Here is a 57,671-nt window from a genome sequence, read left to right as displayed (position 1 = left end):
AGAGGTGCACTGGTTTGCCATGTCCACAAACTACAAAGGTAAATTGGTGGGCGACAAGTCGGAAGGTATTATTAAGGTAAAATGGAAAGGTCCCAAGAAAACAGCAAAGGCCTTGGAAAATTCCTATCACAATATCAAGATTTTGTTTGAGGACAATCCCAAGACTATGGCCTAGACAATATCCCTGCTGATTCGGAATTTTTGCCGATGCGGTACACAGGATAATTGAGATAGGCCTCTTCCAAATATTTGGATTGATGAAATATCCAATCCAATTGGGCATACCAATTTTCTGAAAACTGCGCGTCCAATTCCTTTTTGAGCATAAAATTTTGCTGTAGCACAGAATCTTTCTGAAGCATTTCCAAAGCAATGTCTTCAAAGACGTACGGTGAAAATCCTTCTTTTTGCTGAAGTATGGTATCAAAAAAGTTCCAGTTGAAAAAGGAATCCACGCCTTGTGGTTCCAGCGTTTCCAAAATATACCTAATACCATTCTGCTGAGTTGGAACTACAACGTCACCAGCCCTAAAATGAACTTTTTTGGAATGCTTTTCCACCTGGGTGTTGTAATGCAGATAATGGCCCTCATACGGCATATTTCTGGTCTGGTAATCAGAAATATGGTAGGCTTCAATGGTCAGTGTGGTGTCTTTTTCCAATTTAAAATAATTGACCTTGTTGGCATCCAGTCTATCTGTCACCTTCTGCCATCCTTGCTTTAGAATGTAGGCAGCAGGAACCGTAACCGTATCCGTTGGATAAAAATAATCCCTGTACACCGTCTCTTTGGTGAAAGGTCTATCCCGATCATACTTTAAACGGGGCAATTCGGTAACTTCACTTTGTAGGCGATCTGCTTCAAACCCCTTAAAATTGAGGGTTGAAGTTTGTGTGGTGTCTACCTGCCAATTAAAATAATATTCGGAGCGGGCAAGATTATTGTCCATAGTTTCCTTGCGAAGGGATTTTATAGTGTCATGCTCTTTTTCCACCACATTGATCAAACTTTCCATAAGTTGGTAGGTACCCTCAACCCGCTGTTTGTATGGTTTTAGCATGTGGGTCTCCACCATGAGCCCCAAAGTGTTCCATAAGGAGGTGTACCCGGTTGAATATCTGGGGTGGTCCATAAATTGGCTGAACCCTAGCTCGGGTGGTACGTTGAACACATTTACATAAGGGGTAATGTCCCAATCCTTTTCCGCCAAGGAATTTTCCAGACCAGGCATAAACTTTTCATGAAGATAATTTCCCAATTCCCCACCCAATTTGTTGTGCTGTGTGAACAGGTGGGTCAAGATATATTGATAATCAGCTCCGTTGCTCACATGATTGTCAATAAAAACATCAGGTTTTACCAAATGGAAAATATCGGCAAAACTCTTCGCATTCTTGGTGTCCATTTTAATAAAATCTCGGTTGAGGTCATAGTTCTGGGCATTCCCCCTGAACCCATACTCCAATGGGCCGTTCTGGTTGGCTCTGGTGGTGGAGTTTCTATTGAGTGCTCCACCAATGTTGTAGATGGGAATGGTGACCAAGATGGTTTTTTTAGGTGGTTGCAGTTTTTCAATTGCAAGGTCCCGATACAACAGCATGGTTGCATCAATACCATCACTTTCCCCTGGGTGGATGCCATTGTTGATCAGGATAATGGACTTTTCCTTTCTGACATTTTCAAAATTAAAATCCCCATCCGGATTAAAGGTGACCATGTGAAGCGGATACCCACTATCGGTCTTGCCAATGGTGTGAATGTTGATCTCTGGAAAATCACGTGCCAAATTAATATAAAAGGCAATGGTTTCCTGATACGTTGGGGTTTCCAGACCATCCGAAGTTTCGAAAAAGGTTTGGTACGAAGCTACTTTATCCTCTGTTTTTGTTTCACAGGATATGAGCAATACCAAAACAGCAAGAAAGATGATGCGTTTCAAGATAAATGAAGCTCTTTTTGAATTATAAAAACTCGTTTAAAGCTTAAAAATACGGAATATTATGATCAAGAAGCAAGATGGATGCATTCCAAATCTGACGGCTCAATTTTAAAGATGGGTTTGTTTTTAAAATTGAGAATGTGCGGGCACTTGACCTTTGCTTCGTTCCATTTTTGATAGTCCAACGGATCTATGGATGAGGTGATCATGTTGATGATGATTTTCTCATTGAGATTCAAGGTCATGATCTCTTCCAAAAAATCCCATCCATCCATAATGGGCATATTAATGTCCAAAAATATGACTTCGGGGATATCTCCTCCTTCATCCTTTCTCTGAATTAGGGCATCCAAGGCCTCTTTTCCATTTTGAAAGATTTGGACATCGTCACAAAGGGCAACGGGCTTCAACATTTTCCGTATTCCAAATACGGTTATGGGATCATCGTCCACAATAAATATGCTACTGATCTTCTTCATTAAAATACACATTGAATGTAGTACCTTTATCTACTTCACTACTAACTGTTATACTTCCGCCCATGGCTTCTATTTGGTTTTTAATGACATAAAGACCAAGCCCTCGAGCCTCTTTATTATTATGGAACGTTTTGTACATACCAAATATTTTACCGCCATATTTTTCCAGATCTATTCCCAATCCATTATCCGAAAAACTAAAAATTGTGGTCTTTTCGTGTTTGCTGGCGTTGATTCTGATGATGGGTTTTCTATCAGGACTTTTATATTTGGCAGCATTGGTCATCAGGTTAAGGATAATGCTATCCAAATAGGCAGGAACGCTTTGTACTTCTAAATTTTTTGGAACGTTATTTTGTATTTCAGCCTGATGCTTACCCAAAAAGGCGGAAAGGTTATTTTGGACCCTATTTATATTTTGATGCAGGTTTAGTGCCTCTTTTTCCAGATTAACGTTGGTGTTGATATCGATGATTTGGTTGAGGTCTTCCAAAGTTTCCATTAAGTTGTCCGATGCATTGGACAACATGCTTACAATTCGTTCTTTTTCGGCCTCGTCCTCTTCTTTGGCCAAGAATTCCAAAAGCATGGAGAAGTTGGCAGAGTGAGATCTAAGGTTGTGGGAAACAATGTGTGCAAAGTTGATCAACTTCTTGTTTTGAAGTGAAGTAACATTAATAAGGTCTCTCAACTGGTCTTCCTTCTTTTTTAGGCCAGAAATGTCCATACTGATCCCAATAAGTCCATTTACTTTACCATCCAGATCAAGCAAAGGAATTTTTGATGTTAAAAAATAGGTGGTTTCCCCATCTTTTCGGATACTCATGGTTTCCTTGCCGATCATGGGTTTTAAGGAGCGCATCACTTCTAGATCTTCTTCCCGCGAGATTTTGGCAATTTCCTCATCATATAGGTCAAAATCAGTTTTCCCTATTAATTCCTCTGGGCTTTTTTCCAAATACTCACATTCCGCCTTATTGACCAAAATCTTTTTGGAATCTATATCCTTGATGAATATGTTCAAGGGAATATTATCTATAAGAGTGGTTAAAAGTTGTTGGTTTTCCTTGGTTTGCATTTCGACCAAAACCTGATCATGGATATCTTGTAATGTGCCAAACATTTTAACCACTACTCCATTTTCCACTATAGGTTTACCCATAGCTTTAACCCATTTTTCTTTTCCATTGGGGGTGATTATAACTACTTTTTCACTGTAAGGGGCTTTTTGACTTAAGGCTTGGTGAAACAGCATGGATATTCTGTTTCTGTCATATCCTTGTTTAAAAAACTCAATGGCTTCATTTGTATTAGGGATATAAGAAGGAGGGACTTCGTGAATCTTTTTAGTTTCTTCGCACCAAAAAAGCTCTTCTGTGATAAGATCAAACTCCCAGTAACCTACTTTGGCAACTTCAGATTTAGTCTTAAGTAGCTTGATCATCCTATCCAGCTCCTTTTCCTTAAGTATCTCTTCGGTAATGTTATGGGTTTGAATTATAGAGCCGATCAAGTTCTCCTTTTCATCGTACCAAGGGGTAAACGTATTTTCATACCATGATACGGAAGAACCTTCCCTTTTGCTGAATTTACAGGTATGTGTAGTGCTTTTCCCCAAACATTGCTTAAGGCTTTTACCACAATCCGCATTGTAGTTTTTGAAGAGACGATAGACAGAAACACCTAAGGCATCTTTTGGACAAAGACCAAAAGTATGCAGCCAAGAATCCGAAGCATCAATAAGAATGCCATCGACGCCCACAAGCGCTGTTGCTGTGGGAAGTTGTTTCAGTAAGTAATGTTGGGCAATCCTCTCAACTGCTTTCAAAATACGGGGTTATTAGGGAAACTTTCTACAATTAAGAAATTTCCGACCAATGTATAGGTATTGAATTTTCTTACTTAGTATTTGTTGTGAAACGGGGCAAAAATGTTGTTTTATTGACAAATGTCAAGGTTTGATATACCTAAAGATAACAGATTTAACCTACAAAAAGACAGGAAGGCTACAAAAATACTGCGAAAATTAGCGCTTTACAATAACGGTGTCGGGAACTAAACCGGTGTAGTCACCTCCATTTCGGATAACATCCCTTACAATGGATGAACTTATGTAGGATTTGCCCGAGGAGGTCAATAAAAAGACAGTTTCTATCTCCGAAAGTTTTCGGTTGGTATGGGCAATGGCCTTTTCAAATTCAAAATCCGCAGGGTTGCGAAGACCCCGTAAAATAAAATCAGCCCCTATTTTTTTACAAAAATCTACCGTAAGCCCTTCATAGGTAACCACTTTGATCTTGGGTTCATCTTTAAAAGCCTCTTTTATGAATTTGGTGCGCTCTTCCAAGGTGAACATGTATTTTTTGTCGGCATTGATCCCAATGGCGATGACGAGCTCATCAAAAAGTGTGATACCTCTTTTAATGATGTCATAATGCCCCAAGGTCAGGGGATCAAAGGAACCTGGAAAAATGGCACGTCTCATGTATGGCAAAGTTTGACTAAAAATACGGATTTTCTATCGTAAAGCTTCCTCAATGGCACTGGCAAATAATTCTTCAAGCGATAAACCAGCTTCTTTGGCTTGTTTGGGAAGAATGCTTTCTTCGGTAAGTCCCGGGGTGGTATTCACTTCCAATAAATAGGGCGTATCGCCAATGAAGATAAATTCACTGCGTGAGTATCCTTTTAATCCCACCGTTTTATAAATAAATTCTGCCCAATATCTTACATTGGTTTCTTGTATTTTGGAGATTCGAGCAGGGGTTATTTCTTGCGACTTTCCTTCGTACTTAGCCTCAAAATCAAAAAAATCATTGTCGGAAACAATTTCTGTAATGGGAAGAACCGTGACCTGATTTTTATAGGTAATGACCCCCACGGAAACTTCGGTGCCATCCAAAAAAGACTCTATAATAACTTGGTCATCTTCAGAAAAGGCATTGTCAAGAGCGGTATTGAGCTCTTCCTTTTTGTAAACTTTGGAGACTCCATAGCTGCTCCCGGCCCTATTGGCCTTCACAAAACAGGGAAGCCCTACCTTGTCAACAATGACGTCCTCATTTATGCTGTCGCCCTTATCCAAATAATAAGAAGTGGCGCAGTAGACCCCATACGGTTTAAGCGTACTCAACAAGTCCCTTTTGTTGAACGTAAGGGCAGCTTCGTAATGGTTGCATGAAGTCTGGGGAAGGCCCAACAGTTCAAAATAAGCTTGAAGCAGACCATCTTCACCCGGTGTTCCATGTATGGCGTTGAAAACACAGTCAAAATTGATTTTATTGCCATCAAGCACGATACTGAAATCGGATTTTTCCAGAGGAAATTCCTCATCAGCATCATTTAAAAATACCCACTTCTCTTTGGTGATGATGATGCGGTACGGATTGTATTTTTCCCTATCCAAATAGCGATACACTACGTTACCGCTTTTTATCGAAATTCCATACTCACTGGAATAGCCGCCCATTACAATGGCAATATTTTTTTTCATTGGCTTGTCGAATCGCTCTGCCAAAATAAAGAAAAAAGGACTGGCTTTCCTATATTTGTCCACATAAGGCATTTTGCATGAAACAATTTTTGAACTTTCTAAAAAGCAAGACATTTTTCATCCAACTCGGATTGGCAGTAGTGGCCGTTGTGGTTTTGGTGCTTTTAACCTTACAATGGCTAAAGGGCACTACCAACCATGGTGAGTTTGTTGAGGTTCCTGACTTTTCCAAAATGTCAGTTTCCGAAATGCGGGAAGCGGTGGAAGATGCCGGATTGCGTTATCAGGTACTGGATTCATCCAACTATAACCCAGATTATCCACGGTTTTCCATTTTGGAGCAAAACCCCCATGCCGGAAGTAAGGTAAAAAGCAACCGTAAAATTTATTTTACGGTAAATCCATCCGGATACAAAAAGGTGAGTGTGCCAGACATCATCCAAGTCACCCAACGGAATGCAGCATCCATGTTGCGTGCGGTTGGACTGGAAGTGGAACGGGTAACCTACATTGATGAGTTGGGCAAGGACATGGTCTACAATATGAAGCACAAAGGGAAATATGTAAAACCCGGCGACAAATTGCCCAAAACCTCCAAGGTTGAACTTATTTGTGGCAATGGAACCATACCCGGTAGTGCACGCGTTCAGGCTGATTCCCAAGAGTAATGGACGATTCTGAAAATCTAGAACTATCCCAGGACGAACTTTTTGAGCATTATCGATTTGTAGCCTCGAAAGGTCAGGACCCATTGCGCGTGGATAAGTTTTTGATGAACTTCATTGAAAATGCCACCAGAAACAAGATTCAGCAGGCGGCCAAAGAAGGCCATATTTGGGTGAACGGAGCAATCGTAAAACAAAATTACAAAGTAAAGGCAGGGGATGAGGTAAAGGTGCTGTTTGAGCATCCCCCTTATGAGTTTTTGTTGACTCCGGAGAACATTCCACTGGATATTGTGTATGAAGATGATGCCCTGCTGGTGGTAAACAAGCCCGCCGGCATGGTGGTGCATCCCGGTCATGGAAATTATTCGGGAACCCTTATTAACGCCTTGGTATACCATTTTGACAATTTGCCCAATAATAGTTCCGAACGGCCTGGTTTGGTGCATCGAATTGACAAAGATACCTCTGGACTTTTGGTGATTGCCAAAACCGAAATCGCCATGACCCATTTGGCCCAACAATTTTTTGAAAAGAGCAGTGAGCGCGAATATGTGGCCTTGGTCTGGGGCAATGTGGAGGAGGATGAAGGTACTGTGGAGGGCCATATTGGTCGTAATCCCAAAAACCGATTGCAGATGATGGTTTTTCCCGAAGGGAATGAGGGCAAGGAAGCCGTGACCCATTACAAGGTTTTGGAACGATTAGGTTACGTAACCTTGGTTTCGTGTCGCTTAGAAACTGGACGGACCCACCAGATTCGGGTGCATATGAAGTATATTGGCCATACGCTGTTCAACGATGAGCGCTATGGTGGCGATAAAATTTTGAAGGGTACCACATTCACCAAGTACAAACAATTTGTGGAAAATGCCTTTAAGATTTTGCCCAGACAGGCACTGCACGCCAAGACCTTGGGTTTTGAACATCCGGTAACGGGAAAATTTATGCGTTTTGATTCCGAATTGCCCGAAGATATGGTGAACTGTATTGAAAAGTGGCGTGGATATGCCAAGCACAATGAATCATAGTTTCCCTCAATCTTAAGATTGAAAACACCTTTGGTGCATCCTATTAAAAAACCAAAAACCTCCCTATTTTTACGGAAAATTAATTCCCGATGAAAATTGTAGTATCACCGGCCAAGTCACTCGATTTTGAAACCGCGTTGCCCACATCACAATATAGCCAACCCCAATTTTTGGAGCAATCCGAAAAGTTGAACGGTATCCTAAAAAAGAAAAAGCCGAAAGCTTTATCCAAGTTGATGTCTATTTCAGATAATCTTGCTGAACTCAATTGGGAACGCAACCAACAATTTTCATTGCCTTTTACTACGGACAACGCCAGGCCAGCGGTATACGCCTTTAATGGGGATGTGTACCAGGGGTTGGACGCCTATACCATTCCAGAACAAAAGTTGGAAAGTTTGCAAGATACCCTTCGCATTTTATCTGGACTATATGGAATTTTAAAGCCCTTGGATTTGATGCAACCTTACCGATTGGAGATGGGGACCCAATTAAAAGTGGCACGCAAAAAGAACTTGTATGAGTTTTGGAAAAAGCAGCTCACGGATCATTTAAACGAAGAATTGGAAGAGGAGGAATTATTCATCAACCTGGCGAGCAACGAGTATTTTGGAGCCATTGATGAGAAAAAATTGAGAGTACCCGTCATCACGCCAATTTTTAAGGATTGGAAGAACGATAAACTCAAAGTCATCAGTTTTTTTGCCAAAAAGGCAAGAGGTTCCATGGTTCGTTACATTTTGGATACGGATGCAAAAACCTTGAATGACATTAAAGGGTTTGATTATGATGGGTATGTTTTCAGTAATGAGCACACCCTCAAGGAAAATCAACCCGTTTTCATACGGTAATCTTAAAATTTATCTCCGAGATTTAAGGGCAACTCCTTTTAAAAAACTAGACAAGGTGTTAGGTTTGTGGAACACATGTCTTAAATTGTGATAGGAGTAAATTTAATCTTAAGGTTTGGCTTTTATGCCGATCTTTAGATGCTCATTTATGAATAAGAACACTAACACCGAAAATCCATGCAGCAGTCCAGACGATTAGAAGAGTTTAAAAAATCGGTAACCAATAAATTCAATATATACAATAGCCTATTTTTAAGTTTGCCCTATAAAAATGTGGAGAATGTGGGGATGCTCATCCCACTTTTGCTTGATCAATGTGAAAAAGGGCTTAAGGAAGGAAAAGATCCACAAGAAATCTTGGAGGTGTTCTTTGCCAATTTTGCCAATATAGCGGATGAAAGGGAGCGATTGGATTTTATGTTTCGAATCATTCAGTATGTAGAACGTCAGGTGGTGTTGTATGACAGTGTGGAAGATTCCGCTTTTTCAAAATTGCAGCAATATAGCAATTCATTGACCATCAAAGATTATTTTGAGTTGGTGAACCGAACCAAAAACTGGGACAAGGTCTCTAAAAAGCTTTCCACATTTAGCGCACGAATTGTTTTAACCGCCCACCCGACCCAATTTTATACTCCCGCGGTATTGGATATTATTGCGGAACTACAGTCGCTGATCAACGAGGACCGGATTTATGATATTGATGTTATTCTGCAACAGTTGGGTTTGACCTCCTTGGTCAATGCTAAAAAGCCCACCCCGTTAGACGAAGCCAAAAACATCATCTATATTTTACGGAACACCTATTACCATGCTGTTGGGGAACTCTACCAGTATGTAAAAAGCAATATTAGGGATGATGATTTTGAGAATTTCAACATCATTAAACTTGGATTTTGGCCTGGTGGGGACAGGGATGGCAATCCGTTTGTAACGGCGGGCATAACTAAGCAAGTGGCGGATGAGCTTCGGTTAACCTTGATGAAATGTTACTACAATGAGTTGAAGGAGATTCGTAAAAAGCTGACGTTTAAAGGTGTTCGGGAACATATTAACGAGTTAAGTGGCAAACTCTACAAGGCCATGTTTGATCCCAACGCCCCCATTTCGTATGAAGAGATTATTGAACACTTGACTACCATTCGTGAAGGATTGATTGCAGATTATCATGGGCTGTATTTGGATGAATTGGATCAGTTTATTGATAAAGTCCATATTTTCAGGACGCATTTTGCCACTCTGGATATCCGCCAAGATCATAGCAAGCACACATTGGTAGTGGAATCCATTTTAAAACAAAAAGGAGCCATCAAGGAAAGTATCTCTGAACTAAAAGAAAAGGAACTCATTAAATGGTTGTTGAAAGAGAACATTACCTTGAACCCAGAGGATTTTGACGATGACATTGTAAAAGATACCATTGCCAACATCCAACAGTTGGCCGAGATTCAGGCAAAAAATGGGGAAGATGGGTGTAACCGATACATCATCAGTAATTCAGAGGATATTTTTGCAGTCCTATTCGTATTTGGATTGTTCAGATGGTGCGGTTGGGATGAAAAGGACATCACTTTTGACATCGTTCCGTTGTTCGAGACCATGAAAGGTATGGAAGCCGCAGAGGAAGTCATGCAGACCTTGTTTGATATCCCTGCTTATCGAAAGCATTTGGAACGAAGGAAAGAGACCCATACCATTATGTTGGGCTTTTCGGACGGTACCAAGGATGGAGGTTACTTAAAGGCCAATTGGTCCATCCTTAAAACCAAGGAAACCCTAAGTAAAGTCTGCAAGAAAAATGGAATTAAAGCTATTTTCTTTGATGGAAGGGGAGGACCACCAGCTAGGGGTGGTGGAAAAACCCACAGGTTCTATGCCGCCCAGACCAAGGATGTGGCCAACCATGAGATTCAGCTTACCATCCAAGGGCAGACCATTACCAGTACCTACGGTACTAAGGAGCAGTTTATCCACAACTCTGAGCAATTGCTTACCGCTGGGTTGAGTAATAATCTTTTTGGAAAAGAATTGGTGATTTCCGGAGCACAGCGCAAATTGATTGAGGAACTATCCGACCTCAGTTTTGGAAAATACGATGCGCTGAAGCAACACGACAAATTCATCCCCTATTTGGAGCACAGAAGCACCTTGAAGTATTATACAAAAGCCAATATCGGAAGTAGACCTGGTAAACGGGGCAACAAAGCAAAACTGACCCTTTCCGATTTGAGGGCCATTTCATTTGTGGGGTCTTGGAGCCAGTTGAAGCAGAACGTTCCCGGGTATTTTGGATTGGGAACCGCAATTGCCAAACTCAAGGAAGAAGGACGACTCAGTGAGGTGAAAAAGCTATATAAGGATGTGCCCTTTTTTAGAGCTTTGATGCACAACAGTATGATGTCTTTGGCGAAGACCAATTTTGGTTTGACCAGTTACATGAAAGAAGATCCAGAGTATGGGGAGTTTTGGAGTATTCTACATGAAGAATTTGAGTTGTCCAAAAAGATGCTTCTACAGATTTCAGGATTGAAAATTTTGATGGAGGATGAAGAAGTTTCCCGGGAATCGGTAAAAATCCGAGAGAAAATTGTGTTGCCGTTGCTGGTGATTCAACAGAATGCACTGTACCATATCACTCAAAATTCAGAATACAAGGAACTGTATGAGAAAATTGTGACCCGGTCACTGTATGGGAACATCAACGCCAGTAGAAACTCGGCTTAAAGTTGGGTCTTAAGTACAAATAGTGGGCAAGAAACCATTTCTGCATACACATCCCTACGAGCCTTTTCTATTTCCAGAGGCCAAAAAGTTGATTGTGGGTACGCTGCCTCCTCCGCGATTTACCACCGGTGAGTTGCGAAGGGAGGATGTGGATTTCTGCTATGGAAGCTGCAATGGAATGCTGTGGCCCATTCTAGACCGAATTTTCGAATTGGAACTTAAATTTGAAAACACCGCCGAAGCTATTGGCCAACGGGAACATTTCCTGAAAAAGCACAAAATAGGAGTCTGTGATATTGTCCACAGTGCGGAGCGGGAAAAAATTGATGCATCAGACTTGGGGATGCAGAATGTGGTACTTAGGGATTTGGTTGGTTATCTTCAGGAATACCCGAACGTTCACACGTTGCTATTTACAGGAGGAAATAGTAAAAATAGCCCTGAATATTTTTTCAGGAGACAACTCAAGGAACACGACTTAAGGTTAGAAGTACTTTCTGATGAGGTACCACGCATCCATCAAGTTGAAATTGGCGATAGAATCGTAAGAACAGTTTCCTTGACAGCCCCTTCCGGGGCGGCAAACCGTGCCGTGGGAAGTCTACAATTGTACAAGGAACTTAAAAGCAAAAACCCTGAATTCAATACGTTTGATTTCCGGGTGATGCAGTATCGGGAGTTTTTTTAGTTCATTTCAGAAGTCAACATCCCATAAAATGCTTTAATACCATACGCCAATTGTCCAATTTTTAGATTCTCATTGGGGCTGTGTTGATTGTTATCTGGATTCACCATTGGGACAATAAAAGCTGGAATCTTTAACTCATTGATAAAAGGTGCAATGGGAACGGTTCCTCCAGTAGTACGAATTTGAATCACATCTTTTCCAAACTGTTCTCCCAAGGTTTTCACTAAAAATTGACCATAGGCATTGTCCAAATCGGTGCGGAAAGCATCAGTAACACTTCCTTCCGTAATGGTGACCACCTTATCATGAGCCATACGCTCCTCTTTGGTGGGAACATGGTCAAACACTTTGTATCCCTGTTTGGTAATATGGTCCTTCACCAACTTTTTCAGGCGATTGCCATCGGTTTCCACCACCAAACGAAGGTCCAACTCTGCAGTGGCACTTTCAGGGACAATGGTTCGGGCTTTGTCTCCAATCCAGCCAGAACCCATACCGCGAATGTTTAGGGATGGATATTGCAGGGCCTCTTGGTAAAATCCACCTACTTTTTCCGCAGCTTTAAACTGAAGTTTATCTGCAATCTCAGCGTCGCTATCGGGCACACTTTTCAAAACTTCCATGGCAGCTTCATCAATGACGATCCCATCATAATAACCGGGAATGGTCACCTTGCCATTGGAATCTTTCATACCGGCCAGCAATTGCGCCAATTGAAACCCTGGGTTTGGGGCATAATTTCCATAATGCCCACTGTGTTGCGGTTTTACGGGGCCATAGGTGGTCAAGGTCAATGTGGTGATTCCCCTGCAACCATAGACTACGGTTGGGTCGCCAGAAGGATGTACGGGGCCGTCAGCAATGACCAAAAAGTCGGCTTCCAGTAATTCTCTGTATTGTTTTACGGCCTTGGGCAGTGGTTTGCTGCTTTTCTCTTCCTCACCATCCAAAATGACCTTCACATTGAACGGAATTTCCTTCCCATCCTTTTTTAAAAGGTCAATGGTGTTCAACAACATAATGATAGGTGATTTGTCGTCAGAAGTTGAACGTCCAAACAAACGCCAATCGTAATTGATGTCATCATCCAATTCATCAAAAGAAACAGTTTTAAAGCCATCGCCATCTGGTGCTTTCAATACGACTTGGTACGGGTTGGGTTGGTCCCATTTGGATGGGTCTACCGACTGTCCATCAAAATGCATGTAAATAAGCATGGTGGGCTTACCATCATCCACAGGCAAAGCTGCAAAAAAGAGTGGCATGTTTTCTGTATCCAGGACCGCGGTGTTAAAACCTCGTTCCCCAAACTTTCGTTTTAGCCAGAACACATTGTCGTCAATATCATCGGCACTTAAAGCATCGTTGGGGATGGCAATAAATTCTCGTAGTTCGGTAATGGCAGAAGCCACTTGTGATTTGATGGCCATATCATCTTGGGCAGAAACAGAAATGACAATAAGTAGGGATGCTAAAAGGGCAATTTTTTTCATAGTTCGAGTTCAGTTTTTGAAACCGAAAATTAACGAATTTGATTTATAAAATTGTTAATACCTGCCACCCCATTTTCAGTTAAGTGCTTAATAAAGGCAGAACCAATGATGGCACCTTTGGTTTTTTCGGTAGCCTGTTGAAACGTTTGGGCACTGCTAATGCCAAAACCCACAATCTGTGGATTGTTGAGGTTCATGCTGGCAATGCGATTAAAATAGGCCGCCTGCTCTTCGCCAAACCCTTCTTTGGCGCCTGTGGTACTGGCTGAACTTACCATATAGATAAAACCTTCAGAAGCTTCATCAATAGCCTTGATCCGTTCTTCACTGGTCTGGGGGGTAATCAAAAAGATATTGATAAGCCCGTGTTTCTTGAAAGTGGATTCATATTCCTCTTGATAGACATCCAAAGGTAAATCTGGGAGAATGAGACCATCGATACCAATTTCTTGACATTTTTGGCAAAATTTCTCTACACCGTATTGAAGCACGGGATTAAAATAGCCCATCAAAATCAGGGGAATGGAAACGGTTTTTCGAATGTCCTTTAATTGTTCAAAGAGCAATTCGGTATGCATGCCATTTTTTAAGGCAGCCGTAGAACTTTCTTGAATGGTAGGGCCGTCCGCAAGTGGATCGCTAAAGGGTAGCCCGACTTCAATGAAGTCAACCCCACTTTTTTCCAAATCTTGGATGATTTGTACCGTATCGTTCAATTGGGGATACCCTGCCGTGAAATATATGGAGAGGAGTTTTCCTGCTCGTCCGGCAGGCGGGTTGTCCTCTTGTAGTTTTTGTTTGATTCTGTTCATCATGATATTCTGTGTCTATTGAAGGGGGTGAGGGGGATGTAAAAACACCCCTAAAGTCCCCTCAAGGGGACAGTTATAATTTAAAATAATCTATATAGTTCTGTAAATCTTTATCGCCCCTACCTGATAGGTTCACTACAACCACATCATCTGGGTTGAACTTTCGGTACTCAAAAATGGCCAAGGCATGCGATGATTCAATGGCGGGGATAATCCCTTCCAATTGGCAAAGTCCAAGCCCGGCGATCATGGCATCATCATCTGTAATGGATATGAATTCTCCACGTCCTGAGGTGTACAAATGGGCATGCAATGGCCCAACCCCAGGGTAATCCAATCCTGCGGAAATGGAATACGGCTCTGTAATTTGTCCGTCTTGGGTCTGCATCAGCAAGGTTTTGCTGCCATGGATAATACCTACTTTGCCCAAAACCGAAGTTGCGGCACTTTCTCCGGAGTGAATTCCTTTTCCGGCTGCTTCCACAGCAATGATGCCAACTTCAGGTGTGTCCAAAAAGTGATAGTAGGCACCCGCGGCATTGCTTCCACCACCTACACAGGCTACTACGTAGTCTGGATTTTCCCGACCCTCTTTTTCCAAAAGTTGGGCCTTGATTTCTTCCGAAATCACAGATTGAAACCGTGCTACCATATCCGGATAGGGGTGTGGCCCCACCACGGAACCAATAATGTAATGTGTGTCCACCGGATTATTGATCCAGTCGCGGATGGCTTCGTTAGTGGCATCCTTTAAGGTTCTACTCCCCGATTTGGCAGGACGTACTTCGGCGCCCAGCATTTTCATTCGGGCTACATTGGGTGCCTGACGGGCAATATCTATTTCACCCATATACACTACGCATTCAATGCCCATAAGCGCACAAACGGTGGCGGTAGCCACTCCATGTTGACCTGCCCCCGTCTCGGCGATGATTCGGTGTTTCCCCAGCTTTTTCGCCATCAAAATCTGCCCAATGGTGTTATTGACCTTATGGGCACCCGTATGGCACAGATCTTCCCGTTTCAGATAGATTTTCGTGTTGTATTTTTCAGAAAGGCGCTTGGCAAAATAGAGTGGGGTAGGTCGACCTACATAATCTTTTAGCAATTGATGGAACTCTTCTTGAAAAGAAGGCTCCGCCATGATTCGGAGGTAGTTTTGCCGAAGTTCCTCACAGTTGGGATAGAGCATTTCTGGGATAAAAGCCCCGCCAAACTCGCCGTAATAGCCTTTTTCATCTGCATGATATGTCATAATCAGTTCAGTAAGGTGTTTTTAAATGTTTTTAAATGTTCTATGTTTTTTAGTCCAGGCTCGGTCTCAAATCTACTGTTGACATCGATGGCGTAGCAGTGTTTTGATGCCAGACTCTTTCTGAACGCTTTCAATTTTTCAACGGATTCCAATCCAATGCCTCCACTTAAAAAGAAGGGTTTGGTAGAGGGATAGTTCTCCAATAGGGTCCAATCAAAGGTGTACCCATTCCCTCCGGGTAATTTTCCTTTGGTATCGAAAAGGAAGTAATCGCACACCTTTTCATAATTCTCCAGAACAGAGAAATCAAAATCATCTTTGATGGAAAACACTTTGATGATTTCCAAATTTGTCAGATCGAGCGCAGTCGAGACCTCATCAAGGGGAACAACTTTCTTTTTTCTCGACTGCGCTCGAATTGACAGAAAGTTGTCCTTTAATGTTTCGCAATATTCAGGACTTTCCTTCCCATGCAATTGAACCGCATCCAATTGATACTGCTCCACTTTTTCCAAAACTTCCTCAATGGTAGCATCCACAAAAACGCCCACTTTTTTTATGGATTTGGGCAATTGGGGAATGGTTCCCTCGAAATACCGGGAGGAAGGTTCCCAAAAAATAAAGCCCAAATAGTCGGGTTGCAATTGGGCAACCTCGGTGGGGTTATGGTGCATACCGCAGACCTTCAGTTTCATGATGCTAAATTTTTAATGAAATCAGCAGCATGTTTGCCTGGGTCATCGGTCTTCATAAAATTTTCACCAATCAAAAAACCTTGGTATCCGTATGGTTTGAGCTCTTGAATGGCCTCGATGGAACTAATACCACTCTCTGAGACCTTTACAAACTCATCCGGAATTTTTTCTGAAAGGGATTTGCTGGTATTCAAACTCACCTCAAAAGTCTTAAGGTTCCGGTTGTTCACACCCAACATATCCAAACTGGGCATGATGGATTTTTGGAGTTCCTCCTCATTATGGACTTCCAATAACACATCCAAACCCAAACTTTTGGCGGTTTCTGACAGGGTTTTGATTTCTTCTCGCGATAAAATGGCGGCAATCAATAAAATTACATCGGCACCATAGGCCTTGGCTTCCACAATTTGGTATTCATCAATAATAAACTCCTTGCGGAGCAACGGAATGTTCACCGAAGCCCGTGCCAGCACCAAATCATCCAAGGAACCTCCAAAGTATTTTCCATCGGTAAGGACGGACATGCCGCAGACACCTGCCCCCGCATAACCTTTGGCAACATCCTGCACATTCAAACTCTGGTTGATGACCGATTTGGAAGGGGAACGTCTTTTGTGTTCCGCAATGATTCCCGTAGTGCTATTTTTTAGTTCTTCAGCCAAGGAAATGAAGGTGCGTTCCATCAGCACGGATTGCTCCAGTTGAGCCACTGTAATCAATGATTTTTTCAAATCGACCTCTCTACGTTTATCGGCTACTATTTTGTCTAGGATGTTCATTTTTTAATAATTGTCCGAAGTCGGCAGCCCGAAGTCGGAAGTACACAATTTTTATTTGATGTTTTTTCTAAAAGCAACCATCATATTCATTAAAGTAAAGGCTTCCTCATAAAGCGTATTGAAGGTTTCGGTTGGGACATACTTTCTTCTTTTGGCTTTATGTAAACAGGTAACAACTTCAGTTAATGAGCGAATGGCATATCCCATGAACTTTTTAAATTCTGGGTTAGTCTGTCCTGTTGAGCCTTCAGAAATGTTTAGAGCAATTGAATCAGCAGCCCTTCTTATTTGAGAACTGAGATTATATATTTCTTTTTTTGGGAAAAGTTGGGTTGTTTCATTAATTTTTTCACCAAAATCCATGGCTTTTTGCCAAACAATGATTTTTTCGAATTTAAATTTTGATTCCATGATAACTAGTTGGATGATTTTTGTTTTGTTGACCAACTTTTCACTCTAATTCAACTCCCGACTCCTGACATCTGACTCCCGACCTATGAAGACAAAGATTGTAATTTCTTCAAGGCCTCCAATCCTTTGCCGCTCAACAAAGACTCTTTGGCCTTTTCAAAACCCGCTTTTGGGGTCATGCCTTCCACAGTGGCAATGGCAATGCCCGCATTGGCGCAAACGACATTATTTTGTGCTTCGGTTCCTTTTCCATGCAATACATCCAAAAATATTTGGGCTGACTCCGCAATGTCTTCGCCACCTGTAATCTCAGATTGGGAAATCTTGGCAACGCCAAAATCTGCAGGGGCCAGCATTCCCTCTGAATTGTTGGAGATGGTCTTGGTATCTCCCGTCAACGAAATTTCATCGTATCCATCCAAGGCGTGCAACACCGTGAATTTTTTATCGGTATTTTGGTAGAGGTAGCCATACATTCGGGCCAATTCCAAATTGAAAACACCCACCATCTGGTTTTTCGGAAAAGCGGGGTTTACCATTGGTCCCAGCATATTGAAAAAGGTCTTTACGGCCAGTTCCCTTCGGATGGGTCCCACATTTTTCATGGCGGGGTGGAACAAAGGAGCATGGAGCACGCAAATTCCTGCTTCATCAATGGATTTTTTTAGAAAATCGGCCTCATTACTGAATTTGATGCCCAAAAATTCCATCACATTGCTACTTCCACATTTAGAAGAAACCCCATAATTACCGTGTTTGGTCACTTTTACGCCTGCTCCAGCCGTCACAAAAGACGCCAAGGTGGAAATATTAAAGGTATCCTTGCCATCACCTCCTGTTCCACACAGGTCTATGGGGTCATACTCGGACAAATCCACAGCCACACAAAGTTCCAACAATGCATCCCTAAACCCTTCCAATTCTTCAATGGTGATGCTACGCATCATGTACACAGTTAGGAAAGCCGCAATTTGTGAGGGATTGTAATCGCCTTTGGCAATGTTTACCAAGATTTGTTTAGCCTCTTCTTTGGGCAGTATCTCGTGATTGATTAATTTATTTAGTGTCTCTTTCATGATTCTTATCTGTCATTCCCGCGAAGGCGGGAATCTAATTACATTGATATTTTGGATTCCTGCTTTCCTTCGACTGCGCTCAGGATGACAGCAGGAATGACATCCTATTCACTCTCCAACCAATTTTTTAGCATTTGTTTTCCTTCTGGGGTGAGCACGGATTCTGGGTGAAACTGAACCGCAGTCACATCATACGTCTTATGCCGAAGCGACATGATCTGCCCGTTTTCGTCCACCGAAGTGACTTCCAACTCCTCAGGTACATCGGTATCCACGACCCAAGAATGGTACCTTCCTACTTGAAGCGTTTTGGGCAATCCTTTAAAAATAGGGTCGTCCTTGGTAACGGTAATTTCAGTGTCCACCCCGTGGTACACTTGATCTAGATTGACCAAGGTCCCGCCAAAAACTTCACCTATGGCCTGTAATCCCAAGCACACTCCAAAAATACGTTTGGTAGGGGCATAGATCTTGATGATTTCCTTGAGCAATCCCGCTTCATCTGGAATTCCCGGGCCAGGGGAAAGCACAATGTTTTCAAAGGGTTCCACTTCATCCAAAGTAAGCTGGTCATTCCGTTTTACGGTAACCTCACAATCCAAATCTTCCAAATAGTGCACCAAATTGTAGGTGAAACTATCGTAATTGTCTATCATTAAAATCTTTCTTCCCATGGTTAGATTGTTTCAGCAATTTCCAAGGCTTTGTTCAATGCGCCCAGTTTGTTGTAGGTTTCCTGTAATTCGTCTTCGGGATTGGAGGCGGCCACCAGTCCTGCTCCTGCTTGGTAATAGAGCTCATGGTTTTTGCTCAAAAAGGTGCGAATCATGATGGCGTGGTTAAAGTTGCCTTCAAAATCCATAAAGCCAATAGCTCCGCCGTAATACGCCCGACTCGTTTTTTCATATTTTTCAATAAGTTGCATTGCCATGTGCTTGGGTGCGCCGCTTAAAGTTCCCGCAGGGAAGGTGTCCGCCACGACCTTCATGGTGGTGATGTCCTTTTTCTTTTGCCCAGTTACTTTGGACACCAAGTGGATGACATGCGAGAAATACTGTACCTCACGATAGGTTTCTACATTGACGGTATTTCCATTTCGGCTAAGGTCGTTTCGGGCAAGGTCCACCAACATCACATGCTCGCTGTTCTCTTTATCATCCTGGGCCAATTTTTTGGCCAATTCCGCATCTTTTTCGTCGTTCCCAGTCCGTTTGTAAGTGCCGGCGATAGGATGGATTTCGGCCTTGCCTTCTTTTACAATGAGTTGGGCTTCGGGTGAGCTACCAAAGATTTTAAAGTTTCCATAATCAAAATAGAAAAGGTAAGGGGAGGGATTGATGGAGCGAAGCGCACGGTACACATTGAATTCATCCCCTTTGAATTTTTGAGTGAACCTTCGGGATAAAACCAATTGAAACACATCACCTCTTTTGCAATGCTTTTTGGCCAACTCCACATGTTCTTTGTAATCCTCATCCTTTAAATTGGATTGAGGCTCGCCTTCCCTTGAAAAATTATAGGAGGCAAAATTCCGAACATTGAACAACTGCTCAATCTCATCCACATTGCTTTCGGAATTGTAGCAATGGGCAAAAAGATAGGCTTCGTTTTTAAAGTGGTTGATGGCGATGATGTTCTGGTATACCGCATAATATATGTCTGGAATACGGACTGAATCTTCTTTTTTGGAAATCTCCACATCCTCAAAATAACGAACCGCATCATAAGCCATATACCCAAAAAGACCATTGTTAATGAATTTGAAGCCATTTTGTTTAACAGAAAAATGCTGTCCAAAGTTGTGGATGACCTCAGTCACATCAGTCTCAGGGGTTATTTCTGTCACATCCTTTTTACCATCTGGAAAACGTTGGGTAATAGTCTCGTTCTCGACTTTGATATAGGCAATGGGGTTGCAGCAGATGTATGAAAAACTATTGTCGTTGGCGTGGTAATCGCTACTTTCCAAAAGAATGCTATTGGGAAATTGGTCCCTTATCTTTAGATAAACACTCACTGGGGTGATGGTGTCTGCCAAGATTTTTTTGTAATGTGTAGTTAATTTGTACTCCATTTTCGTTTCTATTTCCACGGAGGTGGAAAGCTATTTAGGTTAATCAAAGAAATAGGTTAAATCTTCCCAATTTGGATTGAAATCATTTATTAGGTTGATTTTCCAGCTTCTATTCCATTTTTTTAATTGTTTTTCTCTTCGTATTGCTGGCATTGGAAACCTGAACTTTTCGTAGTAGACCAATGTTTTAAGGTTATATCTACTGGCAAATTTACTTCCAACGCCATGTTTATGTCTGTATATTCTCTTTTTTAAATCATTTGTATAGCCTATATAAATAGTTCCTAATTTTTTGTTCGATATGATATAGACATAAAAACTCATTCTTCAACTTTAAGATTTCCGCCTTCGCGGAAATGAGAACAAAAGTCTGTAAAATGAAAAAAGGCCTGTCGTGATGACAAGCCTCTTGTATGGTTATAATGGGGACTTAGCTCACGACATTTTCCGTAAGTTAATCCACCACCAAGTATTTACTATTCTGTTGTTCATTGGTTCAAATATAGGGAGGAATTTTTAACGGACAAACAATGTTTTGTGTAAAATTAAAAATCCCGTCCAAGAATTTCTCGAACGGGATTTCCAAACACTTAACATGAGCCTGATTACATCTGCAAGTCAACTACCAAATCAAATTCATCATAGATCAACTTGTCTTTGGCCGTACCGATGATACCAGAACTATACTTTATGTCGTATTTAGTTCGGTCAACTTTCAAAGTTGCAGTGGCTTTGTCTCCGTAAACAGACACATCAAAAGTAACGGGCTTGGTAATTCCCTTAATGGTAAGGTCTCCGGTAACTTCATAGCTATTTTTACCGGTAGACTTTACTTTGGTGAAAACCAAGCTTGATGTTGGGTTGGACGCAGTTGAGAAGAAATCCTCTGAACTTAGGTGACCGTCCAATTTGTTTTTGTAATCGCCTTCCAAATCGGTGGTGTTAATGGATGACATGTCCACTACAAACTCACCACCTACCAATTTTTCACCATCAAATTCCAAGGCACCGGATTTCAATGTCACAGTACCAGTGTGCGATCCACCAAATTTATAGGCTTTCCAAGTAACTTGACTTTCTTCGGCCTTTACTTCTTTGGTTTCTTTTTCGGTGGCGTTAGCGATTGCTGATGATCCCACTACGGTGGTCAATACCAAACTTAAAACTCTCTTTTTCATACTAGTAATTAATTTCTGTTTTTAGGGTTAATGATTAATTTATATATAGGTAACTAATTCTTCTGTTGATTTTCGGACTTTGGGAAGATGCTGGGTAGCATCTTCTTCTGACCTGTACCCAACGGCCAATACTACTGTGGCGTTTAGGTTTTTTTCATGTAGTCCCAAAATTTTATTGTATTCTTCCGGTTCAAAGCCTTCCATGGGGCACGAATCGATTTTAAGTTCTGCTGCAGCCTGCATTGTATTTCCAAAGGCAATGTAAACCTGTCTGGCCGCCCATTCTTTTTTAGTCTCCGTAGAAAGCTCCAATAATTTGGCCTTCATGAAATCGGCATATCCCTTAAGCTTTTCCGAAGGTATGTTCCGGGTTGCACTGGTGTTTTCAATGAACCCATCAACCAGTTCCTCGCCAAAATCTGTGGTATTGGCAAAAACGATAATATGTGAGGCATCCGTAATTTGGGATTGGTTCCAAGAGGCGGGCTTCAGTTGTTCCTTTACCTTTTGGTCAGATACCACAAATAAATGATAGGGTTGCAATCCGTATGAAGAAGCACTCAACCGTGTTGCTTCGAGCAGGGTTTCCAAATCCTTATCCGACACTTTTTTGGTAGCATCAAACTTTTTGGTGGCATATCGCCATGTTCTATGTTCTAAAACGCTGTTCATTTGTATTTAGAATTTATCTAGTAGTTGATTTAATTGTTCCAGTTCAGTTTTGCTGAAATGTTGTACAATCTGACTTTCAGTTTCGGCAACCACCTTATCCATTTGCGCCAAGGCCTCTGTTCCTTTTTCAGTGATTACAATTTCCACTTTGCGTCGGTTTGAAGGACAAACACTTCGATCAACATACCCTTTGGCCAAAAGTTTGTCTACCAATCGGGTAGTGTTGCTCATTTTAGTGACCATCCGCTCATTTAATGTGGACAGGTTAGCAGGTTTTCCTTGCTGTCCTCGAAGAATGCGGAGCACATTAAACTGTTGGAGTGAAACCTCAAAAGGTTTTAGTGCGTTTCCGGCCAATTCATAAATCTTATTATGTATTAAAGTAATATGAATAAGGGTCCTGCTTTCCAACGGCATCTTCTTTGAAGTCTTTATGATTTCCTCGACATTCATGTATAAACAATATTTGTATATACAAATGTAAGATGATTTCTGGGTTTCAACCTAATATTTAACAGATAAAATTTTGTTAAAAGGAAAATGAAGCCATTCCCATTGCTTATTTTTAAAGAGTAAAATTCAGAGAATGAAGAACTTACTAATGCTTGGGATGACATCCCTTATTTTACTGTGTGGTTGTGGTGAGAAGAAAAAGCAAAAGTCCGATGAAGATACTGCGGAGGAAACCCAGGTTGCACAAAATCAATCTACAAGCGAAGAAGCTGTTAAATTCCCCATTTACGATTTTGAAAGTTTTGAACCCATACTTAATAAGGATGGAGATAAAACCTATGTCATTAATTTTTGGGCCACATGGTGTAAACCTTGCATTGCCGAGCTTCCCTATTTTGAAAAAATAAATGCTGAGCAGAGTGATAAAGTTGAAGTTATTCTGGTGAGTTTGGATATGCCCAGTATGTGGAAATCCCGATTGGAGCCTTTTGTTGAAAATAAAAAATTGCAGTCTGAGGTGGTCATTTTGGATGATCCCAAACAAAACGACTGGATTCCCAAAGTGGACGAAGAGTGGGGTGGAGGTATCCCTGCTACCTTAATATATAATAAGAATAAACGGAGCTTTTACGAGCGAGGCTTTACCTATGAAGAATTAAACACTGAGTTGAACAAATTTTTAAACTGACACCGCATGAAAACACTAAAAATTTTCGGATTATTTGTTTTGATACTTTCCTTGGGCGCTTTTACCCTAACACCCGACCCAATGGCAGATGGTTACAAAATTGGTGATGTTGCTACCGATTTTTCGCTCAAAAACATTGATGGGAATATGGTCTCCCTCTCAGACTATAAAGATGCCAAGGGTTTTTTGGTGATTTTTACCTGCAATACATGTCCGTATGCTGTGGCTTATGAAGACAGAATCATTGCTTTGGATCAGCAATACAAATCAAAAGGAGTGCCTGTAATAGCTATCAACCCCAATAATCCTAATGTACAATCCGGGGACAGTTTTGAAAAAATGAAAAAACGGGCTGCGGACAAAGGCTTCACATTCCCATACCTTTTGGATGAAGGTCAAGAAATCTTTCCGCAATATGGTGCTACCCGAACACCCCATGTGTATTTGTTGGAGAAAACAGCGCAAGGTAATGTTGTAAAGTATATAGGAGCTATTGATGACAACTACCAAGATGCCTCTAAGGTTGAGGACACTTTTGTGGAAAATGCGGTGGATGCCATGTTGGCCGGCCAAGAAATCGAAGTGAAGACTACCCGTGCCATTGGTTGTACTATTAAGGTATAGCGAGATATCACAAAAAATTAAATCGAATTAATCCGGGGGTAATCCTCCGGATTTTTATTTTTGCAGAACATAAAAGTCATAAAAATGTCAGATCTATCACAAGAAGAATGGGAAGAGCAACTGGAAAATGACGACAACGCCGTTATTTTGGATGTACGCACTGAAGAAGAGGTTGAAGAAGGATACATTCCAGGAGCTATCAACATCGATATCTATTTAGGGCAGGAGTTCGTTGATGAACTGGAAAAGCTGGATAAGTCCAAAAATTACTATGTGTATTGCCGATCCGGCAACCGAAGCGGACAAGCCTGCGCTATTATGAACAGTTTAGGTATTGAAAATGCCTATAATCTGGAAGGTGGTTTTATGAACTGGGAAGGCGAAATCGCGGAATAAGCCATGGAATTAGAATCGGTCATTACAGAATTGGAACGAAACCGAAAGGTTTTCAAGGAGACTTTGGCCGATATGCCCAAACCCCTTATTCATTGGAAAGCTAAACCAAAAGATTGGTCCCTTTTGGAAATTATCTGCCATTTGGTGGATGAGGAAAAGGAGGATTTTAGGGCACGAACGGAACATGCTCTCAGACAACCCGGAACCCCACTCAAACCCATTGACCCAGCAGGTTGGGTTAAAAGTCGGAATTATAGCGAGCAGGATTTTGAGAAGAAAGTAGAGCAATTTAACAAGGAAAGACAAATCTCATTGGCTTGGTTGAAGACCACAGCAGACCTTAAATGGGACAATTCCGCTCTGCATCCGGAATATGGTGCTATGCCTGCCCATTCGTTTTTCCACAATTGGTTGGCGCACGATTACCACCATATTCGGCAAATCAATCGCATTAAATACAATTTTTTAAAGCAAAATTCAGGGGATTCCTTGGAATATGCTGGAAATTGGTAGGCAATTTCCTATATTGGTTCCATGAAGGAAGACTTGCTCCATTTTATTTGGGGGCAAAAAAAGCTTCATGGAAGACAACTTACCTCAACTACCAACGAAGCCATTAGTATAAAGGCCCCGGGAGTCCAAAATCAGTATTCAGGCCCAGATTTTTTCAATGCCAAAATTGAGATAGCTACTCAAATGTGGGTGGGCAATGTGGAAATTCATCTGAAATCCTCGGATTGGTACGCCCATAATCATCAAACAGATTCCAACTACAACAATGTAATTCTGCATGTGGTCTGGGAGGATGATATTGCGGTGTTTCGAAAAGATGGTTCTGTGATTCCTACCTTGGAACTCCGGGAATATGTTCCCCAAGAATTGCTCCGCAACTATCAAAATCTATTGGAAAAAAACAGTCCCAACTTCATTAATTGCGAAAAGGATTTTGCAGAAATGGATTCCTTTCTGGTGGAACATTGGCTGCACAGACTCTATATCGAACGATTGGAGCAGAAATCAAATCGTATTGAAGAATTGCTCAAAAAATCCAACAATGATTGGGAGGGAGTATTATTTACAATGTTGGCTCGAAATTTTGGCTCCAAGGTCAATGGTGATTTCTTTTTAGATAGGGCCATACAATTGGAATACTCCACTATAAGAAAGATCAGCAGCTCACTTGAAGCGTTGGAGAGCTTGTTGTTGGGGCACTTTGGTCTTTTGCAAGTAGATGATTGCACCGACCGTTATTTTCTGCAACTTCAAAAAGAACATAAATATCTCAGCAGAAAATTCAATTTGCCCCCTGTTTTGTCCAAACCTGAGTTTTTTGGGCTTAGACCAGCCAATTTCCCAACCATCCGAACAGCACAGTTGGCCCATCTTTATGCAAAAGAGCAGAGTCTTTTCTCCCAAATTATGGAAGCAAGCACGCTTGAGGAGATTCAAGCTATATTTGAAGTAGCGGCAAGTAAGTATTGGGACGACCATTATACCTTCGGAAAAACATCCAAAAAAGGCAAAAAGAAGCTATCCAAAAGTTTTATCGATTTGTTGGTCATCAATACCATTGTTCCTTTAAAGTTTTGCTATTCCAGACATATTGGGGTTGATTGGAATGAGGCGCTAATTTCCTTGTTGTCAACCATAACGAAGGAAAAAAATTCCATTATAGGTGGGTTTGATAAACTAGGTTCAAAAACCAATAATGCCATGGAGAGTCAGGCCAAGATTCAACTCCATACCCACTATTGCTCCAAAAATAAATGCCTGCGCTGCGCCTTGGGTACACATTTATTGAATAGAAATACATAATTTTAGGCATGGCATTATTCTACGACACACTTTATTACTTTCAAAAAAGAGGCTTTGAGGTCTGTAGACGCATTGCCGAACGGTTGGGTATACGCGCCAGGGTGGTTCGTACCACTTTTATTTATCTGACCTTTGTTACCTTGGGTTTTGGTTTTGCCCTTTATCTTTTTATGGCCTTTTGGTTGCGGATCAAAGATTTGGTCTATACCAAGAGAACTTCAGTATTTGACCTCTAATTATGATCAGACTCTTACGTTCCAAAATAGTACTGGCTCTTTCCTTAATGGTGTTGGTGCTTACATTTGGGGTGATAGGATATAAATTGCTGGCAGACTATACCTGGATAGAAGCTTTTTATATGACCATAATCACGGTCACTACCGTAGGCTTTTCTGAAGTTAGGCCTTTGGATGCCGAAGCAAAGATTTTTACCGTATTTTTAATTGTAACCAGTGTTTTCATCTTTGGTTTTGCCATTTCTGTGGTTACAGAATACCTTTTGGCAAGAAACTCCATCGAAGCACTAAAAAAGAAGAAAGTGAAAAAACAGATAGATAGCCTTTCCAATCATGTGGTGGTTTGTGGTTTTGGTAGAAATGGCATGCAGGCCGCTGATAAGTTGATGGCCTATAAAAAACCCTTTGTGGTTATAGAAAAGGACAAAGAGATCATTGAGCGCTATGCTGATGAGGTTTTGTTTGTGGAAGGGGATGCCAATGAAGATGAAACCTTGATGCAGGCTGGAATAGACCGAGCCCAATACTTAATAACAGCCGTGCCCGATGATGCCGCCAATTTGTTTATTGTGCTTTCTGCCCGTCAATTAAATAGGAATCTCTTTATCATTAGTAGGGCATCCCAGGTCACTTCCCTGAAAAAACTCGAATTTGCAGGAGCAAACAAGGTTATCATGCCCGATAAGATTGGGGGAGACCACATGGCTTCTTTAGTAGTCATGCCCGATTTGATCACCTTTATGGACAAACTTTCTGTGGAAGGAGAGCACACCACCAATTTGGAAGAAGTGGAAATTGAGGATTTTTCCGATCAGATGGACTGTAACTCAATTCGCGATTTGGACCTTCGGAGAAAAACAGGGTGTACCATAATAGGTTATATTGATCCCAATGGAAAATACATTATCAATCCAGAGGCCGACCTTAAATTGGAGCCTAAAGGAAAGGTCATTGTACTTGGAAGGCCTGAACAAATACGTAAACTCAATGAAATGTTCCAAATAGGCTAGTTTAACAGGCATTAATTTTTTTGCGTAAATTTTTTTTAGGATATTCGAAACTTTACAAAAAACTAACATAACCAAAAATCATTATGAAGTATAGACTTCTTTCAATTTTAACCTTGTTTTTACCAATGTTCACCTTTGCGCAGGAAGCTTCGGAGAAGGGACTGGATGAACGTGTAAATGATGCTTTTATGCCTATCGCGGTATGGTGGGAAGGCTTTATATTGACCTCAATACCAATCGGAGGAATGAATATCCCGCTAGTTCTTATTTTACTCGTATGCGGAGCCACCTTTTTTACCGTATATTTTAGGTTTCCCAATATTTTAAAATTCCCTTTGGCCATCAATGTGGTTAGGGGTAAGTATGAGGAAGTGGAAATGTATGGTGTGGAAAAAGTGGAACTCCACATGACCGAGGATGGGGATATTCCTGATACCATTCGGGATGAAAGTGAAGAAGGTGAAGTTAGTCACTTTCAAGCCTTGGCCACGGCCGTTTCTGGAACTGTTGGGTTGGGAAATATTGCCGGTGTGGCCGTTGCAATAGCATTGGGAGGACCTGGGGCAACCTTTTGGATGATTATTTGTGGGTTGATCGGAATGTCCACCAAGTTTGTGGAATGCACCTTGGGAGTAAAGTATAGGGATTTAGATGAAAATGGAGTGGTTCATGGTGGCCCTATGTATTACCTGTCACGAGGTCTGGAGAAAAAAGGATTGAAAACCTTGGGTAAAATTCTGGCTGTAATTTTTGCTATACTCTGTGTTGGGGCATCCTTTGGTGGAGGTAATGCATTCCAATCCAACCAAGCCGCTGTGCAACTTTCCACAATGCTGAATCTTCAAGGTGGAGCAGTCGGTGTTATTATTGGTGTTATTCTTGCTGTACTTGTGGGTATTGTCATCATTGGTGGAATTAAAAAAATAGCCAGTGTAACTGAAAAAATTGTCCCCTTTATGGCGGTCATCTATGTGTTGGCATCCTTGGTTATCATTTTTGCCAATATTAAATATATAGGAGATGCTTTTTCAATGATTTTTGCCGGAGCCTTTACTCCAGAAGCTGGTTTAGGAGGTATTTTGGGAGTTATCATTGTTGGTTTTCAAAGAGCTGCGTTCTCCAATGAAGCTGGAGCAGGTTCAGCATCCATAGCGCACTCTGCCGTAAAAACCAAGTTCGCTGCTTCGGAAGGCTTGGTTGCCCTTATGGAACCTTTTATTGACACCGTGGTGATTTGTACCATGACAGCCTTGGTAATTATTTTCTTTAATATGGATGCTGGTGCATTTGATTATGGAAATGCTGTGGGAAGTACTGTATTGCTCAATGATTCAGGAGCATATATTGGTGGTGTGGATTTAACCTCAATGGCTTACGACTCTGTAATTCCTGGTTTTAGATATGTGCTTACGATAGCTATTATTCTGTTTGCTTTTTCAACAATGATATCTTGGTCTTACTACGGACTACAATCTTGGAAGTACCTATTTGGTAGGGGAAGGACAGCCGATATAGCCTATAAAATCTTGTTCCTGCTCTTTGTTGTAATTGGAGCCGGTGCAACTTTGGATGCCGTAATCAAATTCTCGGATGCTATGATTTTGGCACTGGTGTTCCCCAATATGATTGGATTATTGATTCTGTTCCCACGAGTCAATGATGAGTTAAAACGATATGTAAAGGCCATTAAAAGGGTTTACTGATAAAGCTTTCTAAATTGGAAGAAATAAAATCCCACTTCAGGTTCAACAAGCAAGAACGAAGTGGGATTTTCTTTTTATTGCTCATTATTTTTGCTTGCCAAGGGTTATATTTTTACGTAAAAGCGCAACCTTTTAACGGGAATCCCAAGCTTGAGGTCAACACCTTGGCCCAATCCCATTTGGATAGCCTAAAAAATAACATTGAAAAAGACTCCTTTGAACTATTCCCGTTCAATCCAAATTACATAACAGACTACAAAGGATACAGCTTAGGAATGTCAACTGAAGAAGTGGACCGATTATTGGCGCATAGGCTGGCAAATAAGTTTGTCAATTCAGCTGAGGAGTTTCAGCAAGTGACCAAGATTTCGGATTCGCTTCTTGGTGTCATTGCCCCTTATTTTAAATTCCCGAACTGGGTACGAGAGAATAAAAAGGGGCAAACAAGCTTTAAATCACCACAAAAGGAAACTGCCAAGGTCTTTCTGGATTTGAATAGTGCAACCGCCGAACAACTTCAAACGGTAAGAGGCATTGGGGAAACCCTTTCCAAACGAATCATAAAATTTAGGGATAGGCTGGGTGGCTTTTTGGTGAATGAACAATTGTACGATGTGTATGGGTTGGAACCGGAAGTAATAAAAAGGGCACTCGAACAATTTCAGGTAATCGATGCACCCAATGTTGAGAAAATCAATGTGAACATGGCCACTGTGGAACAATTGGCTCAATTGATTTATATTGACTATGATTTGGCTCGAGAAATTGTATCGTATCGGGAAACCAATGGGGCTTTTACCACATTGAACGAGTTAAAACGGCTTAAGTCGTTTCCAGCGGATAGGATTGAGAGAATTAAGCTATATTTGAGTCTGTAAAATTGCATGAATGATTACCGAGACTTTATCTACAATGAACTTTGATTATTCAGAGACCCAGAAGATGGTCGCTGAAGCCGCCAAGGAGTTTGCGCAGCAATATATTTTTCCGCATGTCATGGAATGGGATGAATCCCAAACGTTTCCAATAGAAGTTTTTAAAAAAGCTGGAGAACTTGGTTTTATGGGAGTTTTGGTTCCAGAAGAATTGGGAGGCTCAGGTCTGGGGTATCATGAGTATATCGCCATTTTGGAGGAAATATCCAAAGTAGACCCGGCTATTGGACTCTCTGTGGCTGCACATAATTCTCTTTGTACCAATCATATTCTATCTTTCGGAAACGAAGAACAAAAGCAACGCTGGATTCCAAAGTTGGCTACGGCGGAATGGATAGGAGCTTGGGGATTGACCGAGCACAATACCGGCTCGGATGCAGGAGGAATGAATACCACTGCGGTAAGGGATGGTGATCATTGGATTTTAAATGGAGCCAAGAACTTCATCACCCATGGAATTAGTGGTGATATTGCTGTGGTGATTGCCAGAACGGGAGAAAAAGGGGATAGTCACGGAATGACCGCTTTTGCCATTGAAAAGGGTACTCCAGGATTTTCCAGCGGAAAAAAGGAAGATAAGCTCGGTATGCGCGCTAGCGAAACCGCAGAATTGATATTTTCAAATTGTAGGATTCCCGATGCCAATCGTTTGGGCGAAGTGGGGGACGGTTTCATCCAATCCATGAAAGTGTTGGATGGAGGACGTATTTCAATTGGGGCATTATCATTAGGTGTTTCAAAAGGCGCTTATGAAGCAGCATTGAAATATTCAAAGGAACGGGTGCAGTTTGGAAAACCCATCAGCGAGTTTCAAGGGGTGTCTTTTAAATTGGCCGACATGGCCACTGAGATTGAAGCTTCAGAACTTCTTTTGCACAAAGCCGCTTTCCTGAAGAATGAAGGTCGCACTATGACCAAACTTAGTGCGATGTCTAAAATGTACGCTTCGGAAGTTTGTGTGAAAATTGCCAATGACGCTGTTCAGATTCACGGTGGGTATGGTTATACCAAGGATTTTCCAGTGGAGAAATTTTATAGGGATGCCAAGCTCTGCACCATAGGCGAGGGCACCACCGAAATCCAAAAAGTGGTGATTTCCAGAAATATTCTCAAGTAATTTGTTTACTATTTATTTTTAAATGTATATTTGCGCTCCCAAAATATAAAAGAAAGGAGGTTGTAGCCCATGTTGATAATACCAGTAAAAGAAGGAGAAAACATAGATAGAGCTTTAAAGCGTTTTAAACGTAAGTTCGACAAGACCGGTACCATGCGTCAGTTGCGAAGCAGACAGCAGTTTACCAAACCTTCTGTACAGCGTAGAGCTGAAATCCAAAAAGCACAGTACATCCAAGGCTTGAGAGATCAAGAGGAAGTGTAACTGACTTTTTACACCATATACTATATCCCGTTTCAGCTTTGGAACGGGATTTTTTGTTTTAGGATGTTGGCCATGCTTCTATTTGGCTACCTTTGATTCATGTCCTTAGATGCATTCATATCCTACTTGCGGTTAGAGAAAAACTACTCTAAACATACCATTGGGGCTTATGAGCGGGATATTGGCGAGTTTTCCAGTTTTTGTGTAGAGCATCATGATGTTTCATCCATAATTGATATTGGTTATCCTATGGTTAGGAACTGGATTGTTCATTTATCCACCAATGGGGTATCCAATAGAACCATCAACCGGAAAATATCCTCCCTTCGGGCTTACTATCGGTTTCTTTTAAAGGTGGGGGAAGTATCGGTTTCCCCACTGAAAAAACATAAAGCGCTAAAAACGGACAAAAAAGTTGAGGTGCCCTTCTCCGAGCATGAAATGGAAGAAATACTGAAAGAAATGTCATTTACAGATGATTTTGAGGGTGCCCGGGACAAACTCATCATTGAATTGCTCTACACCACTGGTATGCGAAGGGCGGAACTGGTCAATTTAAAGTTGACTGACATCGATTTTTCTGCAGATACGCTTAAAGTATTGGGCAAACGAAATAAAGAACGGATTCTTCCATTACTTCCTTCCACAAGGGTTCATTTGCAAACCTATTTGGAAAGCCGTTCTAAGCTTGAAGAGGTTGAGGATGCAGCTTTTCTTCTATTAACCAAAGGAGGTCTTAAAATTTACGAAACACTTGTTTATCGTACTATAAATAAGTATTTTAGTTTAGTGTCTCCCAAGGTAAAAAAGAGCCCACATATTTTAAGGCACACCTTTGCAACGCACTTGCTGAACAGGGGGGCAGATTTGAATTCAGTCAAGGAATTGTTGGGTCACTCCAGTTTGGCATCCACTCAAGTGTACACACACAATAGTATAGCCGAACTCAAGAAGGTACACCAAAAGGCCCATCCCAGAAACAAGAAATAGATTTTCTTGTATTGTTTAACTTCACTGCCACTTGGCAGTACTAAAACTACGTCTTATGAAAGTAAATGCACAATCGGTAAATTTTGTAGCTGATGGTAAGCTTCTCGATTTTATCCAAAAGCGAATGGATAAATTGGAATTGTTCTATGACAAGGTCATTGATTCTGATGTTTATTTAAAAGTGGATAACACTAGTGTTAAAGAGAATAAGATTGTGGAAATTATGGTCTCGGTACCCAGAGATAAGATTGTTGTAAAAAAGCAGTGCAAGTCTTTTGAAGAGGCAGTTGATTCGGCTTGTAGTTCTTTGGAAAGACAATTGGTGAAAAAGAAGGAAAAACTAAGGGCTAAGGTTTGATCAAAATTTTTTAAAATTTATTTTGATTAAAAAAATAAATCTATACATTTGCAGTCCGTTAGAAATAGCGGGCTTTTTTTATGGACAAAAGGCGGTAAAACGCCGATGTAGCTCAGCTGGCTAGAGCAGCTGATTTGTAATCAGCAGGTCGTGGGTTCGAGTCCCTCCATCGGCTCGTAAGTTACTGAAAATAAGGCGGGGAGATACTCAAGCGGCCAACGAGGACAGACTGTAAATCTGTTGGTTTTCACCTTCGCAGGTTCGAATCCTGCTCTCCCCACAAAAGTTGTTCGATGAACAACGGGAAAAGAGGTTTTTTTGAAATGTTGATAACTTTTTGGGCAAGTGCCCAATAAAAAATGCGGGAGTAGCTCAGTTGGTAGAGCGTCAGCCTTCCAAGCTGAATGTCGCCGGTTCGAACCCGGTCTCCCGCTCAAAGGATAAGTTTTGAACTCTAAATCAAGGGTGAGAAGTTTATCCCGAGCGAAGTCGAGGGAAACCCGGTCTCCCGCTCAAAGGCAATTATTGCCATTCCTGCGAAGGCAGGAATCGCCCCTTTAAAAAAAGAAATTTTAAAGGAGGTCGATTCAACACTTTACGCCGGTGTAGCTCAGGGGTAGAGCGTTTCCTTGGTAAGGAAGAGGTCAGGGGTTCAAATCCCCTCATTGGCTCAAAACGATTTGTACACTAATATAAACTAAGAATTAAATCATTTTAAAATGGCAAAGGAAACTTTTGATCGTTCCAAACCCCACTTAAATATTGGTACCATTGGACACGTGGATCACGGTAAAACAACATTGACTGCTGCTATTACTACTGTATTGGCAAATGCTGGTTTGTCAGAGCTTAGAAGCTTTGATTCCATCGATAATGCTCCTGAGGAGAAAGAAAGAGGTATTACCATCAACACTTCACACGTTGAGTACCAAACAGAAAACCGTCACTACGCTCACGTTGACTGTCCTGGTCACGCGGATTACGTAAAGAACATGGTTACTGGTGCTGCTCAGATGGACGGAGCCATCTTGGTTGTTGCTGCAACTGATGGACCTATGCCACAAACTCGTGAGCACATCCTTTTGGGTCGCCAAGTAGGTATTCCACGTATCGTTGTTTTCTTGAACAAAGTTGACATGGTGGATGACGAAGAGCTTTTGGAACTTGTTGAGATGGAAGTAAGGGAATTGCTTTCTTTCTATGAGTACGATGGCGACAACGGACCTGTGATTTCTGGTTCTGCATTGGGTGCATTGAACGGTGAGCAAAAATGGGTTGATACCGTAATGGAATTGATGAATGCCGTTGATGAATGGATCGAGCTTCCCCAAAGGGACGTTGATAAGCCTTTCTTGATGCCAGTTGAAGACGTCTTCACCATTACTGGTCGTGGTACAGTTGCCACCGGCCGTATCGAGACTGGGGTTGCCAACACTGGCGATGCTGTTGATATCATTGGTATGGGTGCTGAAAAACTTTCTTCCACTATTACTGGGGTTGAGATGTTCCGTAAGATTTTGGATAGAGGTGAAGCTGGGGATAACGTAGGTATCCTTTTGAGAGGTATTGAAAAATCTGACATCAAAAGAGGTATGGTAATCTGTAAGCCAGGTTCTGTTAAGCCACATGCTAAATTTAAAGCTGAGGTTTATATCCTTAAAAAAGAAGAAGGTGGACGTCACACTCCATTCCACAACAACTACCGTCCTCAGTTCTACGTTCGTACAACTGACGTGACTGGAAACATCAACCTTCCTGATGGAGTTGAAATGGTTATGCCTGGTGACAACTTGACAATCACTGTTGATTTGATTCAACCTATCGCATTGAGCGTAGGTCTACGTTTCGCTATCCGTGAAGGTGGTAGAACAGTAGGTGCAGGTCAGGTTACTGAGATCCTAGATTAATCATTTACAATAAAATTGTACGCCAAAGGGTGTTCCGATTTTCTCGGGATACCTTTCGGCGTAATTATAAACGGGTGTAGCTCAGTTGGTAGAGCACTGGTCTCCAAAACCAGGTGTCGGGAGTTCGAGTCTCTCCTCCCGTGCAACAGAAAAGACAAATACTATGTTCGCTTACATAAAGGAATCGTTCGAGGAATTAAAGAACAATGTTACCTGGTTGGACAGGGATAAGGCTTCTAACCTAATGGTCATTGTGGCTGTTTTCTCCATTCTGTTTGCTTTGGCAACATGGGGGGTTGATTCATTGTTCAGTAAGTTGATCGGTCTGTATTTTGATAAATTAATAGGGTAGATAGGTATGTCTGAGGTTCTGGAGAAAAAATGGTATGTGGTAAGGGCCGTAAGTGGTCAGGAGAACAAAATCAAAGGCTACATTGAAAGTGAAGTGGAGCGTGCAGGTTTTGGCGACTACCTTGAGGAAGTTCTTGTACCTACCGAAAAAGTTGTACAAATCAGAAATGGAAAGAAAATCAATAAAGAAAGGGTTTACTTTCCAGGATATATCATGATAAAAGCCAATTTGGGAGGTGAAATGGTGCATATCATCCGTTCCATCACCAACGTAATTGGATTTTTAGGAGAAGTAAAAGGAGGTGACCCCGTTCCTTTAAGAAAGTCGGAGGTGAACCGTATGCTTGGTAAAGTGGATGAGCTGGCAGTCAATACAGACAACGTGGCCATTCCATTTGTGTTGGGTGAAACGGTTAAGGTAATTGATGGACCTTTCAACGGGTTCAATGGAACTGTTGAAAAAATCAATGAAGAAAAGCGTAAGCTAGAGGTAATGGTTAAAATTTTCGGAAGAAAAACACCGTTGGAACTTAGCTATATGCAGGTAGAGAAGGTATAGAGTCAAGACCAAAAGAAACAAGAACCAAGACGGATTGTCTTTCTTCTTGATTCTGCAAGTCTTGAATCCAAAGAAAAGAATTAATTAGAGCTGTTACATATATAAAGCTGTGTTGCTTCCAATTGACACACTTTAAATTTAATTAGAAACAATGGCAAAAGAAGTAGATAAGGTAGTTAAATTACAAGTTAGGGGAGGTGCTGCGAACCCATCGCCACCGGTTGGACCCGCCTTAGGTGCTGCTGGTGTTAACATCATGGAGTTCTGTAAGCAGTTTAATGCGCGTACACAGGACAAACCGGGCAAAGTATTGCCTGTTGTTATCACCGTTTACAAAGACAAATCGTTTGAGTTTGTTGTAAAAACACCACCTGCGGCAGTTCAATTGTTGGAAGCGGCTAAGATTAAAAAAGGATCGGGCGAACCTAACAGGGTAAAACCAGGGTCAGTATCATGGGACCAAGTAAAACAAATCGCCGAAGATAAAATGGTGGATTTGAATGCTTTTACCGTGGAATCTGCAATGAGTATGGTAGCCGGTACGGCAAGATCTATGGGTCTTAAAGTGTCAGGAACCAAACCTTTTTAAAATCTTAAAGCAATTTATAAATGGCAAGATTGACTAAAAAGCAGAAAGAAGCTCAAGCTAAAATAGAGAAGAACAAACTCTATACTTTGGAAGAGGCTTCAGCTTTAGTAAAAGAAATTACCAACGTAAAATTTGACGCTTCCGTTGATATTGCAGTTCGTTTGGGTGTGGATCCAAGAAAAGCAAATCAGATGGTACGTGGCGTAGTTACCCTTCCTCATGGAACTGGTAAAGACGTAAAAGTTTTGGCATTGGTGACCCCAGATAAGGAAGCAGAAGCTAAAGAAGCGGGTGCTGATTTTGTTGGGTTGGATGAATATTTGGATAAAATCAAAGGCGGTTGGACCGATGTTGATGTCATCATCACCATGCCAAGCGTTATGGGTAAATTAGGTCCATTGGGTCGCGTTTTGGGACCTCGAGGATTAATGCCCAATCCAAAGACCGGAACCGTGACCATGGATGTTGCCAAGGCAGTATCCGATGTTAAGGCCGGTAAGATTGACTTTAAAGTGGACAAGACTGGAATTGTACATGCTGCAATCGGTAAAGCTTCTTTCTCTGCGGACAAAATCGCAGGAAATGCCAAGGAATTGATTGATACCTTGAACAAGCTTAAACCAGCTGCTGCAAAAGGAGTGTACATGAAGAGTATCTACATGTCCAGCACTATGAGTCCCAGTGTTCAATTAGATCCAAAAGCAGTTTAAGTAACTGGTAGTTCAATATTTTAACTATGACAAGAGAAGAAAAAGCAACAGTAATAGAAGATTTGACTGCACAGTTAGCTGAAAACGCCAATATTTACTTGGCTGATATTTCAGGATTGGATGCCGTTGCCACTTCCAACTTAAGAAGGGCATGTTTTAAGGCCAATATTAAACTTGCGGTTGTTAAGAACACCTTGCTTGCAAAAGCAATGGAAGCTTCTGATAAGGAATTTGGTGAACTTCCCGGCGTATTGAAAGGAAATACATCCATGATGTTTTCTGAAACCGGAAACGCACCTGCGAAACTTATCAAGGACTTTAGAAAAAAATCAGATAAACCTTTGTTGAAAGGGGCCTTTATTGCAGAGGCAATCTATATCGGTGACGAAAACTTGGAGGCACTTGTTAACATCAAGTCCAAAGAGGAAGTCATTGGAGATATCATCGGATTGTTGCAATCACCAGCCAAGAATGTTATTTCTGGACTTAAATCTGGTGGCGGTAAATTGGCCGGTATCCTTAAGACATTATCTGAGAAAGAATAATTCGCGCACAATAAACTAAGTATATTTTTAAACATTTTTATTAAACGATAGAAAAATGGCAGATTTAAAAGATTTTGCAGAACAGTTGGTTAACCTAACCGTAAAAGAGGTAAATGAGTTGGCCGACATCCTAAAAGAAGAATACGGTATTGAGCCTGCTGCTGCTGCAGTAGCTGTTGCTGCTGGTGGTGGAGCCGCGGGTGGTGATGCTGAGGCTGCTGAGGAAAAATCAGAATTTGATGTAATCCTTAAAGCCGCCGGTGCCTCTAAATTGGCAGTGGTAAAACTGGTTAAGGAATTGACCGGTCTTGGACTTAAAGACGCTAAAGATATCGTTGATAGTGCACCTAAAGCTGTTAAAGAAGGTGTTTCTAAAGACGAAGCAGAAGGCATCAAAAAATCATTGGAAGAAGCAGGAGCAGAAGTTGAGCTTAAATAATTCGCTTTTACCATAGAAAGTTTGGTTAAGGTCTTTCCAATTTTGGTTAGACCTTAGCCTATTTATATAAGGGGTGTATAAAGCCGTACACGAACCCACATAATATTCACGATCAAAATTTGTCCATTGATGTTCACAAACACTACTGAAAGAGTAAATTTCGCATCTGCTAAGAACATACCGGATTACCCGGATTTCTTGGACATTCAGATAAAATCGTTCCAAGACTTTTTTCAGCTTGAAACAAAATCTGATGAAAGAGGAAACGAAGGTCTCTACAACACCTTCATGGAGAATTTTCCAATCACCGATACCAGAAACCAGTTTGTACTTGAGTTTTTGGATTACTTTATAGATCCACCCAGATATTCCATCCAAGAATGTATTGAGCGTGGACTTACCTACAGCGTTCCTTTAAAGGCACGTTTAAAATTATACTGTACCGATCCAGAGCACGAAGATTTTGAAACCATCGTGCAGGATGTGTACTTGGGAACAATTCCATACATGACTCCGAGCGGAACCTTTGTGATCAACGGTGCCGAAAGGGTAGTGGTTTCCCAGTTACACCGATCTCCAGGGGTTTTCTTTGGACAGTCGTTCCACGCGAACGGTACAAAATTGTATTCAGCCCGGGTAATTCCTTTCAAAGGATCTTGGATTGAATTTGCTACCGACATCAATGGCGTAATGTACGCTTACATTGATCGGAAGAAAAAGTTACCGGTAACCACCCTTTTCCGTGCCATTGGCTTTGAAAGGGACAAGGATATTTTGGAAATCTTCGATCTATCCGAAGAAGTAAAGGTTTCCAAAGCCGGACTTAAAAAAGTATTGGGCCGTAAATTGGCCGCCAGGGTGTTGAACACATGGCACGAGGATTTCGTGGACGAGGATACTGGAGAGGTGGTTTCCATCGAACGTAACGAGATCATCCTTGATCGTGATACCGTTTTGGAAAAAGAGCATGTCGATGAGATCATTGATGCGGACGTGAAGACCATTCTACTTCACAAGGAGAACAATGCACAGTCTGACTATGCCATTATCCACAATACCTTGCAAAAAGACCCAACCAACTCTGAAAAAGAAGCGGTAGAGCATATCTATAGACAATTGCGTAATGCCGAGCCACCGGATGAGGAGACTGCTCGTGGTATTATCGATAAATTGTTCTTCTCCGATCAACGTTACTCTTTGGGAGAGGTTGGCCGTTACAGAATGAACAAGAAATTGGGCTTGGACATTGGTATGGACAAAGAAGTGCTTACCAAAGAAGATATCATCACCATTATCAAGTATTTGATTGAGTTGATCAACTCCAAAGCTGAGATTGATGATATCGACCACTTGTCTAACCGTCGTGTTAGAACTGTAGGAGAGCAATTGTCCTCTCAGTTTGGTGTAGGTTTGGCGCGTATGGCTCGTACCATCCGTGAGCGTATGAACGTTCGTGACAACGAGGTATTCACCCCGATTGATTTGATCAACGCAAAGACCTTGTCTTCTGTGATCAACTCTTTCTTCGGAACCAACCAGTTGTCCCAGTTCATGGACCAGACCAACCCATTGGCCGAGATTACACACAAAAGAAGATTATCCGCCCTTGGACCAGGTGGTCTTTCCCGTGAAAGAGCTGGTTTTGAGGTGCGTGACGTTCACTATACCCACTACGGAAGATTGTGTCCGATTGAGACCCCTGAAGGACCAAACATTGGTTTGATCTCCTCACTTTCCGTATTTGCAAAGGTGAACAATATGGGCTTCTTGGAAACCCCTTACCGCAAGGTGACTGATGGGAAGGTTGATGTGAAAAACCACATCTACCTAAGTGCAGAGGAAGAAGAGGGAATGAAGATTGCCCAAGCCAACATTCCATTGGCGAAAGATGGAACCATTGAAAGGGAGAAAGTTATTGCCCGTGAAGAAGGTGATTTCCCTGTGGTAGATCCAGCTGAAATTCAGTATACCGATGTTGCTCCCAACCAGATTGCATCCATCTCCGCATCCTTGATTCCATTCTTGGAGCACGATGATGCGAACCGTGCGTTGATGGGCTCCAACATGATGCGTCAGGCTGTACCATTGTTGCGCCCTGATTCACCTATCGTGGGTACTGGCTTGGAAAGACAAGTGGCTACCGATTCCCGAGTATTGATCAATGCCGAAGGAAATGGTACTGTGGAGTATGTAGATGCTCAAAAGGTTACCATTAAATATGATAGAACCGAAGAAGAGCGATTGGTAAGCTTTGAAGAAGATTCCAAGACCTATGATTTGGTGAAATTTAGAAAAACGAACCAAGGTACCTCCATCAACTTAAAGCCTATTGTGAAAAAAGGCGACAAGGTGAAAAAAGGTCAGGTACTTTGTGAAGGCTACGCTACCGAAAAAGGCGAATTGGCCTTGGGTAGAAACATGAAAGTGGCCTTCATGCCTTGGAAAGGATACAACTTTGAGGATGCAATCGTAATCTCTGAAAAAGTGGTTCGTGAGGATATCTTTACCTCCATCCACATTGATGAGTACGCGCTTGAAGTTAGAGATACCAAGTTGGGTGCTGAAGAGTTGACCAACGATATTCCAAACGTTTCCGAAGAAGCTACCAAGGATTTGGACGAATACGGTATGATCCGTATCGGTGCCGAAGTAAAACCTGGTGATATTTTGATCGGTAAGATTACACCTAAAGGTGAATCGGACCCAACTCCTGAAGAAAAACTATTGCGTGCCATCTTTGGTGACAAAGCCGGTGACGTAAAAGATGCTTCCTTGAAAGCCTCTCCATCATTGAGTGGGGTGGTTATCGATAAGAAATTGTTCTCTCGTTCCATTAAGGATAAGCGTAAACGTTCTGAAGATAAAGAAGCTATCTCTAGATTGGAGATGGACTACGAAGTGAAATTCCAACAATTGAAAGATGTATTGATCGAGAAATTGTTCGGATTGATCAACGGTAAAACATCGCAAGGAGTAATCAACGATTTGGGTGAAGAAGTACTTCCAAAAGGAAAGAAATACACCATTAAAATGTTGAACGCCGTTGATGATTTTGCTCACTTGGTAGGCGGAAGCTGGACAACAGATGACGATACCAATGCATTGGTGGCTGATTTGTTGCACAACTACAAGATCAAGTTGAACGACATTCAAGGTAACCTAAGAAGGGATAAGTTTACCATCTCTGTAGGAGATGAACTTCCTGCAGGTATCATGAAGTTGGCCAAGGTATACATCGCCAAAAAACGTAAGTTGAAAGTAGGTGATAAAATGGCGGGTCGTCACGGTAACAAAGGTATTGTTGCTCGTATCGTTCGTCAAGAGGATATGCCGTTCTTGGAAGATGGAACCCCTGTGGATATCGTATTGAACCCACTGGGTGTACCTTCACGGATGAACATTGGTCAGATCTACGAAACCGTTTTGGGTTGGGCCGGACAAAAATTGGGTCAGAAATATGGAACTCCAATTTTTGATGGTGCTACACTAGATCAAATCAATGCACTTACTGATGAAGCCGGTGTACCAAGATTTGGACATACCCACCTTTACGACGGTGGTACAGGTCAGCGTTTTGACCAGGCCGCTACCGTTGGGGTGATTTATATGTTGAAATTGGGTCACATGGTAGACGATAAGATGCACGCACGTTCCATTGGACCATACTCATTGATTACACAGCAACCATTGGGTGGTAAAGCCCAGTTTGGTGGTCAGCGTTTTGGTGAGATGGAAGTTTGGGCTTTGGAAGCCTATGGTGCTTCATCCACCCTACGTGAAATCTTGACCGTGAAGTCGGATGACGTAATCGGAAGAGCCAAGACCTATGAATCCATTGTAAAAGGCGAGACCATGCCAGAACCTGGATTACCAGAATCTTTCAACGTATTGATGCACGAACTTAAAGGTTTGGGCTTGGATATCAGATTGGAAGAGTAGAACACTATTTACATTAATTATATCATCACCATATTGTTATGGCTAGAATAAAAGATAATAACGCACCAAAAAGGTTCAATAAAATTTCCATAGGATTGGCCTCTCCAGAGTCAATCTTGGCCGAGTCCCGTGGCGAGGTATTGAAGCCTGAAACTATTAACTATAGAACGCACAAACCAGAGCGTGATGGATTGTTCTGCGAGCGTATCTTCGGTCCTGTGAAGGATTACGAATGTGCTTGCGGGAAGTATAAGCGTATCCGTTATCGTGGTATTGTTTGTGACCGTTGTGGTGTTGAAGTAACGGAGAAAAAAGTACGTAGAGATCGTGTAGGACACATCAACTTGGTGGTTCCCGTAGCGCACATCTGGTATTTCCGTTCACTGCCAAACAAAATAGGATACCTTTTGGGATTGCCTTCCAAAAAGTTGGATATGATCATTTACTACGAAAGGTATGTGGTCATCCAGCCTGGTAATGCCAAAGGTCCAGAAGGTGAAGAGATCCAAAAAATGGATTTCTTGACCGAAGAGGAATATTTGAACATTTTGGAGTCCCTTCCTTCCGAAAACCAATATTTGGAAGATAATGACCCCAATAAGTTCATCGCAAAAATGGGTGCCGAATGTTTGATCGACCTATTGGCTCGAATTGATTTGGAGCAATTGTCCTACGAACTTCGTCACAAAGCCAACACCGAAACTTCCAAGCAACGTAAAACTGAGGCGTTGAAGCGTCTTCAGGTTGTGGAAGCTTTGCGTGAGTCGCAAGACAACCGTGAAAACAACCCTGAGTGGATGATCATGAAGGTGATTCCCGTGATTCCACCAGAATTGCGTCCGTTGGTGCCATTGGATGGTGGTCGTTTTGCCACTTCGGATTTGAACGACTTGTATCGTAGAGTAATCATCCGTAACAATCGTTTGAAGCGTTTGATGGAAATCAAGGCACCTGAGGTGATCTTGAGAAACGAAAAACGTATGCTTCAAGAAGCGGTGGATTCCCTTTTCGATAACACCAGAAAAGCCTCTGCGGTAAAAACAGAATCAAATAGACCATTGAAATCCCTTTCGGATTCCTTAAAGGGGAAGCAAGGTCGTTTCCGTCAAAACTTGTTGGGTAAACGTGTGGATTACTCCGCGCGTTCCGTAATCGTTGTTGGACCGGAAATGAAATTGTACGAATGTGGTCTTCCAAAAGATATGGCAGCCGAATTGTACAAGCCTTTCATCATCCGTAAATTGATTGAAAGAGGTATCGTAAAGACCGTAAAATCTGCCAAGAAGATCATCGACAAAAAGGAACCCGTAGTATGGGATATCCTTGAAAACGTCCTAAAAGGACACCCTGTATTGTTGAACCGGGCCCCCACATTGCACCGATTGGGTATCCAAGCGTTCCAGCCAAAACTGATTGAAGGTAAGGCGATTCGTTTGCACCCATTGGCCTGTACCGCATTTAACGCGGATTTTGATGGGGATCAGATGGCAGTTCACTTGCCATTGGGACCTGAGGCTATTTTGGAAGCGCAACTGTTAATGTTGGCTTCGCAGAACATCCTTAATCCTGCCAACGGTTCTCCAATCACTGTACCTTCACAGGATATGGTTTTGGGATTGTACTACATGACCAAAGAGAAGAAGTCCACTAAAGAAGAGCCTGTATTGGGTGAAGGGTTGACCTTCTATTCTGCGGAAGAAGTGGAGATTGCCTTTAATGAGAAGAAAGTGGCGTTGAACGCCGGTATTAAGGTACGCACCAAAGACTTTAATGAAGCTGGTGAATTGGTCAACCAAATTATTGAGACCACAGTGGGTCGTGTATTGTTCAACACCGTTGTGCCAGAACAAGCCGGATTCATCAACCAAGTATTGAACAAGAAAGCCCTTCGTAACATTATCGGGGACATTCTTGCCGTTACTGATGTTCCTACCACGGCTGACTTCTTGGATAAGATAAAGTCCATGGGATATGATTTCGCCTTCAAAGGAGGTTTGTCCTTCAGTTTGGGAGATATCATCATTCCAGCGGAAAAACAAGATATGATCAACGATGCCAACGAGCAGGTTGATGGTATTATGATGAACTATAACATGGGTCTTATCACCAACAATGAGCGATATAACCAGGTTATTGATGTTTGGACCTCTACCAACGCCATGTTGACCGAATTGGCCATGAAGCGAATTCGTGAAGACAAGCAAGGATTCAACTCTGTATATATGATGTTGGATTCTGGTGCGAGGGGTTCGAAAGAGCAGATTCGTCAGTTGACCGGTATGCGTGGATTGATGGCCAAGCCTAAAAAATCCACTGCAGGTGGTGGAGAGATTATTGAAAACCCGATTCTTTCCAACTTTAAGGAAGGTCTATCGATTTTGGAATACTTTATCTCTACCCACGGTGCACGTAAAGGTCTTGCGGATACCGCTTTGAAAACTGCGGATGCTGGATACTTGACCCGTCGTTTGGTGGATGTTTCCCAAGATGTGATCATCAACATTGAGGATTGCGGTACGTTGAGAGGTATTGAGGTGGAAGCCTTGAAGAAAAATGAAGAAGTTGTGGAATCCCTAGGTGAAAGAATCCTTGGTAGGGTTTCATTGCATGATGTATACAATCCATTGACCGAAGAGTTGGTACTTAAAGCTGGTCAGGAAATCTCTGAAGCTGATGTGAGAAGAGTTGAAGCTGCTCCAATTGAGAAAGTTGAAGTACGTTCAGCCTTGACATGTGAGGCTCCGCAGGGAATCTGTGCAAAATGCTACGGCAGAAACTTGGCCACCAATAAAATGGTGCAACGAGGAGAAGCTGTTGGTGTTGTTGCCGCACAATCCATCGGGGAGCCTGGTACACAGTTGACCTTGCGTACCTTCCACGTGGGTGGTATTGCAGGAAACATTTCCGAGGACAATAAATTGGAAGCCAAGTTTGATGGTGTTGCTGAGATAGAAGATCTACGCTTGGTTGAAGGAGAGAACAGTGAAGGTGAAAAAACCAACATTGTAATTTCCAGAACATCGGAAATCAAGGTAGTGGATGCCAAAACAGGCATAACCTTGAGTACCAATAACATTCCTTATGGTTCTCAGCTATTCGTTAAGAATGGTGCGAAGATCAGCAAAGGAACCTTGGTTTGCCAATGGGACCCTTATAATGGTGTCATTGTTTCTGAGTTCACAGGTCAAATTGCCTATGAGAATATTGAGCAAGGGGTTACCTATCAAGTGGAGATTGATGAACAAACCGGTTTCCAAGAAAAAGTAATTTCTGAATCAAGAAACAAAAAACTGATTCCAACCTTGTTGATTAAGGACGGTAAGGGAGAAACCTTGCGTTCATACAACTTGCCAGTTGGTTCCCACTTGATGGTGGACGATGGTGAGAAAATCAAGGAAGGTAAGATTTTGGTGAAGATTCCACGTAAGTCTGCAAAAGCAGGGGATATTACCGGTGGTCTTCCAAGGGTGACCGAATTGTTCGAGGCTCGTAACCCATCCAACCCAGCGGTGGTTTCTGAAATTGATGGTGTGGTTTCCTTCGGAAAAATCAAGAGAGGTAACCGAGAAATCATCATCGAATCCAAAACGGGTGAGGTGAAGAAATACTTGGTGAAACTTTCCAATCAGATTTTGGTTCAGGAGAACGATTACGTTCGAGCTGGTATGCCATTGTCTGATGGTTCCATTACACCTGAGGACATTTTGGCTATCAAAGGACCTTCTGCAGTTCAGCAGTATTTGGTGAACGAAGTTCAAGAGGTGTACCGTTTACAAGGTGTGAAGATCAATGACAAGCACTTTGAAGTTGTGGTGCGCCAAATGATGCGTAAGGTGCAGATTCAGGATTCTGGAGATACTACCTTCTTGGAGAATCAATTGGTTCACAAAGACGACTTTATCAATGAGAACGATGAGATCTATGGTAAAAAAGTTGTTGAAGAAGCTGGTGATTCTGAAAGATTGAAGCCTGGTCAGATTATAACCGCCCGTGAGTTGAGGGATGAGAACTCTATTCTTAGAAGAGAGGACAAGACCTTGGTAACGGCTAGAGATGCGGTTGCAGCTACGGCTACGCCAATCCTTCAAGGTATCACAAGAGCGTCGTTGCAGACGAAATCATTTATTTCTGCTGCATCGTTCCAAGAGACCACCAAAGTATTGAACGAAGCTGCGGTTAGCGGTAAAGTAGATAGTTTGGAAGGATTGAAAGAAAACGTAATTGTTGGACATAAGATTCCTGCCGGTACCGGTATGCGGGATTATGATAGTATCATTGTTGGTTCCAAAGAGGAATACGATGAAATCATGGCCCGAAAAGAGGAATTCAAATTCTAAATAAACGAAACCCTGGCCTCACCGTCAGGGTTTTCTTTTATCATTTTAAACGTAATTACAATGGCTGACAAAGAAGATCAGAAACAAAAGCAGATCAATATAGAGTTGGATGAGAAGACCGCAGAGGGAGTCTATTCCAATTTGGCGATTATCAACCACTCCGCATCTGAGTTTGTGGTTGATTTTATAAGTATGATGCCTGGAGCTCCCAAAGCAAAGGTGAAAAGTAGAATTGTGCTTACACCACAGCATGCCAAAAAGTTCTTAAAGGCGTTGAGCGACAATGTAGCTCGTTTTGAACAGGCGCATGGTCCCATCCAAGATTATGAACAACCTCCTATACCTTTAAATTTTGGACCTACGGGAGAAGCATAAAAAAAGCCCTGATTTTTAATCAGGGCTTTTTTTATTATTATTTCAACCAACCTTTTTGAATACCCTGTTTTGAAAAGAAAATCAGGTAAAGACCTATGACCACAACAATAATGGGCATGGTATAGGTGGATGGTCCAAAAGCTTCTACAGCATTTGAAATAAAAAGCCAATGGATAAACTGGGCCACCGCCGTTATCAATGAAATAATAAATAAGGGTCGGGCCCATTTCTTTCGGAGCAAAAGACCAATTGACCCAATGGCTCCGCTAAAAACAGCAATGGCAAAGGCAGCTGTGGCCCAAGCGGGAATACCTTCAAAAGCTTCACGCTGGGCTTGATCCAAACTTTCTAAAATGGCCACTTGGTTAAAAGCTTGATTGAGATAGTTAAAAACACCCATTAAATTCCATAGAAGAGCAATAACGCTCACCACCCAGAACCAAACCGGTGGTTTTGCTGATGTATTCATAATATCTTTGATTTATTGGTTATCCTCTACAAAGTACAAAAAAATGACACATCCTCATCCAAATAATTCATTTTCAGAAGGATAACACATTAAATAAGTAACTAGCTATTACTCAAACTCCGAAGTATAGTGTAGTTTTACTGAAGGATACTTTTGCTGCGTCATCTGTAAGGAGAAGGGGGAATCAGCCAGAAATACTAGTTGACCCTTTTTGTCCGTAGCCAAGAACTTTTGTTTTACCCGTTTAAACTCTTGGAATTCTTCATTTTTTACATCCTCAGGTTCTACCCAACATGCTTTGTGTACTGGGAAGTTTTCATAGGTGCATTTGGCACCGTATTCGTGCTCCAATCGGTATTGGATGACTTCATATTGCAGGGCCCCCACTGTCCCGATGACCTTTCTTCCGTTCATTTCCAAGGTGAACAACTGGGCCACACCTTCGTCCATAAGTTGGTCTATGCCTTTGTACAATTGCTTCGCTTTCATGGGGTCTGCATTATTGATATACCTAAAATGTTCTGGTGAAAAGCTGGGTATACCTTTATAATAAAGTTTTTCTCCGCTGGTAAGTGTATCTCCGATTTTAAAATTTCCAGTATCATGGAGACCTACAATGTCACCGGGGTAAGAAACATCCACAATCTCTTTCTTCTCTGCAAAAAATGCATTGGGACTTGAGAATTTCAACTTTTTATCATTTCGGACATGCAAGTAGGGAGTGTTTCGTTCAAAAGTGCCTGAAACCACTTTTATAAAGGCCAATCGGTCGCGGTGTTTGGGATCCATATTGGCGTGGATTTTAAACACAAACCCAGAAAACTCCTTTTCATTGGCTTTGACCAAACGTTCTTCAGCCATCTTGGCCCTAGGAGGAGGAGCAATCTCCACAAAGCAGTCCAGAAGCTCGCGTACCCCAAAATTGTTCAAGGCGGAACCAAAGAAAACGGGCTGTAGTTGCCCTTTTAAATAGGCTTCCTTATCAAAATCAGGATAAACTCCACTGACCAATTCCAAATTGTCTCTGAGATTCTCAGCTGCATTGGTTCCAATAATTTTTTCAAGTTCTGGACTATCAATATCATCAAAGGCGATGGTTTCCTCGATGTTCTTTTTACTGTTTCCACTAAAAAGATTGATGTTTTTCTCGTAGATATTGTAGATACCTTTAAAGTCATACCCCATACCAATGGGAAAACTTAAAGGAGTCACGGTCAGACCTAATTTTTGTTCCACCTCGTCCAAAAGGTCAAAAGCATCTTTTCCTTCCCTATCTAATTTGTTGATGAACACGATCATGGGGATGTTTCGCATGCGGCAGACTTCCACCAATTTTTCGGTCTGCTCCTCCACACCTTTGGCCACGTCAATAACAACAATAACACTGTCCACCGCGGTCAATGTCCTAAAGGTATCTTCAGCAAAATCCTTGTGTCCCGGAGTATCCAAAATATTGATTTTCTTGTCCTTGTAGATAAAAGCCAAGACAGATGTGGCCACAGAAATTCCCCTTTGCCGCTCTATTTCCATGAAGTCGCTGGTGGCGGACTTTTTTATTTTATTGCTTTTTACAGCTCCGGCCTCCTGTATAGCCCCTCCAAACAAGAGGAGTTTTTCAGTTAAAGTGGTTTTACCCGCATCTGGGTGAGAGATAATCCCAAAAGTCCTTCGTCTTGCTATTTCCCTTTCAAAATCCATCGACAAAAATTTCGGCAAAAATAGGGTAATTATAACTTATGGCACCCATTTGTTAAAAGATTGGTGATTGTTGATATTATTGGAAAAAAATAAGGTCGGGATGGTTAGGTAAAACAAAAAAGTAAAGTATTTTTCCCCTTTGTTGTGGTTTTTATTGAGATTGCAAAAGCAAACTTCCTTTAAGAACCCGGCAATGGAAATAATGTGGTAACTAATAATGTGTAATTCGCTTTTTATCGATAAAAATAGGCGGTTAGCTATAAATGCACTAATTATGTGACCATTATTATTCTGAGGTGTCATAACGCATAACTTGGCACTGTTTTAACAAGAAAATCCCCAATTTTCTTACACTTACGAGAACTACTGGCCATGGTGATTAGTTGACCAAAACTTATCATTTATGGAAAAAATTACTTTCTTGAATTTTAGAAAGAGCCTATTGGTATGGTTTCTTTCAATTTTGGGATTGCCCATATATTCCGCTCCAGTCTTACCTGTTGAAACTTCAGGCAAAGCAAATTTCGCCAAGTATACACTTTTGGATGATACCGAAGTTGATACCGATGGCGATGGTATACCCGATGTCATTGACATTGATGATGACAATGATGGTATACTAGACACTGTTGAAGGAGGAGTCGATGCTGATGGGGATGGTATACCCAACCACTTGGATATTGACTCAGATAATGACGGTTTGTTTGATAATTATGAGGCACAAGGCCCATTTTCATTCAACTTGCCTTCTGGTGAAGATACGGATGGTAATGGACTCGATGATAGTTATGAATCTTCTCCCGGTGCTGGCGAAGGCATAATCCCAATCGATACCGATAAGGACGGGGTGAACGATTATTTGGATATTGATTCGGACAATGATGGCATACTCGACCAAAATGAGTCAAGTGTTCTGAGTACGGATTATGACTGTAGTACAGTGCCCAATCTTAATTTTGGAGCAACACCTATATTGGAATCAGGGACCGCACTCTCCGAAGGTGCCATGTACCGTTATGCGAACGTAACCGAAGAACTTGATGCCCTTGTGGTCATTGATAAAGTGGTCAATGGGCAAATTGAGATTTTAGATCAGAATGCCACTGACCCCCAATTTTTTAAACCTGAGATAGTCTTTACCACAACATCAGAGGAAAGTAGACCTTACGTAGATTTCAAAATCACGTTGGTCAATTCGGGTACCAATAATCCAGTGATTCAAGAAGAATTAATAGCGAATTTCATCGATGTAGATGGAAACGAGCGCTATCAAGAATACAATCGTTTCAACACGCCGGCAAACTATACCATAGACCAGAACAATGAAATAACGGTTCAAAATACTTCCGGAGGGTTGTTGATCCATGGGGGAAGCCAAGAATATGATGGTATTTCCAATCAAAATCCTTCCGTGAATGTTGCGGTTGAGTTTGTAAATATTGACTCATTTGTTTTCCGTTTTGGTATTCAACCAGTCGATACCAGTGATAATTTCACAACAACGGTTGCGAGACAAGCCGGTATTGAATTTGGATGTTTGGATAACTTCAATAACCCACAGACCATCAACTTTAGTGTGGATATTGACAGTGATAATGATAGCTACCCGGATAGATTGGATATTGATAGCGACAATGATGGTATTCCGGACAACGTAGAAGCGCAGCCAACTTTTGATTATGTTCCGCCAACTGGAAACGATACGGACAATGATGGTCTAGATGATGCCTACGAAGGAGAAGGAGATGCGGGGCTTGACCTTGAAGATACCGATGGCGATGGCACACCGGATTACCTTGATGATGATACTGATAACGATTGGGTACCGGACAACAACGAAGGGAACGATTTCAATTTTGACGGTATTCCAGACCAACAATATACCGGAACCGATACGGATGGGGACGGTTTGGACGATGGTTATGAAGGCAGTGATGTGAATGATGGCTTCGATGTAAACGATGAAATTGATAATCCCGCCACTGACCTTCCCGATACAGATGGTACGGAAGATGTAAACTACCGTGATATAGATGATGATGGGGATGGAATTGCTACTCCTGATGAGGATGCGGATGGCAACGGCGACCCTACCAATGATGATACTGATGACGATGGTACCCCAGATTATTTAGACCCAGATGATGGAGGTTCAGGAGAAGAAGAACCAGATGATGAAGATACTGACGGCGATGGTGTTACTGATGATTATGAAGAGGACGACGGTACCGACCCAACAGATCCATGTGACTTTATTTTGAGCAGTCAAACCGTAGATCCTTCCGACGAATGGAAAAATACGGATTGTGATGGTGACGGGGTGACCAATGAGGATGAAGTAGATGATGGTACAGATCCATTGGATCCCTGCGATTATAATCCCGATAGTGTTACTTTGGAACCCACTGCAGATTGGGAGGCTTTGGATTGCGATGACGATGGAAATCCAAATGGTACAGACCCTAACCCATTGGTAGCAACAGCAAATGATGATTCAGGATCAACACCTGCACTTACCCAAGTAGCTATAAATATTCTGGAGAATGATGACTATCTGCCAAACAATGATACCAACAATTTAGGTACAACGAGTTTAACGAGGATAGGTGGCGATGCCACGGGCACCGTTTCCTTTGATGCAGATACAGGTATTATGACCTATACGCCTACTGAGTCAGAGTCTAATTCCACGGTCACAGTAGTATACGAGGTGTGTAATGTTATACCAGACCCAGCGGTTTGTGCTTCGGCAACGGTTACCATACAAATTGGCCCCAATGCTATCGATGCTGTAGATGATCAATATTCTATTGAAGGTTCTGATGGAGGAACCATTGCAGATAGCAATGTCCTGTCCAATGATACCCTGAATGGAGAGCCTGTTACCTTGGAAAATGTAATCCTTACGACAAGCTCTACGGACGAACTCACCATAAATGAAGATGGAAGTGTGACTGTTACTCCTGGTACTACCGAGGGTACTTATACCATAGATTATACCATTTGTGAGATTGCTAATGTGGATAATTGTGATTCAGGTACCATAACGGTTGAAGTGCTGCCAGCCATGAATAATATGATCGATGCAGTGGACGATTCGTTCAGTGTGGAAGGTAGTGATGGCGGTGTGATTGCAGATAGCAACGTACTCTCTAACGATACCCTCAATGGGGAAGAAACTACTTTGGAAGATGTACTCCTTAGCTCCACACCTACAGACCAACTTATGGTTAATGATGATGGAAGCGTCAGTGTGGTCCCTGGGACACCAGAGGGCACCTATACCATAGATTATACAATTTGTGAAATTGCCAATGTAGACAACTGTGATACCGCTACGGTCACCGTTGAAGTGGGCCCTGAAATGGTAAACATTATTGATGCGGTGGATGATGGGTATACTTCAGACAGTTCTGGTGGGGTGATTGAGGGCAGTGATATATTGGGGAACGATACCCTTAATGGTGCCCCCATATCGCTTATAGAGGTAATATTGACCTCGAGCCCAACAGGTGACTTGACCATAAATGAAGATGGAAGTGTCACTGTGGCACCTGAATTGGAAGAAGGTATCTACATCATTGAATATACCATTTGCGAAGCAGCAAATCCAGATAATTGTGATACAGCTACTGTGACAGTTTCAATAGAGGATGTTGCTGTGAACCAATTGGTGACGCCAAATGGGGATTTAAAGAATGATTTCCTTTTCATTAGGGGTCTCGACAAAGTAAAATCAAGCACTCTCAAGATTTTCAATCGATGGGGTACAGCGGTCTATGAAGGAAAGAACTATAACAATATCAATAATGTATTTGATGGCCGGTCAAGGGCTAAATCGGGATTTGGAAATGATAATTACCTTCCCGCAGGAGTATATTTTTATATTTTTGAATACGTTACGGACAAGGGCACTTTTACAGACTCCGAATACATATATATAAGCAGGTAACACATTGATGTAGGATGATCAAGAAACACATTTTAATTCCAGTTTTATTTATAGGATTTGTATTTCAGGGGCTTGTGGCCCAGCAAGATGCGCAATATACGCAATACATGTTCAACACATTGACGGTTAATCCTGCTTACGCTGGTTCCAGGGGACAATTAAGCTTCGCAGGACTGTATCGGTCACAATGGGTTGGCTTGGATGGCGCTCCCGAAACGTTTACCCTCAACCTTCATTCCCCAATCAGAAACAGTAGATTAGGGTATGGGGTGTCCGTAGTTAATGATAATATTGGGGATGGCGTGGTACAACAGACCTATTTGGATGCCGTGGTCTCCTATACGTTGGAGTTTGCAAGGGAAGCAAAACTTTCTTTCGGATTGAAGATGGGAGGAAATATGATAAGTTTGGACTTCAATGGGCTACGCAACTTTGATCAAGAAGTGGTGCAGCAAGACAATATTGATAACCAGTTTACACCCAATTTTGGATTGGGGCTGTATTATCATACGGACAAGTTTTATGTGGGGGTCTCGGCTCCGAACATTTTGGAAACAGAATATTTTGACAATAGTGGAGGAGATGCCAACTCGGTAAATTTCCTATCCGCACAGCAAGTCAATCTATATTTAATAACAGGGTATGTCTTTGATATAGGAGCGGACCTGAAGTTTAAGCCCGCACTGCTTACCAAAGCAGTTGGAGGGGCACCTTTGCAGGTTGACCTTTCTGCTAATTTTCTGTTTGCAGACAAGTTTAGTTTTGGTGCAGCGTATAGATGGGATGCGGCGGTAAGTGCCTTGGCAGGCTTTCAGATAACTGACCAGCTTATGATTGGTTTGGCATATGACAGGGAGACCACTGAATTGGGAGGGACCCAGTTCAACGATGGTTCCTTTGAGATATTTCTGAGGTTGGAGTTGTTAAAATCATTTCAAAGAACAGTATCACCCAGATTCTTTTAATATAGGTTAAGATGTTAAGAAGAATACTCATATTTCTTATTGTATTTTCAGGTTGTGCGGCAAACATGCTTGCACAGGACAGTATTCCAGATCGGCGGCAGGCTAAGGTAAAGGCCAAGGCAGATGATCGATATGAGGAATATTCTTTTAGACCAGCTATCGATATCTATAAAAAAGTCTTGGATAAGGGCTATGTTTCCTCCGATTTGTTGAAACGGCTTGGTAATTCCTACTATTTTAACGCCCAATATGAAGAAGCTGCCGACATTTATCAGAGACTGGAAGAAAACTTTCCTGATAAAATAAGTCCTGATTACATCTTCCGATATGCCCAAAGTTTAAAATCGTTGGGGAAATACGACGAGGCTACCACCATGATGAAGAAGTTCAGGGAAATGACCTCCACTGAAGGAGATTTTGATGACGACTACATGGCCAAGATTGAGGCCAATTCAGGTCGATATTCGGTAAAGCCTTTTCCCTATAATAGTAAATACTCGGATTTTGCAGCCTCTTTTTACGAAAAGGGACTCATTTTTGCTTCCGACCGAGACACAGGAAATTTGGCTCGCTATAGACATACATGGACCTCAAAAGACTTTTTAGATCTCTATAAGGTCAATGTGGATAGCATCTCTAGTGATCGAGTGGTAAAATTGGAAGGTGATGTAAATACAAGGCTCCATGAATCTACGTCAACGGTAACCAAAGATGGTACGACCTTATACTTTACCCGAAACAATTTTTTGGATGGGAAAAAATATAAAGACGAAAGTGGAATCATCCGTCTTAAGATTTATAGTGCAGAATATATTGATGGGGAATGGACCAATGTAATTGAGCTCCCATTCAATAATGATTCATATTCCGTAGCGCACCCTGTATTAAGTCCAGATGGAAAAAGACTGTATTTTGTTTCGGACATGCCGGGAAGTTATGGGGAGTCCGACATTTTCATGACCGAAATTATTGGTGATGGCACGTATGGACCCATTGTTAACTTGGGTGAAAACATCAATACTAGGGCCAGGGAGACCTTCCCATCCATTACAAAAGATGGCGTGCTCTATTTTTCTTCTGATGGACACCAAGGTTTGGGAGGATTGGATGTCTTTGCAACAAAAATAGCCTTTGATGACTATGACCAACCTGTGGTAAATGTGGGTAAACCGATAAATAGCCCATTGGATGACTTTGCCTATATTTTTAATCCAGAAACCAAGCAAGGCTATTTTTCATCCAATAGGGAAGGAGGCATGGGTGAGGACGATATTTATGAGTTCGTGGAGAATGAACCTTTGGTACTAGATTGCATACAAGATATTACCGGTACGGTAAGAGACCGTATATCCAATGAGGTTTTGCCCGGAGCAACTGTAATGGTCATTGATGAAGAAAACAAAGAGGTTTCCTCTACCATTACAGATTCCAAGGGGAATTATACGTTGCAATTGGATTGTTCCAAAGGTAATTTCGTTAGAGCATCCCGCGATGGTTATGTGCCTGCCGAGGAATATCTGAATATATCAGATGGCAAACCAAGAATTATTGACTTTTATTTAGAAAGGGATGTAGTTACTGGTGGATTTGGGGACGATTTGGCAAAGCTTCTTCAACTGAGTACCATCTATTTTGATTTGAACAAATACAACATTCGACCTGATGCAGAAATAGAAATTCAAAAGGTAATTGTGGCCATGGAAAAATACCCCAGCTTAAAAATAAAGGTCAACTCCCATACAGACAGTCGTGGTGTTGATGCCTACAACCTTTGGTTATCCCAAATGCGGGCAGAATCAACAGTTAACTACATGATTTCCAAAGGAATTTCTTCAGATAGACTTCAAGGAGAAGGTTTTGGTGAAACCAGACTGGTCAACGAATGTGTAAACGGTGTACGTTGCTCAGAAGAAGAACATCAATTGAACCGAAGATCAGAGTTTATCATATTTGAATAAGGTACGTCTACTTGTGGTGTACTATCCTTAAAAAAGCCTTTCAGGGCCAGATAACTAGGCCTTATTGGGTCTTGTTCGTTTATTTTTCCACTTTTTTAATCTTTTTATAAAAGATTTGACGGTAAAACTTCTGTCCATCAATCAGTTATGTTGATGGGTAATCTTTCCATTATAATTTAGGTCAATACCAATGGCAATTTACTGTGCCAACAGAGGATTCCGTTTTTTCAAAAAAACTTGTAGTCCTTTTCGTATAAAATAAACTTCTTGTAGCCATTGTTATTATTGGTTTCATCGACCAATGGTCTTAAAAAAATGGTAAATATTTAGGGTCAAGACCTCAAAATATGAAACCTATACAGTAGGATTTAGGACATACACAACAAATATTTCTTACCCCTATAAGTAAAGGTAATTTTGTAGAGTGCTATAGAATTTGATCTAGTCAACCAAAGAAAATTGGCCAGAAAAACGAAACTATAAAGACTAAAAAAACACATAAAATACGATCCTCAACTAATATCAACCCGATGAAAAAGAGCATATTAGCCTTTATCCTACTTTTCTCTACAGGAATTGCCTTTTCTCAAACCACAGTAACTTTACAAGACCAATGCAATTGTGAAGTCTTAAAAGGTACAGCAGTTTCCAGCCCTGGTGCCAATACCCCAAATGGTGTAGATATGGGAGATATCTATGTCAACACCAATACAGGTACCATTTATTTTTGGGACGGTGATTCTTGGGAGTTGACTTCCACAGATGGTCAGCAATTGACAGGTTTCACTTTTGACGGAGCTACCAATACGCTGACATTGACATTGGAAAATGGAGGGAGTGTAAATGTTGATTTAAGTAGCTTGAGTGATACGCTTACAGACACCAATACTACTATTACATCTTTCGGAATAGATGCAACAAACACCAATTTTGTAATAACAGATTCGGATGCCAACACCTATGCTGTGGCTTTAGCAGATATTGCAGCATTGATTGATTCTGATATAACCGGAGCCTCTTTGGATGCACCGAGCAACGTCTTGACGATAAGCGAGGGCACCACCGATGTGACGGTTGACCTGAGCGACCTGGACGACAGTGCCGGTGTTACTGCCAACGCCGCCAACATCGCCACGAACTCAGCGGATATAGCAACAAACACAAGTGATATTGCCACCAATACGGCTGATATCGCGACCAATGCTGCTGATATTGCCACTAACACAAGTGACATTGCCACAAACACGGCTGATATTGCAACCAATACAACAAATATCGCCACCAATGCCACTGACATCGCCAACCACATAGCTGCGGATGGTGACACAGACGCCGGAAACGAGTACAACACCTCATTGGGCCTCAACGGGACGGTTCTGGAGCTTGTTGACGGGGGCGGTCTTTTGAGCGACGACCTAGATGCGGTCTTCGCCACGGATGCCGAGCTGGCCGCTGCCAGTGACGATGACATCACTGGGGCCTCGTTGGATGCGCCTAGCAACGTCCTGACGATAAGCGAGGGCACCACGGATGTCACCGTTGACCTGAGCGACCTGGACGACAGTGCAGGTGTGACCGCCAACGCTGCCAACATCGCCACGAACACAACTGATATAGCGACCAATACAGCTGACATTTCAACTAATGCAACGAACATCACCACCAACACATCCGATATTGCAACTAACGCGACCAATATTGCGACCAATGCCACTGACATCGCCAACCACATTGCAGCGGATGGTGACACGGACGCTGGGAACGAGTTCAACACCTCTTTGGGTCTCAACGGTACGGTACTGGAGCTTGTTGACGGGGGCGGACTCTTGAGCGATGACCTAGATGCGGTCTTTGCCACGGATGCGGAGCTGGCCGCTGCCAGTGACGACGACATCACGGGAGCCTCCCTGGATGCACCGAGCAACGTATTGACAATCAGCGAAGGCACCACGGATGTTACCGTTGACCTC

The 57,671-nt window shown here is 41.9% G+C and carries 53 protein-coding genes and 5 tRNA genes (1 of these 58 running past the window's edge); 38 read left to right on the top strand and 20 right to left on the bottom strand.

Annotated elements, in window-relative coordinates; translation table 11 throughout:
• On the top strand, positions 1 to 175 hold the end of the coding sequence (locus J0X14_RS09705) for an NUDIX hydrolase (RefSeq protein ID WP_207097584.1). It extends 431 nt beyond the left edge of the window; the window shows 175 of its 606 coding nt (coding positions 432-606); its start codon lies off the left edge, out of view; the stop codon is at positions 173 to 175.
• On the opposite strand, the gene J0X14_RS09700 is transcribed toward J0X14_RS09705, so the two are convergent.
• From J0X14_RS09700 to J0X14_RS09680, 5 genes are all read right to left on the bottom strand, one after another.
• Positions 165 to 1,940: a M14 family metallopeptidase gene (locus J0X14_RS09700; protein ID WP_207097583.1), complete on the bottom strand. Its 1,776-nt coding sequence runs from the start codon at positions 1,938 to 1,940 to the stop codon at positions 165 to 167. The genes J0X14_RS09705 and J0X14_RS09700 overlap by 11 nt on opposite strands.
• 65 nt (positions 1,941 to 2,005) lie before the next feature.
• Positions 2,006 to 2,419, bottom strand: coding sequence for a response regulator (locus J0X14_RS09695; RefSeq protein ID WP_242527988.1), 414 nt, complete (start codon positions 2,417 to 2,419; stop codon positions 2,006 to 2,008).
• Positions 2,403 to 4,247 (bottom strand): PAS domain-containing sensor histidine kinase, encoded by a 1,845-nt coding sequence (locus tag J0X14_RS09690; protein WP_242527987.1) that lies wholly within the window; start codon positions 4,245 to 4,247, stop codon positions 2,403 to 2,405. Before J0X14_RS09690 ends, J0X14_RS09695 begins: the two co-directional genes overlap by 17 nt.
• 198 nt (positions 4,248 to 4,445) lie before the next feature.
• On the bottom strand, positions 4,446 to 4,904 hold the full coding sequence (gene coaD / locus J0X14_RS09685) for a pantetheine-phosphate adenylyltransferase (RefSeq protein ID WP_207097581.1): 459 nt from the start codon (positions 4,902 to 4,904) through the stop codon (positions 4,446 to 4,448).
• A gap of 33 nt (positions 4,905 to 4,937) precedes the next feature.
• The gene (locus tag J0X14_RS09680; protein ID WP_207098044.1) at positions 4,938 to 5,912 is read right to left on the bottom strand and encodes a D-alanine--D-alanine ligase; all 975 of its coding nucleotides are present in this window, start codon (positions 5,910 to 5,912) and stop codon (positions 4,938 to 4,940) included.
• A gap of 77 nt (positions 5,913 to 5,989) precedes the next feature.
• Between J0X14_RS09680 and J0X14_RS09675 the strand changes: the two genes are divergently transcribed.
• The 5 genes from J0X14_RS09675 (at position 5,990) to J0X14_RS09655 (ending at position 11,871) form a co-directional block, all read left to right on the top strand.
• Positions 5,990 to 6,580, top strand: coding sequence for a PASTA domain-containing protein (locus J0X14_RS09675; protein WP_207097580.1), 591 nt, complete (start codon positions 5,990 to 5,992; stop codon positions 6,578 to 6,580).
• Entirely contained in the window at positions 6,580 to 7,608 is a 1,029-nt protein-coding gene (locus J0X14_RS09670) for an RluA family pseudouridine synthase (RefSeq protein ID WP_207097579.1), read from the top strand. The genes J0X14_RS09675 and J0X14_RS09670 overlap by 1 nt, the downstream gene beginning before the upstream one ends.
• 89 nt (positions 7,609 to 7,697) lie before the next feature.
• Positions 7,698 to 8,459: a peroxide stress protein YaaA gene (gene yaaA, locus J0X14_RS09665; RefSeq protein ID WP_207097578.1), complete on the top strand. Its 762-nt coding sequence runs from the start codon at positions 7,698 to 7,700 to the stop codon at positions 8,457 to 8,459.
• A gap of 177 nt (positions 8,460 to 8,636) precedes the next feature.
• Positions 8,637 to 11,183, top strand: coding sequence for a phosphoenolpyruvate carboxylase (locus tag J0X14_RS09660; protein ID WP_207097577.1), 2,547 nt, complete (start codon positions 8,637 to 8,639; stop codon positions 11,181 to 11,183).
• 22 nt (positions 11,184 to 11,205) lie between these two features.
• Entirely contained in the window at positions 11,206 to 11,871 is a 666-nt protein-coding gene (locus J0X14_RS09655) for a uracil-DNA glycosylase family protein (RefSeq protein ID WP_207097576.1), read from the top strand.
• Here the strand turns inward: J0X14_RS09655 and J0X14_RS09650 are convergent.
• The 13 genes from J0X14_RS09650 to J0X14_RS09590 form a co-directional block, all read right to left on the bottom strand.
• Positions 11,868 to 13,364: a M20/M25/M40 family metallo-hydrolase gene (locus J0X14_RS09650; protein ID WP_207097575.1), complete on the bottom strand. Its 1,497-nt coding sequence runs from the start codon at positions 13,362 to 13,364 to the stop codon at positions 11,868 to 11,870. The genes J0X14_RS09655 and J0X14_RS09650 overlap by 4 nt on opposite strands.
• A gap of 29 nt (positions 13,365 to 13,393) precedes the next feature.
• Positions 13,394 to 14,176: a tryptophan synthase subunit alpha gene (gene trpA / locus J0X14_RS09645; protein WP_207098043.1), complete on the bottom strand. Its 783-nt coding sequence runs from the start codon at positions 14,174 to 14,176 to the stop codon at positions 13,394 to 13,396.
• A 73-nt stretch (positions 14,177 to 14,249) separates the two neighbouring features.
• Positions 14,250 to 15,431, bottom strand: coding sequence for a tryptophan synthase subunit beta (gene trpB / locus J0X14_RS09640; RefSeq protein ID WP_207097574.1), 1,182 nt, complete (start codon positions 15,429 to 15,431; stop codon positions 14,250 to 14,252).
• A gap of 2 nt (positions 15,432 to 15,433) precedes the next feature.
• Entirely contained in the window at positions 15,434 to 16,126 is a 693-nt protein-coding gene (locus J0X14_RS09635) for a phosphoribosylanthranilate isomerase (protein ID WP_207097573.1), read from the bottom strand.
• Positions 16,123 to 16,908 (bottom strand): indole-3-glycerol phosphate synthase TrpC, encoded by a 786-nt coding sequence (trpC, locus tag J0X14_RS09630; protein WP_207097572.1) that lies wholly within the window; start codon positions 16,906 to 16,908, stop codon positions 16,123 to 16,125. Before trpC ends, J0X14_RS09635 begins: the two co-directional genes overlap by 4 nt.
• A gap of 51 nt (positions 16,909 to 16,959) precedes the next feature.
• Positions 16,960 to 17,319, bottom strand: coding sequence for a four helix bundle protein (locus J0X14_RS09625; RefSeq protein WP_207097571.1), 360 nt, complete (start codon positions 17,317 to 17,319; stop codon positions 16,960 to 16,962).
• Between the two features lie 83 nt (positions 17,320 to 17,402).
• The gene (trpD, locus tag J0X14_RS09620) at positions 17,403 to 18,395 is read right to left on the bottom strand and encodes an anthranilate phosphoribosyltransferase (RefSeq protein ID WP_207097570.1); all 993 of its coding nucleotides are present in this window, start codon (positions 18,393 to 18,395) and stop codon (positions 17,403 to 17,405) included.
• Between the two features lie 104 nt (positions 18,396 to 18,499).
• Positions 18,500 to 19,069 carry an anthranilate synthase component II gene (locus tag J0X14_RS09615; protein ID WP_207097569.1) on the bottom strand — a complete coding sequence of 190 codons (570 nt, stop codon included), beginning with the start codon at positions 19,067 to 19,069 and terminating at the stop codon, positions 18,500 to 18,502.
• Positions 19,070 to 19,071: 2 nt separating this feature from the next.
• The gene (locus J0X14_RS09610; protein WP_207097568.1) at positions 19,072 to 20,469 is read right to left on the bottom strand and encodes an anthranilate synthase component I family protein; all 1,398 of its coding nucleotides are present in this window, start codon (positions 20,467 to 20,469) and stop codon (positions 19,072 to 19,074) included.
• Positions 20,470 to 20,508: 39 nt separating this feature from the next.
• Positions 20,509 to 20,793, bottom strand: coding sequence for a GIY-YIG nuclease family protein (locus J0X14_RS09605; RefSeq protein WP_207097567.1), 285 nt, complete (start codon positions 20,791 to 20,793; stop codon positions 20,509 to 20,511).
• 281 nt (positions 20,794 to 21,074) lie between these two features.
• Positions 21,075 to 21,647, bottom strand: a complete 573-nt coding sequence (locus J0X14_RS09600; protein ID WP_207097566.1) for a YceI family protein — start codon at positions 21,645 to 21,647, stop codon at positions 21,075 to 21,077.
• A 39-nt stretch (positions 21,648 to 21,686) separates the two neighbouring features.
• Positions 21,687 to 22,319 carry an NAD(P)H-dependent oxidoreductase gene (locus tag J0X14_RS09595; RefSeq protein WP_207097565.1) on the bottom strand — a complete coding sequence of 211 codons (633 nt, stop codon included), beginning with the start codon at positions 22,317 to 22,319 and terminating at the stop codon, positions 21,687 to 21,689.
• Between the two features lie 6 nt (positions 22,320 to 22,325).
• Positions 22,326 to 22,772 (bottom strand): MarR family winged helix-turn-helix transcriptional regulator, encoded by a 447-nt coding sequence (locus J0X14_RS09590; RefSeq protein WP_207097564.1) that lies wholly within the window; start codon positions 22,770 to 22,772, stop codon positions 22,326 to 22,328.
• 133 nt (positions 22,773 to 22,905) lie between these two features.
• Here J0X14_RS09590 and J0X14_RS09585 point away from each other — a divergent pair, with 133 nt between their 5' ends.
• The 28 genes from J0X14_RS09585 (at position 22,906) to J0X14_RS09450 (ending at position 46,659) form a co-directional block, all read left to right on the top strand.
• The gene (locus J0X14_RS09585) at positions 22,906 to 23,460 is read left to right on the top strand and encodes a TlpA disulfide reductase family protein (RefSeq protein WP_242527986.1); all 555 of its coding nucleotides are present in this window, start codon (positions 22,906 to 22,908) and stop codon (positions 23,458 to 23,460) included.
• Between the two features lie 6 nt (positions 23,461 to 23,466).
• Positions 23,467 to 24,084 carry a thioredoxin family protein gene (locus J0X14_RS09580; RefSeq protein ID WP_207097563.1) on the top strand — a complete coding sequence of 206 codons (618 nt, stop codon included), beginning with the start codon at positions 23,467 to 23,469 and terminating at the stop codon, positions 24,082 to 24,084.
• A gap of 84 nt (positions 24,085 to 24,168) precedes the next feature.
• On the top strand, positions 24,169 to 24,480 hold the full coding sequence (locus J0X14_RS09575) for a rhodanese-like domain-containing protein (protein ID WP_207097562.1): 312 nt from the start codon (positions 24,169 to 24,171) through the stop codon (positions 24,478 to 24,480).
• Between the two features lie 3 nt (positions 24,481 to 24,483).
• The gene (locus tag J0X14_RS09570) at positions 24,484 to 24,993 is read left to right on the top strand and encodes a DinB family protein (protein ID WP_207097561.1); all 510 of its coding nucleotides are present in this window, start codon (positions 24,484 to 24,486) and stop codon (positions 24,991 to 24,993) included.
• A 21-nt stretch (positions 24,994 to 25,014) separates the two neighbouring features.
• Entirely contained in the window at positions 25,015 to 26,295 is a 1,281-nt protein-coding gene (locus J0X14_RS09565) for a DUF2851 family protein (RefSeq protein ID WP_207097560.1), read from the top strand.
• Positions 26,296 to 26,303: 8 nt separating this feature from the next.
• Positions 26,304 to 26,531, top strand: coding sequence for a PspC domain-containing protein (locus J0X14_RS09560; RefSeq protein ID WP_207097559.1), 228 nt, complete (start codon positions 26,304 to 26,306; stop codon positions 26,529 to 26,531).
• Positions 26,532 to 26,533: 2 nt separating this feature from the next.
• A complete protein-coding gene (locus J0X14_RS09555) occupies positions 26,534 to 27,541 on the top strand; it encodes a potassium channel family protein (protein ID WP_207097558.1) in 1,008 nt (335 codons plus the stop codon).
• An 83-nt stretch (positions 27,542 to 27,624) separates the two neighbouring features.
• The gene (locus tag J0X14_RS09550; protein ID WP_207097557.1) at positions 27,625 to 29,244 is read left to right on the top strand and encodes an alanine/glycine:cation symporter family protein; all 1,620 of its coding nucleotides are present in this window, start codon (positions 27,625 to 27,627) and stop codon (positions 29,242 to 29,244) included.
• Between the two features lie 14 nt (positions 29,245 to 29,258).
• The gene (locus tag J0X14_RS09545) at positions 29,259 to 30,122 is read left to right on the top strand and encodes a ComEA family DNA-binding protein (RefSeq protein ID WP_207097556.1); all 864 of its coding nucleotides are present in this window, start codon (positions 29,259 to 29,261) and stop codon (positions 30,120 to 30,122) included.
• 34 nt (positions 30,123 to 30,156) lie between these two features.
• On the top strand, positions 30,157 to 31,296 hold the full coding sequence (locus tag J0X14_RS09540) for an acyl-CoA dehydrogenase family protein (protein WP_207098041.1): 1,140 nt from the start codon (positions 30,157 to 30,159) through the stop codon (positions 31,294 to 31,296).
• Between the two features lie 69 nt (positions 31,297 to 31,365).
• Positions 31,366 to 31,560: a 30S ribosomal protein S21 gene (rpsU, locus tag J0X14_RS09535; RefSeq protein ID WP_119642038.1), complete on the top strand. Its 195-nt coding sequence runs from the start codon at positions 31,366 to 31,368 to the stop codon at positions 31,558 to 31,560.
• Positions 31,561 to 31,659: 99 nt separating this feature from the next.
• Positions 31,660 to 32,550, top strand: a complete 891-nt coding sequence (locus J0X14_RS09530; protein WP_207097555.1) for a tyrosine-type recombinase/integrase — start codon at positions 31,660 to 31,662, stop codon at positions 32,548 to 32,550.
• Positions 32,551 to 32,605: 55 nt separating this feature from the next.
• A complete protein-coding gene (gene hpf, locus J0X14_RS09525) occupies positions 32,606 to 32,908 on the top strand; it encodes a ribosome hibernation-promoting factor, HPF/YfiA family (RefSeq protein WP_207097554.1) in 303 nt (100 codons plus the stop codon).
• A 101-nt stretch (positions 32,909 to 33,009) separates the two neighbouring features.
• Positions 33,010 to 33,083: transfer RNA gene (locus J0X14_RS09520), tRNA-Thr, on the top strand.
• A gap of 22 nt (positions 33,084 to 33,105) precedes the next feature.
• Positions 33,106 to 33,188, top strand: a tRNA-Tyr gene (locus J0X14_RS09515).
• An 81-nt stretch (positions 33,189 to 33,269) separates the two neighbouring features.
• Positions 33,270 to 33,342: transfer RNA gene (locus J0X14_RS09510), tRNA-Gly, on the top strand.
• A gap of 165 nt (positions 33,343 to 33,507) precedes the next feature.
• Positions 33,508 to 33,579: transfer RNA gene (locus tag J0X14_RS09505), tRNA-Thr, on the top strand.
• A gap of 48 nt (positions 33,580 to 33,627) precedes the next feature.
• A complete protein-coding gene (gene tuf, locus J0X14_RS09500) occupies positions 33,628 to 34,815 on the top strand; it encodes an elongation factor Tu (protein ID WP_207097553.1) in 1,188 nt (395 codons plus the stop codon).
• Positions 34,816 to 34,885: 70 nt separating this feature from the next.
• Positions 34,886 to 34,958 (top strand) — tRNA-Trp (locus J0X14_RS09495).
• Positions 34,959 to 34,978: 20 nt separating this feature from the next.
• The gene (secE, locus tag J0X14_RS09490; RefSeq protein WP_207097552.1) at positions 34,979 to 35,167 is read left to right on the top strand and encodes a preprotein translocase subunit SecE; all 189 of its coding nucleotides are present in this window, start codon (positions 34,979 to 34,981) and stop codon (positions 35,165 to 35,167) included.
• A gap of 6 nt (positions 35,168 to 35,173) precedes the next feature.
• Positions 35,174 to 35,725: a transcription termination/antitermination protein NusG gene (nusG, locus tag J0X14_RS09485; RefSeq protein WP_036383134.1), complete on the top strand. Its 552-nt coding sequence runs from the start codon at positions 35,174 to 35,176 to the stop codon at positions 35,723 to 35,725.
• Between the two features lie 151 nt (positions 35,726 to 35,876).
• Positions 35,877 to 36,314, top strand: a complete 438-nt coding sequence (gene rplK, locus J0X14_RS09480; RefSeq protein WP_207097551.1) for a 50S ribosomal protein L11 — start codon at positions 35,877 to 35,879, stop codon at positions 36,312 to 36,314.
• Between the two features lie 20 nt (positions 36,315 to 36,334).
• The gene (rplA, locus tag J0X14_RS09475) at positions 36,335 to 37,024 is read left to right on the top strand and encodes a 50S ribosomal protein L1 (protein WP_207097550.1); all 690 of its coding nucleotides are present in this window, start codon (positions 36,335 to 36,337) and stop codon (positions 37,022 to 37,024) included.
• 26 nt (positions 37,025 to 37,050) lie between these two features.
• Positions 37,051 to 37,569, top strand: coding sequence for a 50S ribosomal protein L10 (rplJ, locus tag J0X14_RS09470; protein WP_207097549.1), 519 nt, complete (start codon positions 37,051 to 37,053; stop codon positions 37,567 to 37,569).
• A gap of 55 nt (positions 37,570 to 37,624) precedes the next feature.
• A complete protein-coding gene (gene rplL, locus J0X14_RS09465) occupies positions 37,625 to 38,008 on the top strand; it encodes a 50S ribosomal protein L7/L12 (RefSeq protein ID WP_207097548.1) in 384 nt (127 codons plus the stop codon).
• A 129-nt stretch (positions 38,009 to 38,137) separates the two neighbouring features.
• On the top strand, positions 38,138 to 41,947 hold the full coding sequence (gene rpoB, locus J0X14_RS09460; protein WP_207097547.1) for a DNA-directed RNA polymerase subunit beta: 3,810 nt from the start codon (positions 38,138 to 38,140) through the stop codon (positions 41,945 to 41,947).
• A gap of 38 nt (positions 41,948 to 41,985) precedes the next feature.
• Positions 41,986 to 46,284, top strand: a complete 4,299-nt coding sequence (gene rpoC, locus J0X14_RS09455) for a DNA-directed RNA polymerase subunit beta' (RefSeq protein ID WP_207097546.1) — start codon at positions 41,986 to 41,988, stop codon at positions 46,282 to 46,284.
• A gap of 60 nt (positions 46,285 to 46,344) precedes the next feature.
• Positions 46,345 to 46,659 carry a DUF3467 domain-containing protein gene (locus J0X14_RS09450; RefSeq protein WP_207097545.1) on the top strand — a complete coding sequence of 105 codons (315 nt, stop codon included), beginning with the start codon at positions 46,345 to 46,347 and terminating at the stop codon, positions 46,657 to 46,659.
• 37 nt (positions 46,660 to 46,696) lie between these two features.
• Here the strand turns inward: J0X14_RS09450 and J0X14_RS09445 are convergent, their stop codons facing one another.
• Both J0X14_RS09445 and J0X14_RS09440 read right to left on the bottom strand, forming a co-directional pair.
• Complete coding sequence (locus tag J0X14_RS09445; protein WP_207097544.1) at positions 46,697 to 47,128, bottom strand: hypothetical protein; 432 nt, start codon at positions 47,126 to 47,128, stop codon at positions 46,697 to 46,699.
• Between the two features lie 108 nt (positions 47,129 to 47,236).
• Positions 47,237 to 48,826: a peptide chain release factor 3 gene (locus tag J0X14_RS09440; RefSeq protein ID WP_207097543.1), complete on the bottom strand. Its 1,590-nt coding sequence runs from the start codon at positions 48,824 to 48,826 to the stop codon at positions 47,237 to 47,239.
• 403 nt (positions 48,827 to 49,229) lie between these two features.
• Between J0X14_RS09440 and J0X14_RS09435 the strand changes: the two genes are divergently transcribed.
• The 4 genes from J0X14_RS09435 to J0X14_RS09420 form a co-directional block, all read left to right on the top strand.
• Positions 49,230 to 52,778: a gliding motility-associated C-terminal domain-containing protein gene (locus J0X14_RS09435; protein WP_207097542.1), complete on the top strand. Its 3,549-nt coding sequence runs from the start codon at positions 49,230 to 49,232 to the stop codon at positions 52,776 to 52,778.
• A 14-nt stretch (positions 52,779 to 52,792) separates the two neighbouring features.
• Positions 52,793 to 53,743 carry a type IX secretion system membrane protein PorP/SprF gene (locus tag J0X14_RS09430; protein ID WP_207097541.1) on the top strand — a complete coding sequence of 317 codons (951 nt, stop codon included), beginning with the start codon at positions 52,793 to 52,795 and terminating at the stop codon, positions 53,741 to 53,743.
• An 11-nt stretch (positions 53,744 to 53,754) separates the two neighbouring features.
• Positions 53,755 to 55,701 carry an OmpA family protein gene (locus J0X14_RS09425; RefSeq protein ID WP_207097540.1) on the top strand — a complete coding sequence of 649 codons (1,947 nt, stop codon included), beginning with the start codon at positions 53,755 to 53,757 and terminating at the stop codon, positions 55,699 to 55,701.
• A gap of 530 nt (positions 55,702 to 56,231) precedes the next feature.
• A partial coding sequence (locus J0X14_RS09420; protein ID WP_207097539.1) for a beta strand repeat-containing protein occupies positions 56,232 to 57,671 on the top strand: 1,440 nt, incomplete at its 3' end.

Source organism: Allomuricauda sp. CAU 1633, from assembly GCF_017313225.1.
GTDB lineage: Bacteria > Bacteroidota > Bacteroidia > Flavobacteriales > Flavobacteriaceae > Flagellimonas.
This window is presented reverse-complemented; position numbering and strand designations above follow the sequence as displayed.

What these genes read in the sequence shown, in the direction of transcription:
- J0X14_RS09695 (WP_242527988.1), bottom strand. Translation starts at nt 2,419, where the DNA reads ATGAAGAAGATCAGTAGCATATTTATTGTGGACGATGATCCCATAACC.
- coaD (WP_207097581.1), bottom strand. Translation starts at nt 4,904, where the DNA reads ATGAGACGTGCCATTTTTCCAGGTTCCTTTGATCCCCTGACCTTGGGG.
- J0X14_RS09680 (WP_207098044.1), bottom strand. Translation starts at nt 5,912, where the DNA reads ATGAAAAAAAATATTGCCATTGTAATGGGCGGCTATTCCAGTGAGTAT.
- J0X14_RS09675 (WP_207097580.1), top strand. Translation starts at nt 5,990, where the DNA reads ATGAAACAATTTTTGAACTTTCTAAAAAGCAAGACATTTTTCATCCAA.
- J0X14_RS09670 (WP_207097579.1), top strand. Translation starts at nt 6,580, where the DNA reads ATGGACGATTCTGAAAATCTAGAACTATCCCAGGACGAACTTTTTGAG.
- yaaA (WP_207097578.1), top strand. Translation starts at nt 7,698, where the DNA reads ATGAAAATTGTAGTATCACCGGCCAAGTCACTCGATTTTGAAACCGCG.
- J0X14_RS09660 (WP_207097577.1), top strand. Translation starts at nt 8,637, where the DNA reads ATGCAGCAGTCCAGACGATTAGAAGAGTTTAAAAAATCGGTAACCAAT.
- J0X14_RS09650 (WP_207097575.1), bottom strand. Translation starts at nt 13,364, where the DNA reads ATGAAAAAAATTGCCCTTTTAGCATCCCTACTTATTGTCATTTCTGTT.
- trpA (WP_207098043.1), bottom strand. Translation starts at nt 14,176, where the DNA reads ATGAACAGAATCAAACAAAAACTACAAGAGGACAACCCGCCTGCCGGA.
- trpB (WP_207097574.1), bottom strand. Translation starts at nt 15,431, where the DNA reads ATGACATATCATGCAGATGAAAAAGGCTATTACGGCGAGTTTGGCGGG.
- J0X14_RS09635 (WP_207097573.1), bottom strand. Translation starts at nt 16,126, where the DNA reads ATGAAACTGAAGGTCTGCGGTATGCACCATAACCCCACCGAGGTTGCC.
- trpC (WP_207097572.1), bottom strand. Translation starts at nt 16,908, where the DNA reads ATGAACATCCTAGACAAAATAGTAGCCGATAAACGTAGAGAGGTCGAT.
- J0X14_RS09625 (WP_207097571.1), bottom strand. Translation starts at nt 17,319, where the DNA reads ATGGAATCAAAATTTAAATTCGAAAAAATCATTGTTTGGCAAAAAGCC.
- trpD (WP_207097570.1), bottom strand. Translation starts at nt 18,395, where the DNA reads ATGAAAGAGACACTAAATAAATTAATCAATCACGAGATACTGCCCAAA.
- J0X14_RS09615 (WP_207097569.1), bottom strand. Translation starts at nt 19,069, where the DNA reads ATGGGAAGAAAGATTTTAATGATAGACAATTACGATAGTTTCACCTAC.
- J0X14_RS09610 (WP_207097568.1), bottom strand. Translation starts at nt 20,469, where the DNA reads ATGGAGTACAAATTAACTACACATTACAAAAAAATCTTGGCAGACACC.
- J0X14_RS09605 (WP_207097567.1), bottom strand. Translation starts at nt 20,793, where the DNA reads ATGAGTTTTTATGTCTATATCATATCGAACAAAAAATTAGGAACTATT.
- J0X14_RS09600 (WP_207097566.1), bottom strand. Translation starts at nt 21,647, where the DNA reads ATGAAAAAGAGAGTTTTAAGTTTGGTATTGACCACCGTAGTGGGATCA.
- J0X14_RS09595 (WP_207097565.1), bottom strand. Translation starts at nt 22,319, where the DNA reads ATGAACAGCGTTTTAGAACATAGAACATGGCGATATGCCACCAAAAAG.
- J0X14_RS09590 (WP_207097564.1), bottom strand. Translation starts at nt 22,772, where the DNA reads ATGAATGTCGAGGAAATCATAAAGACTTCAAAGAAGATGCCGTTGGAA.
- J0X14_RS09585 (WP_242527986.1), top strand. Translation starts at nt 22,906, where the DNA reads ATGAAGAACTTACTAATGCTTGGGATGACATCCCTTATTTTACTGTGT.
- J0X14_RS09580 (WP_207097563.1), top strand. Translation starts at nt 23,467, where the DNA reads ATGAAAACACTAAAAATTTTCGGATTATTTGTTTTGATACTTTCCTTG.
- J0X14_RS09575 (WP_207097562.1), top strand. Translation starts at nt 24,169, where the DNA reads ATGTCAGATCTATCACAAGAAGAATGGGAAGAGCAACTGGAAAATGAC.
- J0X14_RS09570 (WP_207097561.1), top strand. Translation starts at nt 24,484, where the DNA reads ATGGAATTAGAATCGGTCATTACAGAATTGGAACGAAACCGAAAGGTT.
- J0X14_RS09565 (WP_207097560.1), top strand. Translation starts at nt 25,015, where the DNA reads ATGAAGGAAGACTTGCTCCATTTTATTTGGGGGCAAAAAAAGCTTCAT.
- J0X14_RS09560 (WP_207097559.1), top strand. Translation starts at nt 26,304, where the DNA reads ATGGCATTATTCTACGACACACTTTATTACTTTCAAAAAAGAGGCTTT.
- J0X14_RS09555 (WP_207097558.1), top strand. Translation starts at nt 26,534, where the DNA reads ATGATCAGACTCTTACGTTCCAAAATAGTACTGGCTCTTTCCTTAATG.
- J0X14_RS09550 (WP_207097557.1), top strand. Translation starts at nt 27,625, where the DNA reads ATGAAGTATAGACTTCTTTCAATTTTAACCTTGTTTTTACCAATGTTC.
- J0X14_RS09540 (WP_207098041.1), top strand. Translation starts at nt 30,157, where the DNA reads ATGAACTTTGATTATTCAGAGACCCAGAAGATGGTCGCTGAAGCCGCC.
- rpsU (WP_119642038.1), top strand. Translation starts at nt 31,366, where the DNA reads ATGTTGATAATACCAGTAAAAGAAGGAGAAAACATAGATAGAGCTTTA.
- J0X14_RS09530 (WP_207097555.1), top strand. Translation starts at nt 31,660, where the DNA reads ATGTCCTTAGATGCATTCATATCCTACTTGCGGTTAGAGAAAAACTAC.
- hpf (WP_207097554.1), top strand. Translation starts at nt 32,606, where the DNA reads ATGAAAGTAAATGCACAATCGGTAAATTTTGTAGCTGATGGTAAGCTT.
- tuf (WP_207097553.1), top strand. Translation starts at nt 33,628, where the DNA reads ATGGCAAAGGAAACTTTTGATCGTTCCAAACCCCACTTAAATATTGGT.
- secE (WP_207097552.1), top strand. Translation starts at nt 34,979, where the DNA reads ATGTTCGCTTACATAAAGGAATCGTTCGAGGAATTAAAGAACAATGTT.
- nusG (WP_036383134.1), top strand. Translation starts at nt 35,174, where the DNA reads ATGTCTGAGGTTCTGGAGAAAAAATGGTATGTGGTAAGGGCCGTAAGT.
- rplK (WP_207097551.1), top strand. Translation starts at nt 35,877, where the DNA reads ATGGCAAAAGAAGTAGATAAGGTAGTTAAATTACAAGTTAGGGGAGGT.
- rplA (WP_207097550.1), top strand. Translation starts at nt 36,335, where the DNA reads ATGGCAAGATTGACTAAAAAGCAGAAAGAAGCTCAAGCTAAAATAGAG.
- rplJ (WP_207097549.1), top strand. Translation starts at nt 37,051, where the DNA reads ATGACAAGAGAAGAAAAAGCAACAGTAATAGAAGATTTGACTGCACAG.
- rplL (WP_207097548.1), top strand. Translation starts at nt 37,625, where the DNA reads ATGGCAGATTTAAAAGATTTTGCAGAACAGTTGGTTAACCTAACCGTA.
- rpoB (WP_207097547.1), top strand. Translation starts at nt 38,138, where the DNA reads ATGTTCACAAACACTACTGAAAGAGTAAATTTCGCATCTGCTAAGAAC.
- rpoC (WP_207097546.1), top strand. Translation starts at nt 41,986, where the DNA reads ATGGCTAGAATAAAAGATAATAACGCACCAAAAAGGTTCAATAAAATT.
- J0X14_RS09450 (WP_207097545.1), top strand. Translation starts at nt 46,345, where the DNA reads ATGGCTGACAAAGAAGATCAGAAACAAAAGCAGATCAATATAGAGTTG.
- J0X14_RS09445 (WP_207097544.1), bottom strand. Translation starts at nt 47,128, where the DNA reads ATGAATACATCAGCAAAACCACCGGTTTGGTTCTGGGTGGTGAGCGTT.
- J0X14_RS09440 (WP_207097543.1), bottom strand. Translation starts at nt 48,826, where the DNA reads ATGGATTTTGAAAGGGAAATAGCAAGACGAAGGACTTTTGGGATTATC.
- J0X14_RS09435 (WP_207097542.1), top strand. Translation starts at nt 49,230, where the DNA reads ATGGAAAAAATTACTTTCTTGAATTTTAGAAAGAGCCTATTGGTATGG.
- J0X14_RS09430 (WP_207097541.1), top strand. Translation starts at nt 52,793, where the DNA reads ATGATCAAGAAACACATTTTAATTCCAGTTTTATTTATAGGATTTGTA.
- J0X14_RS09425 (WP_207097540.1), top strand. Translation starts at nt 53,755, where the DNA reads ATGTTAAGAAGAATACTCATATTTCTTATTGTATTTTCAGGTTGTGCG.